This is a genomic window from Streptomyces sp. NPDC005303, assembly GCF_040607335.1.
In the GTDB taxonomy this organism is placed as follows: Bacteria; Actinomycetota; Actinomycetes; order Streptomycetales; family Streptomycetaceae; genus Streptomyces.
Genome location: NZ_JBEXGM010000038.1, coordinates 1 through 57,671 on the forward strand (window position 1 = coordinate 1; position 57,671 = coordinate 57,671).

The 57,671-nt window shown below is 71.2% G+C and carries 47 protein-coding genes and 1 pseudogene (1 of these 48 running past the window's edge); 21 read left to right on the forward strand and 27 right to left on the reverse strand.

Translation table 11 applies throughout. The features are described from left to right. Positions 1–121: 121 nt before the first annotated feature. The 4 genes from ABZT93_RS34750 to ABZT93_RS34765 all read right to left on the reverse strand — a co-directional run bounded on the left by ABZT93_RS34750 (position 122) and on the right by ABZT93_RS34765 (position 7,503). Complete coding sequence (locus ABZT93_RS34750) at positions 122–2,140, reverse strand: ATP-dependent DNA helicase (protein ID WP_356112192.1); 2,019 nt, start codon at positions 2,138–2,140, stop codon at positions 122–124. Between the two features lie 313 nt (positions 2,141–2,453). After that, a complete protein-coding gene (locus ABZT93_RS34755; protein WP_356112194.1) occupies positions 2,454–3,299 on the reverse strand; it encodes a GNAT family N-acetyltransferase in 846 nt (281 codons plus the stop codon). 39 nt (positions 3,300–3,338) lie between these two features. Next, positions 3,339–5,180 carry an IucA/IucC family protein gene (locus tag ABZT93_RS34760; RefSeq protein ID WP_356112275.1) on the reverse strand — a complete coding sequence of 614 codons (1,842 nt, stop codon included), beginning with the start codon at positions 5,178–5,180 and terminating at the stop codon, positions 3,339–3,341. A 673-nt stretch (positions 5,181–5,853) separates the two neighbouring features. Beyond that, complete coding sequence (locus ABZT93_RS34765) at positions 5,854–7,503, reverse strand: diaminobutyrate--2-oxoglutarate transaminase family protein (protein ID WP_356112195.1); 1,650 nt, start codon at positions 7,501–7,503, stop codon at positions 5,854–5,856. A gap of 497 nt (positions 7,504–8,000) precedes the next feature. On the opposite strand from ABZT93_RS34765, the gene ABZT93_RS34770 reads away from it, so the two are divergent. Continuing rightward, complete coding sequence (locus tag ABZT93_RS34770) at positions 8,001–9,146, forward strand: hypothetical protein (RefSeq protein WP_356112277.1); 1,146 nt, start codon at positions 8,001–8,003, stop codon at positions 9,144–9,146. 133 nt (positions 9,147–9,279) lie between these two features. Here the strand turns inward: ABZT93_RS34770 and hflX are convergent, their stop codons facing one another. From hflX to miaA, 6 genes are all read right to left on the reverse strand, one after another. Beyond that, positions 9,280–10,773, reverse strand: coding sequence for a GTPase HflX (gene hflX, locus ABZT93_RS34775; RefSeq protein ID WP_356112196.1), 1,494 nt, complete (start codon positions 10,771–10,773; stop codon positions 9,280–9,282). A gap of 134 nt (positions 10,774–10,907) precedes the next feature. Beyond that, positions 10,908–12,434 (reverse strand): M1 family metallopeptidase, encoded by a 1,527-nt coding sequence (locus ABZT93_RS34780; protein WP_356112198.1) that lies wholly within the window; start codon positions 12,432–12,434, stop codon positions 10,908–10,910. 741 nt (positions 12,435–13,175) lie between these two features. After that, entirely contained in the window at positions 13,176–15,422 is a 2,247-nt protein-coding gene (locus tag ABZT93_RS34785) for an HD domain-containing protein (protein WP_356112200.1), read from the reverse strand. A gap of 287 nt (positions 15,423–15,709) precedes the next feature. Beyond that, positions 15,710–16,579: a diaminopimelate epimerase gene (gene dapF, locus ABZT93_RS34790; RefSeq protein ID WP_356112202.1), complete on the reverse strand. Its 870-nt coding sequence runs from the start codon at positions 16,577–16,579 to the stop codon at positions 15,710–15,712. A gap of 85 nt (positions 16,580–16,664) precedes the next feature. Further along, a complete protein-coding gene (locus ABZT93_RS34795) occupies positions 16,665–17,168 on the reverse strand; it encodes a hypothetical protein (RefSeq protein WP_356112204.1) in 504 nt (167 codons plus the stop codon). 108 nt (positions 17,169–17,276) lie between these two features. Beyond that, positions 17,277–18,215 carry a tRNA (adenosine(37)-N6)-dimethylallyltransferase MiaA gene (gene miaA, locus ABZT93_RS34800; RefSeq protein ID WP_356112206.1) on the reverse strand — a complete coding sequence of 313 codons (939 nt, stop codon included), beginning with the start codon at positions 18,213–18,215 and terminating at the stop codon, positions 17,277–17,279. 183 nt (positions 18,216–18,398) lie between these two features. Here miaA and ABZT93_RS34805 point away from each other — a divergent pair, with 183 nt between their 5' ends. Beyond that, positions 18,399–18,749, forward strand: coding sequence for a hypothetical protein (locus tag ABZT93_RS34805; protein WP_356112207.1), 351 nt, complete (start codon positions 18,399–18,401; stop codon positions 18,747–18,749). Between the two features lie 24 nt (positions 18,750–18,773). After that, complete coding sequence (locus ABZT93_RS34810; protein ID WP_356112209.1) at positions 18,774–19,043, forward strand: antitoxin; 270 nt, start codon at positions 18,774–18,776, stop codon at positions 19,041–19,043. A 155-nt stretch (positions 19,044–19,198) separates the two neighbouring features. Here the strand turns inward: ABZT93_RS34810 and ABZT93_RS34815 are convergent, their stop codons facing one another. The 4 genes from ABZT93_RS34815 to ABZT93_RS34830 are packed head-to-tail and all read right to left on the reverse strand — an operon-like array spanning position 19,199 to position 21,974. Beyond that, positions 19,199–19,912, reverse strand: coding sequence for a class III extradiol dioxygenase subunit B-like domain-containing protein (locus ABZT93_RS34815; protein WP_356112211.1), 714 nt, complete (start codon positions 19,910–19,912; stop codon positions 19,199–19,201). A 10-nt stretch (positions 19,913–19,922) separates the two neighbouring features. Beyond that, entirely contained in the window at positions 19,923–20,219 is a 297-nt protein-coding gene (locus tag ABZT93_RS34820) for a hypothetical protein (RefSeq protein WP_356112213.1), read from the reverse strand. A gap of 34 nt (positions 20,220–20,253) precedes the next feature. Further along, on the reverse strand, positions 20,254–21,780 hold the full coding sequence (miaB, locus tag ABZT93_RS34825; RefSeq protein WP_356112214.1) for a tRNA (N6-isopentenyl adenosine(37)-C2)-methylthiotransferase MiaB: 1,527 nt from the start codon (positions 21,778–21,780) through the stop codon (positions 20,254–20,256). A gap of 56 nt (positions 21,781–21,836) precedes the next feature. After that, positions 21,837–21,974, reverse strand: a complete 138-nt coding sequence (locus ABZT93_RS34830) for a hypothetical protein (protein ID WP_356112216.1) — start codon at positions 21,972–21,974, stop codon at positions 21,837–21,839. A 600-nt stretch (positions 21,975–22,574) separates the two neighbouring features. On the opposite strand from ABZT93_RS34830, the gene argG reads away from it, so the two are divergent. Beyond that, positions 22,575–24,029, forward strand: coding sequence for an argininosuccinate synthase (gene argG, locus ABZT93_RS34835; protein ID WP_351994270.1), 1,455 nt, complete (start codon positions 22,575–22,577; stop codon positions 24,027–24,029). A 55-nt stretch (positions 24,030–24,084) separates the two neighbouring features. Here argG and rutA read toward each other — a convergent pair whose 3' ends face one another. Next, positions 24,085–25,158, reverse strand: a complete 1,074-nt coding sequence (rutA, locus tag ABZT93_RS34840) for a pyrimidine utilization protein A (protein WP_356112279.1) — start codon at positions 25,156–25,158, stop codon at positions 24,085–24,087. Between the two features lie 169 nt (positions 25,159–25,327). Here rutA and ABZT93_RS34845 point away from each other — a divergent pair, with 169 nt between their 5' ends. Continuing rightward, positions 25,328–28,216: a SpoIIE family protein phosphatase gene (locus ABZT93_RS34845; RefSeq protein ID WP_356112219.1), complete on the forward strand. Its 2,889-nt coding sequence runs from the start codon at positions 25,328–25,330 to the stop codon at positions 28,214–28,216. A 156-nt stretch (positions 28,217–28,372) separates the two neighbouring features. Continuing rightward, complete coding sequence (locus tag ABZT93_RS34850; protein WP_356112221.1) at positions 28,373–28,816, forward strand: hypothetical protein; 444 nt, start codon at positions 28,373–28,375, stop codon at positions 28,814–28,816. Here ABZT93_RS34850 and ABZT93_RS34855 read toward each other — a convergent pair. After that, a complete protein-coding gene (locus ABZT93_RS34855; RefSeq protein WP_356112223.1) occupies positions 28,803–29,456 on the reverse strand; it encodes a response regulator transcription factor in 654 nt (217 codons plus the stop codon). The genes ABZT93_RS34850 and ABZT93_RS34855 overlap by 14 nt on opposite strands. After that, the gene (locus tag ABZT93_RS34860; protein ID WP_356112225.1) at positions 29,453–30,403 is read right to left on the reverse strand and encodes a HAMP domain-containing sensor histidine kinase; all 951 of its coding nucleotides are present in this window, start codon (positions 30,401–30,403) and stop codon (positions 29,453–29,455) included. Before ABZT93_RS34860 ends, ABZT93_RS34855 begins: the two co-directional genes overlap by 4 nt. Positions 30,404–30,572: 169 nt before the next feature. On the opposite strand from ABZT93_RS34860, the gene ABZT93_RS34865 reads away from it, so the two are divergent. The 3 genes from ABZT93_RS34865 (at position 30,573) to ABZT93_RS34875 (ending at position 33,834) form a co-directional block, all read left to right on the forward strand. Further along, positions 30,573–31,058, forward strand: coding sequence for a TrkA C-terminal domain-containing protein (locus tag ABZT93_RS34865; RefSeq protein ID WP_356112226.1), 486 nt, complete (start codon positions 30,573–30,575; stop codon positions 31,056–31,058). A gap of 4 nt (positions 31,059–31,062) precedes the next feature. Further along, a complete protein-coding gene (locus ABZT93_RS34870; protein ID WP_356112228.1) occupies positions 31,063–32,277 on the forward strand; it encodes a cation:proton antiporter in 1,215 nt (404 codons plus the stop codon). 561 nt (positions 32,278–32,838) lie between these two features. Next, entirely contained in the window at positions 32,839–33,834 is a 996-nt protein-coding gene (locus ABZT93_RS34875) for a TAXI family TRAP transporter solute-binding subunit (RefSeq protein ID WP_356112230.1), read from the forward strand. Here ABZT93_RS34875 and ABZT93_RS34880 read toward each other — a convergent pair. Together ABZT93_RS34880 and ABZT93_RS34885 are read right to left on the reverse strand one after the other, a co-directional pair. After that, complete coding sequence (locus ABZT93_RS34880; RefSeq protein ID WP_356112232.1) at positions 33,824–35,206, reverse strand: HAMP domain-containing sensor histidine kinase; 1,383 nt, start codon at positions 35,204–35,206, stop codon at positions 33,824–33,826. The genes ABZT93_RS34875 and ABZT93_RS34880 overlap by 11 nt on opposite strands. 368 nt (positions 35,207–35,574) lie before the next feature. Next, positions 35,575–36,261, reverse strand: a complete 687-nt coding sequence (locus ABZT93_RS34885) for a response regulator transcription factor (protein ID WP_356112233.1) — start codon at positions 36,259–36,261, stop codon at positions 35,575–35,577. Positions 36,262–36,561: 300 nt separating this feature from the next. Between ABZT93_RS34885 and ABZT93_RS34890 the strand changes: the two genes are divergently transcribed. The 7 genes from ABZT93_RS34890 to ABZT93_RS34920 all read left to right on the forward strand — a co-directional run bounded on the left by ABZT93_RS34890 (position 36,562) and on the right by ABZT93_RS34920 (position 42,655). Then, on the forward strand, positions 36,562–37,338 hold the full coding sequence (locus tag ABZT93_RS34890) for an amino acid ABC transporter ATP-binding protein (protein ID WP_356112236.1): 777 nt from the start codon (positions 36,562–36,564) through the stop codon (positions 37,336–37,338). Positions 37,339–37,399: 61 nt separating this feature from the next. Next, a complete protein-coding gene (locus ABZT93_RS34895) occupies positions 37,400–38,242 on the forward strand; it encodes a glutamate ABC transporter substrate-binding protein (RefSeq protein WP_356112239.1) in 843 nt (280 codons plus the stop codon). 233 nt (positions 38,243–38,475) lie between these two features. Continuing rightward, a complete protein-coding gene (locus tag ABZT93_RS34900) occupies positions 38,476–39,153 on the forward strand; it encodes an amino acid ABC transporter permease (RefSeq protein WP_356112241.1) in 678 nt (225 codons plus the stop codon). Further along, positions 39,150–40,091, forward strand: a complete 942-nt coding sequence (locus ABZT93_RS34905; RefSeq protein ID WP_356112244.1) for an amino acid ABC transporter permease — start codon at positions 39,150–39,152, stop codon at positions 40,089–40,091. The genes ABZT93_RS34900 and ABZT93_RS34905 overlap by 4 nt, the downstream gene beginning before the upstream one ends. 182 nt (positions 40,092–40,273) lie before the next feature. Beyond that, on the forward strand, positions 40,274–41,878 hold the full coding sequence (locus tag ABZT93_RS34910) for an FAD-dependent monooxygenase (protein ID WP_356112246.1): 1,605 nt from the start codon (positions 40,274–40,276) through the stop codon (positions 41,876–41,878). Positions 41,879–41,994: 116 nt separating this feature from the next. After that, positions 41,995–42,042, forward strand: a complete 48-nt coding sequence (locus ABZT93_RS34915; protein ID WP_309506048.1) for a hypothetical protein — start codon at positions 41,995–41,997, stop codon at positions 42,040–42,042. A gap of 76 nt (positions 42,043–42,118) precedes the next feature. Continuing rightward, positions 42,119–42,655 (forward strand): cysteine dioxygenase, encoded by a 537-nt coding sequence (locus ABZT93_RS34920; RefSeq protein WP_356112247.1) that lies wholly within the window; start codon positions 42,119–42,121, stop codon positions 42,653–42,655. 116 nt (positions 42,656–42,771) lie between these two features. Here ABZT93_RS34920 and recX read toward each other — a convergent pair whose 3' ends face one another. The 4 genes from recX to ABZT93_RS34940 all read right to left on the reverse strand — a co-directional run bounded on the left by recX (position 42,772) and on the right by ABZT93_RS34940 (position 46,842). Beyond that, the gene (gene recX, locus ABZT93_RS34925; RefSeq protein ID WP_356112249.1) at positions 42,772–43,728 is read right to left on the reverse strand and encodes a recombination regulator RecX; all 957 of its coding nucleotides are present in this window, start codon (positions 43,726–43,728) and stop codon (positions 42,772–42,774) included. Between the two features lie 4 nt (positions 43,729–43,732). Then, a complete protein-coding gene (gene recA / locus ABZT93_RS34930; protein WP_356112250.1) occupies positions 43,733–44,857 on the reverse strand; it encodes a recombinase RecA in 1,125 nt (374 codons plus the stop codon). 406 nt (positions 44,858–45,263) lie between these two features. Then, the gene (locus ABZT93_RS34935) at positions 45,264–46,523 is read right to left on the reverse strand and encodes an AI-2E family transporter (RefSeq protein WP_356112251.1); all 1,260 of its coding nucleotides are present in this window, start codon (positions 46,521–46,523) and stop codon (positions 45,264–45,266) included. A 124-nt stretch (positions 46,524–46,647) separates the two neighbouring features. Then, entirely contained in the window at positions 46,648–46,842 is a 195-nt protein-coding gene (locus ABZT93_RS34940) for a DUF3046 domain-containing protein (protein WP_355734159.1), read from the reverse strand. Positions 46,843–46,922: 80 nt separating this feature from the next. Between ABZT93_RS34940 and ABZT93_RS34945 the strand changes: the two genes are divergently transcribed. From ABZT93_RS34945 to ABZT93_RS34965, 5 genes and pseudogenes are all read left to right on the forward strand, one after another. Beyond that, positions 46,923–47,849 carry a hypothetical protein gene (locus tag ABZT93_RS34945; protein WP_356112252.1) on the forward strand — a complete coding sequence of 309 codons (927 nt, stop codon included), beginning with the start codon at positions 46,923–46,925 and terminating at the stop codon, positions 47,847–47,849. A 361-nt stretch (positions 47,850–48,210) separates the two neighbouring features. Continuing rightward, entirely contained in the window at positions 48,211–53,145 is a 4,935-nt protein-coding gene (locus ABZT93_RS34950; protein WP_356112253.1) for an ATP-dependent helicase, read from the forward strand. 19 nt (positions 53,146–53,164) lie between these two features. Beyond that, positions 53,165–53,316 (forward strand): annotated as a pseudogene (locus ABZT93_RS34955) (gamma-glutamyltranspeptidase); the annotation flags it as partial. Between the two features lie 464 nt (positions 53,317–53,780). Beyond that, a complete protein-coding gene (locus ABZT93_RS34960) occupies positions 53,781–54,635 on the forward strand; it encodes a DNA-formamidopyrimidine glycosylase family protein (protein ID WP_356112255.1) in 855 nt (284 codons plus the stop codon). Positions 54,636–54,667: 32 nt separating this feature from the next. Beyond that, positions 54,668–55,432 (forward strand): SDR family NAD(P)-dependent oxidoreductase, encoded by a 765-nt coding sequence (locus tag ABZT93_RS34965; protein WP_356112256.1) that lies wholly within the window; start codon positions 54,668–54,670, stop codon positions 55,430–55,432. Here the strand turns inward: ABZT93_RS34965 and ABZT93_RS34970 are convergent. From ABZT93_RS34970 to pgsA, 4 genes are all read right to left on the reverse strand, one after another. Beyond that, positions 55,380–55,694, reverse strand: a complete 315-nt coding sequence (locus ABZT93_RS34970) for a hypothetical protein (RefSeq protein ID WP_356112258.1) — start codon at positions 55,692–55,694, stop codon at positions 55,380–55,382. The two genes, ABZT93_RS34965 and ABZT93_RS34970, sit on opposite strands and share 53 nt — an antisense overlap. A 208-nt stretch (positions 55,695–55,902) precedes the next feature. Continuing rightward, positions 55,903–56,283 (reverse strand): helix-turn-helix transcriptional regulator, encoded by a 381-nt coding sequence (locus ABZT93_RS34975; RefSeq protein WP_007385114.1) that lies wholly within the window; start codon positions 56,281–56,283, stop codon positions 55,903–55,905. 109 nt (positions 56,284–56,392) lie between these two features. Beyond that, a complete protein-coding gene (locus ABZT93_RS34980) occupies positions 56,393–56,938 on the reverse strand; it encodes a CinA family protein (protein ID WP_356112260.1) in 546 nt (181 codons plus the stop codon). Continuing rightward, a protein-coding gene (pgsA, locus tag ABZT93_RS34985) for a CDP-diacylglycerol--glycerol-3-phosphate 3-phosphatidyltransferase (RefSeq protein ID WP_356112262.1) crosses the window boundary here: on the reverse strand, positions 56,935–57,671 show its 3' portion. 94 nt of this gene lie beyond the right edge of the window; 737 of the gene's 831 nt are visible here — the last part of the coding sequence; its start codon lies off the right edge, out of view; it ends in the stop codon at positions 56,935–56,937. Before pgsA ends, ABZT93_RS34980 begins: the two co-directional genes overlap by 4 nt.

Below are 57,671 nucleotides of genomic sequence, written 5' to 3' on the forward strand. Positions count from 1 at the left end.
CGCATCCGCAAGGAGCTGTGACCGTGCCGCACTTCGAGTTCGCCAAGTCCAGCCACAGCAGCGGCAACGGCGAGTGCGTGTACCGGGGCAGTCCCACCGGAAACGGGTCAGACCACGGCGATCACCCGAGTTCCTCCCGAGCCTTCTCCGCCTCGGCCGCGAGTTCCGCCGCTTCTGTGGCCTTCGCCGCGGCGTCGATGGCCGTCAGTGACTTACGGACCTGGTTACGGTCCGTGGTGTACCAGAAGTCGGGCAGTGACGCCTTGAGATAACTGCCGTAGCGAGCCGTAGCCAGCCGCTGATCCAGTACGGCGACGACGCCTCGGTCCCCCGAGGCCCGAACGAGGCGACCGGCGCCCTGGGCCATGAGCAGGGCGGCGTGCGTGGCGGCGACCGCCATGAAGCCGTTGCCGCCCGCGTCCTCCACCGCCTTCTGGCGGGCGCTCATCAGGGGGTCGTCGGGGCGTGGGAACGGGATCTTGTCCATGACGACCAGCTGGCAGCTGGGTCCGGGCACGTCGACACCCTGCCAGAGCGACAGCGTGCCGAAGAGACAGGTCTTCGGGTCGGCCGCGAAGTTCTTGATCAACTCGCCGAGGGTCTCCTCACCCTGCAGAAGGATCGGGAACTCCGGGATACGGGAGCGCAGTTCCTCGGCGGCCAGCTGGGCCGCCCTCATGGAGGAGAACAGCCCCAGGGTGCGGCCACCGGCCGCCTGGATGAGCTCCGTCAGTTCGTCGAGCATGTCCGCTCGGTCGCCGTCCCGCGCGGGGCGCGCGAGGTGCTTGGCGACGTAGAGGATGCCCTGCCTCGGGTAGTCGAAGGGCGAACCGACGTCGAGGCCCTTCCACTTCGGCAGGTCTTCGCCCTCGGTCCCTTCCGGGGCGAGCCCCAAGGACGCCCCTACGCCGTTGAAGTCGCCGCCGAGCTTCAGGGTCGCCGAGGTCAGGACCACGGAGCGGTCCGCGAACAGCTTCTCCCTCAGCAGACCGGAGACGGACATGGGGGCCACGCGCAGGGAGGCGCCGAAGCGGTCATGGCGCTCGTACCAGACCACGTCCCACTCCGAACCGTTCGTGATCCGCTCCGCCACGTCGTGCACCGACTCCACGGAGGCCAGCGCCTGCTTGCGGACCGCGTCCTCGTCCTGGACCGACTTGTCGCGCGTCGCTCCGATCGCGGAGATGACCGTACGGGCGGCGTCGCGCAGTGCCATCAGCGCGTAGCCGAGGTCCTCCGGGATCTCCTCCAACCGGCCGGGCAAAGCGAGCTCCATCAACCGCTCGAAGCCCTCGGCAGCGGTCTGGAGCTGGTCGGCCGCCTTTTCGTTGACGAGCTTCGCGGCGCGGCGCACCGCACGGTTGACCTGGCCGGGGGTGAGTTCGCCGGTGGCGACGCCGGTGACCCGGGACACCAGCTCGTGCGCCTCGTCGACGATCAGCACTTCGTGCTGGGGGAGGACGGGGGCGCCTTCGATGGCGTCGATCGCGAGCAGCGCGTGGTTGGTGACGACGACCTCGGCGAGCTTGGCGCGCTCACGGGCCATCTCGGCGAAGCACTCGGCGCCGTAGGCACACTTCGTCGCGCCCAGGCACTCCCGTGAGGACACGGAGATCTGCGCCCAGGCGCGGTCGGAGACTCCCGGTGTGAGGTCGTCGCGGTCGCCGTTCTCGGTGTCCTGCGACCAGTCCCGGAGCCGCAGCAGATCCTGGCCCAGCTTGCTGGTGGGTGCGGCGGCCTCGAACCGGTCGAAGAGTCCCTCTTCCTCGTCCTGCGGGACGCCTTCGTGGAGGCGGTGCAGACACAGATAGTTCGACCGGCCCTTGAGCATCGCGAACTCAGGGCGGCGGCGCAGCAGCGGGTGCAGCGCCTCGACCGTGCGGGGCAGGTCGCGTTCGACGAGCTGTCTCTGCAGTGCCAGGGTGGCCGTCGCGACGACGACCCGCTCCCCGTGCGCGAGCGCGGGCACGAGATAGCCGAGCGACTTTCCGGTACCGGTGCCGGCCTGCACCAGCAGGTGGGAACCTTCGTCGATCGCGTCCGCGACGGATTCGGCCATGGTCACCTGGCCGGGGCGCTCCGTACCGCCGACGGCAGTGACGGCAGCATGCAGGAGTTCGGGGAGTGAGGGCTTCGTCATAGCGCGACCACCCTACGGCCCGGCACTGACAAAGGGGTGATCAAGGCGGGGACGAGGGACGGGATCAAGACCGGGGGCTCCTCGGAGAAGCAGCGGCTGGAAGTCGGATCGCCTCGCCTTCGGTCCGACTTCGGCCGGACATGGTCCGGTCGGGACCGACCTCGATCCGTCAATGGCCGGAAATGATCGAGGCCCAGTGGGGCGATGGAGCGGGACTCGTGCGGTTCGAGGCCGTCGAAAAAAAGTCCTGCGGCAGATGGGAACCGGCTCGGCGCGAGCGGTGTACCAGAAGTGATTGCGCGATCACGTGTTGCTACAACAGACCGCGCAGGGACCGGTCTCGGATCATGAGGGCCGCCCGTTTGGCGGGCAGGTCCACCTCGGCCGAGAAGCGGAAACCTGCGCTCAGAAAGGCGGTGACGGACCGAATGTTCCGAAGGTCGGGTTCCGCGATGACGCGGGCACAGGCGGGTCTCCTGTCGAGTGCGAGATCGGCGACGGCTCTGAGCAGAGTGCTGCCAAGACCGCGACCCCGATCGGCGACAGCGCCGATGAGCAGATGGATACCGGTGTCGTGCGGTCTGGCCGGGTAGTGGCGGGCCAGCGGATCCAGGTCCGCCCGGTAGACCTCCCAGTAGCTCATCGGGGTGCCCTCCAGCACCCCTAGGCAGGGAACACTGCGTCCGTCGTCGGCCAGCTGGGACCGCAGGTGGTCCTCCGTCACGTTCTGGGGCCCGGCCAGCTCCCAGAACGCGGCCACTGCGGGGTCGTTCATCCAACGGCAGACGAGGGCAAGGTCCCGCTCGACACGTACGGGCACGAGTTGGAACACGCCGACCGGGGTCGCGATCGGCCCCCAGCCGGCGACACCGTCGAGCAGGTCGTAGCCGGCCGGGGTGGGCGAGGCGGGGGGTGCGGTGCTGTCGCCCCGGCTCTGCGGCCCCGGCCCGTCCTCGGCATCGGTGTCGCCCGCGCCGGGCCGCCCCGTCTCGAAGCGTGCGACGAATTCATCCGGCAGGCGCAGGTCCAGTGTGTCCTCGTGGTCAGTGCTCCGGTCAGTGCACCGGGCGGTGCCGTCCTCGCCCGGGGCGGGACAGGGGCCGGTGCCGACGTCGGGCGAGGGGGCGGAAACGGCGTCGGCAGTCGCGTCGGCAGACACGCAGGCGCTCCTCTCAGGAGGCGGGGTCGGTCATGTTCCTCAGGAGTGAAGGGGGTTGGCGATGGTGACGTAGACGGACTGGGTGTCGACCGGGCCGACGAGTTCGTCCAAGCCGTGCGCGCGGGTCAGCAGATTGGCCTTGCAGCGCAGGACGGGTGAGTCGAGCAGACGCCCCGGAAGCGTGGAGCGCAGTCGGGTGGGTCCGTGGGCCACGTCGGCGAGGAAGCGGCGGAAGGCGGCGAGCAGCAGCCGTTCGTCGGCCAGGCGCTGGGAGCCGAACGCACCGATGAGGCCGAGGACGTTGTTGATCGCGAGGTAGTAGGCGAAACGCTCGTCGGTGACTTCGTCGGAGACGAAGGTGTCGCTGTGTACGCCGATGCCGGGCAGCCGGGCGTCGAGTTCCGCCCGCCGGGACTCACGGAAGTAGTAGCCCTGGTTGTCGCGGTAGCGGCCGCCGGCGGGCCAGCCGTCACCGTCCAGCAGGACCAGGGTGTTCTGCTGGTGTGCCTCCAGCGCGATCCCTGCCTCGCCGTCGAGCCACAGCACCGGGCGAACGACGTGTTCCAGGTAGCGCAGGAACCACTCGGTGGAGACGGCTCCTCGGGGGCGGCCGGTGCGGGCGGCGAGCCGGGTGACGATCTCCCCCAGCCGGGATCGCCAGGCCGGGCGGTGCGTCTCCGGGCGGTTCACGTCCGGGGGGTAGCCCCTGCCCGGGCCGCCCATGTCCGGACATGCCTCGGCGGTGCCTGCTCGAACGTCGGGGCGTGGTGAGACGAGTCCGGCGATGCAGGAGACGTCGTCCGAGGTGCTGAACGGGTTGTGCCGGATCACCACGTCGATTCCGGGGACGGGACTGCCGTCGGGCCCGTCGATGGCCAGCCAGGCCGGGTCGCGGACGATGTCGAACGCCGGGTGGGCCGCCTGCCACACCTTGGACAGACCGCTGCGCAGGAGCCGATGTACCTCGACACCGCGATGGAGTTCCTTGCGGAGGTTCTCGCGGCGGGAGTTGGTGATGCGCAGGCCCAGCGAGAGCTTGAGCATGGCGGGGGCGCCGGAGCGATGAACGGTACGTACGGAGGAGGTGGGGTGCCAAGGGGAGCCGTGGGTGCCCAGGTCCTGGAGCAGCCCGGTGTCGAAGAGAGGAGCGGTCTCGGGGCGGTTCCGGACCTCGCGGAGTTGCCAGGGATGCAGCGGCAGGGCCGTGCGGCCGTCGGGCAGCGGCAGGTCGGCGCCGGCCAGGCGCTGGGTGAGCTGGGCGGCGGCGACGGGACGACCGCGTTCGGTCCAGGCCGAATCGGTGGCGAGGAGGGAGGGATCGACAGCGAGCCAGTGCAGGGGGAAGGAGCCGCGCAATTCGGGTGAGTACAGGGCCCCTTCAGCTTCGGAGAGACCTTCGCGGCTCTTCGGGGCGGGGTGCAGAGGGTGGCCGAGCACGAGCGACTGTTCGGCGGTGAGGAAGAGGTCGGGACCGTCGCCGGGGTCCTTGCGGCGCTCGCGGACGAAGGTGGCGGTGCGGCGGATGGAGTCGGCGACGCGGGCCACCAGTTCGGCAGCACCTGCGGGGGCGGGGGTTTCTGTGGCCAGCGACTCACGGGTGAGCAGTGCCGCGACGGTGACCGCGTCGACCGGCGGAGCTTGTTGGGGGGCGTCGGCGAGGTGGGGGAGGCCGAAGCGGTGCCATCCCGTCGGGGACCAGTAGTGGATGGGGACGAGGAGGGATGCGCCACTGGCTGTGAGGGGGATGCGAAGGGTGCCGCCCGTGGGGGCGGGCAGGTCGGTCTCGCGTACCCAGCAACGGAGCAGATTCTCCACCGCCGCGGCTTCGGCGGCACTGTGTGGGTCGGGATGGTCCAGAGGGTCGGCGGTGGCGCCGCGCAGACCCTCCTGTTCGGGCGGGCCTCCCTGCGACGGGGTGTGGGCGGGGCGGGCGCGGCGCTGCGGGGAGGGAGCTGTGTCGGAGTGGGTGCGGGGGTGTGCGGGGGCGGGGCTGTGGGGGGTGGGGGTGGTGTTCAAGTTCCGTGTTCCTCGGGGGTGGTGGGTCGATGTTGCCCGGGCCGGGACAGGGATCACGGCGGCTGGACGAGGGCTTGGTGAGAAAAGAGCGTGGAGGTGAGTGGTGTTCGGGAAGGGATCTGTGACCAATCGACTTGATGGCGGGGGTGGTTCGGAGGTGCCGGCGAGCGGAACGCGGCTCGGCCGGTGGCGCGGGGTGTGGTGGCAGCTGCTGGCCGGATCCGCACTCCGGCTTCTGACCTGGACCCGATTCCGACCCGGCACTCGGCCCCGGCGCCGAGTGCCGCTGTCACAGCGGTTTCGGCAGGGGCGTTCACTCCGTCCGGAGGTGTGGCCGCGTCCCCGGGCTCTTGTGCCGCTCCAGCCGCGTCTCCGGCCCCTGCCGATCGGTCGGCCTCAGCCAACACCCCAGTTACCCCCAACACCCCAGTTGCCGCTTGATCGGCCCCGACCGACACACGGGCCGCTACCGCCCAGGCCGCGCCGCCCATACCGCCGGCTTCTGCCGCTCCATCGACTCCCACTGTCGGCTCGGCAGCTACCTCGCCGTCCCGTCGCCCTCGTCCCGGCCCCGGCGTCGGTGCTGCTGGTGCCTCCCGCCACCGGGGCTGTGACTGCGGGCCACCGCGGCCACCGCGTCGGCAAGTCGGTCAAGGACGGCGGTCGCCTGTTCCTCGGTGATCGTCAGGGGCGGGAGCAGGCGGACGACGCTCGCGTGACGGCCACCGAGCTCGACGATCAGGCCGCGTCGGAGGCACTCCCGCTGGACGGCGGCGGCGAGTTCCGGAGAGGCAGGGCGGGGAGACGGGACGGCACCAGGCGTCAGCGCAGCGCTCGCACCAGCCGCGCTGCCTGGTCCGACCGTGTCCGACAATCCGGCGGACCCTTCTCCGCCACCGCTCCCGACCGACAACCCCGGTCCGCCAGCCTCACCGGCCTCCCTGAATCCACCGGCTGCACCGGATGCACCAGGTCCATTGGATCCAGCGACACCCAGCCCCTCCCCCGCCACCTCACCCGCCCCCTCGACCATCTCAACCCCGATCATCAACCCCCGCCCCCGCACGTCGCCGATCACGGGGAACTCCTGTGCCAGCGACTGGAGTTGAGACAGCATCCGGGCCCCCAGCGTTGCCGCGCGCGCCGTGAGGTCGTTCTCCCGGACGTAGGCCATCGTGGCCGTGCCCGCGGCCATGGCGAGTTGGTTGCCGCGGAAGGTGCCTGCGTGGGCGCCGGGTTCCCAGACGTCGAGGTCGTCGCGGTAGACGACGACAGCGAGAGGCAGGCTGCCGCCGATGGCCTTGGAGAGGACCATCACGTCGGGGGTGATGCCGCTGTGCTCCACGGCCCAGAAGGCGCCGGTTCGGCCAACCCCCGTCTGGACCTCGTCGGCGATGAGCGGGATCGAGCGGTCGGCCGTGATCTGGCGCATGCGCCGCATCCACTCGTCCGGGGCCGGAAGGACCCCGCCCTCGCCCTGGACGGGTTCGAGGATCATCCCGGCGGGCAGCGGCACCCCGGATTTGGGGTCGTCGAGGACGGATTGTGTCCAGCGGGCGGCGAGTTCGGCGCCATGCGGGCCACCGACCCCGAAGGGGCAGCGGTAGTCCTGCGGATAGGGCAACCGGGCGACCCGTACGTCCGGGGCCTCGCCGGACGCCTCGAGGGCGCCGGAGGTCATGCCGTGGTAGGCGCCGGCGAAGGCGAGCATGCCGTTGCGGCCGGTCGCGGCCCGTACGAGCTTGAAGGCAGCCTCCACCGCGTCGGTGCCGGCCGGGCCGCAGAACTGCACGCGTGCACGGTCGGCGAGCCCAGGAGGGAGGGTTCGGAACAGTTCGGTGGTGAAGGCGTCCTTGACGGGGGTCGCGAGGTCGAGAACGTGAAGGGGCGCACCCGAGTCGAGGACCTTGCGAATGGCTTCCAGGACGACGGGGTGGTTGTGGCCGAGGGCCAGCGTGCCGGCGCCCGAGAGGCAGTCGAGGTAGCGGCGGCCGTCGGCGCCCTCGATGGTCAGGCCGCGGGCGCGTACTGGGACGATCGGGAGGGCCCGGGCGTAGGTGCGCGCTGCCGACTCGCGGGCCGACTGGCGCCGCAGGATGCCCTCGTGCGCGGAGCGGGCCTGCGACGGTTCCGCGACGGCGGTCTGCCCCGCCGTGGCCTCCCCGGGTGCGGTCTCGGTCACGGCCATGGTTCTCCCGTCGTCGCGCTGTGCAGGGGCAAACGGTCGCTGGCGGACTCGCCCGTCCCGACATACGGCGCCCCGGGACCCTTTGCTCGACATCTCGGCACATCGCTGCCCCGACTGTCGGGAAAACTCGCAGGATTGGGGCGCGGGGACCGAACCGTCCGCCGACAGCGGGCCCACACCGCTACCAACCCCGGAGTGTTCGGCGGGTTACGGGTTGCCTGAAGATCTTTGGCGTGACGGAACTGTTGCGGTTCCGTCGGAAATCACCCATAGCGGGCGCATAGTGTGTGGTGCCGTTCCAAGGCGCGGTGCCGGAAGGTGAACTCGCGGGACGTCTGCGGGAAGTGCCCGGATCCGGCGCCGGGTTCGTCCACACCAGGGGGAGGCGGAGCATGCGATCCGGACCACTGCCGTTGACGGCCCACGGCGAAGGCCGAAGGGGTGCGCGCCGCAGAACCTCCCCCGCGCGCCGAACAACCTCCCCCCTGCTGGCCGCAATGGCCCTCGCCTCGGTGCTGGCGTTGACCGTAACCGGCTGCGAATCGGGCGGCCCGGACGCGAATGCGCAGGCCTCCGCCTCCAACACCCCCGGGGGAGACGGCAAGATCACGATCCCGGACGACATCAGGGACAGGCTGAAGGAGCACGGGATCGATGTCGACCAGTGGAAGAACGGCGCCTGGAAGGACTGGGACAGGGACGACTGGCTGCGCGAGGCCCAGGACTACATCAACCCCATCATCGAGGGCCTGTGGAACCCGGACCGGATGCGGGAGGCCGAGGATCCCGACCGCGGCGTCCAGGAGAGCGACCTCTCGGGTGACCAGGGTGTGACCGACCCGGAGCCGCCGCCGGTGGACGCGAAGGCCGTATCTCCTACGTACCACGACAACGTTCCCGAGGCGGGCAAGGTGTTCTTCGACTCCCCCGAAGGCACGATGGTCTGCTCGGCGACGGTCGTGGCGGACCCGGCCCACCCGGGCAGGTCCAACTTGGTGTGGACCGCGGGGCATTGTGTGCACGCGGGCAGGAGTGGCGGCTGGTACCGCAACATCGCGTTCGTGCCGTCCTACAACGACCGGGCCCTCTCGGCCGGGGAGTTGGCGGGTGCGACCGAGGACGAGCTCGCTCCGTACGGCGTCTGGTGGGCCGACTGGGCGGGGACGTCGGATCAGTGGATCGCGCGGGGCGGTCCGACCGGTGGGGACGGTGCCCCCTACGACTTCGCCGTCATTCATGTGACGCCGGAGGAAGGCGGCACCGGCAAGTCCTTGGAGGAGACAATCGGTTCGGCTCTGCCGGTGGACTTCGCCGCGCCGGCGGTGCCGCGGGTGGAGAGCATCACGGCCGCGGGGTATCCGGCGGCGGCGCCGTTCGACGGGGAGACGCTGTACCAGTGCCAGGACAGGCCGGGACGGCTGTCGATCAACGCCTCGGATCCGACGATGTACCGGATCGGCTGCACGATGACCGGTGGGTCGTCCGGCGGCGGCTGGGTCGCGACCGCCTCGGACGGCGAGCCGGCGCTGGTGTCCAACACCTCGATCGGCCCGGTGGCCGCGGGTTGGCTGGCCGGGCCCCGGCTGGGTGAGGTGGCCGAGGGGGTGTACGACTCGGTCAGTCGGAAGTTCGCGGGGCAGTGACAGCCCAGGCGCTCTCAAGCATGCCGATCGGGCACGACCGCCGGTGACCTGCACGACCGCCGGTGACCTGGACGTGACCGAGGCCCGCCCCCTGTGAAAGGGACGGGCCTCAAGGCCGCTGGGCTACATGCGCTCAGGCCACCGGCACCGGCACGTACGGCGCCAGGTCCGCGGCCAGCTCCTCGTGCACCCGGACCTTGAGCAGGGTGCCCTCCGCCGTGTGCTCCTCGGAGATCACCTCGCCCTCGTCATGGGCGCGGGCGACCAGCTTGCCGTGGGTGTACGGCACGAGCGCCTCGATCTCGACGGACGGCCTGGGCAGTTCGTTGTCGATCAGGGCGAGCAGCTCGGTGATGCCCTGGCCGGTACGGGCCGAGACCGCGATGGAGCGCTTCTCGATCCGCATCAGCCGCTGAAGCGTCAGCGGGTCCGCCGCGTCGGCCTTGTTGATCACAACGATCTCGGGTACATCGGTGGCGCCGACGTCCCTGATCACCTCGCGTACGGCGGCCAGTTGCTCCTCCGGGTTCGGGTGCGAGCCGTCCACCACGTGCAGGATCAGGTCGGACTCGCCGACCTCCTCCATGGTGGAGCGGAACGCCTCGACCAGGTGGTGCGGCAGGTGCCGTACAAAACCGACGGTGTCGGCCAGCGTGTACAGGCGGCCGCTCGGGGTCTGCGCGCGGCGGACGGTGGGGTCCAGGGTCGCGAACAGGGCGTTCTCGACCAGGACGCCCGCGCCCGTGAGGCGGTTGAGCAGGGACGACTTGCCGGCGTTGGTGTAGCCCGCGATGGCGACCGAGGGCACCTTGTGGCGCTTGCGTTCCTGGCGCTTGATCTCGCGGCCGGTCTTCATGTCCGCGATCTCCCGGCGCATCTTCGCCATCTTCTCGCGGATCCGGCGCCGGTCCGTCTCGATCTTGGTCTCACCGGGGCCACGGGTGGCGAGGCCGCCGCCCTTGCCGCCGCCCATCTGACGGGACAGCGACTGACCCCAGCCTCGCAGCCTCGGCAGCATGTACTGCATCTGCGCGAGCGCGACCTGCGCCTTGCCCTCACGGGACTTGGCGTGCTGGGCGAAGATGTCGAGGATCAGGGCCGTACGGTCGATGACCTTGACCTTGACGACGTCTTCGAGGGCGATGAGCTGGCCGGGGCTGAGTTCACCGTCGCAGATGACGGTGTCCGCGCCGGACTCGACGACGATGTCACGCAGCTCCAGGGCCTTGCCGGAACCGATGAAGGTGGCCGCGTCGGGCTTGTCGCGGCGCTGGATCACGCCGTCGAGCACGAGTGCGCCCGCGGTCTCCGCGAGGGCGGCGAGCTCCGCGAGGGAGTTGTCCGCGTCCTGCACGGTCCCCGTGGTCCAGACGCCGACGAGGACGACCCGCTCCAGACGGAGCTGGCGGTACTCGACCTCGGTGACGTCCTCGAGTTCGGTGGAGAGGCCGGCGACGCGGCGCAGGGCCGCGCGCTCGGAGCGGTCGAACTGCTCGCCGTCCCGCTCTCCGTCGATCTCGTGGCTCCAGGCGACGTCCTCTTCCATCAGGGCATCGGCCCGAAGACCTTCGGCGTAGGTGTGCGCGAGGCGCTGCGTGTCCTGGGAAGGGGATGAAGAGGAGGTCATTGGGTCCTTACGTCGATGGGGATTCCGATTCGGCGGTCATGTCTCTCAACGCACGAGAACCCCGGGAGATTCCCCTGTCCCGTGCCGCGCCGACCTGAAGATGGTCGCACGGCACGGGGCGTCTCGTCACTGCCTTATTTCACCGGTGCGGCTGCCACGGCCTTCCAGTCCCGGTGGCCGGGCATGGGCGGGGTCTTCTCCCCGTACAGCCAGTCCTGGAGGAAGCCGTGGAGGTCGCGTCCGGAGATCTCGGAGGCGAGGCGTACGAAGTCGGCGGTCGACGCCGTGCCGTCCCGGTGTTCCCGCACCCATGCGCGTTCCAGGGCCTCGAAGGGGCCGCGGCCGATCTCCTGGCGCAGGGCGTACAGAACCAGGGCGGCGCCGTCATAGACGTTCGCCCGGAAGATGCTGATCTTCTCGCCGGGCTTGGGCGGCTTGGGCGCGGCCGGCGGCCCGCCTGCCGCCCGCCAACGGTCGGAAGCGCCGTACGCGGCCTTCATGCGGGCCTCAAGGGTGTGGCCCGCCTTCTCCTCCGCGTACAAGGCCTCGTACCAGGTGGCGTGTCCTTCGTTGAGCCACAGATCGGACCAGGTGCGGGGGCTGACGCTGTCGCCGAACCACTGGTGGGCGAGCTCATGGACCATGATCGACTCGATGTACCACTTGGGGTAGGCGGGCTCGGTGAAGAGATTCTTCTCGAAGAGGGAGAGGGTTTGAGTCTCCAACTCGAAGCCGGTGTCGGCGGTCGCCATGAGGATGCCGTACGTCTCGAAGGGGTACGGACCGACCTTCTTCTCCATCCAGGCGAGCTGGCCGGGGGTCTTCTTTAGCCACGGTTCGAGCTGGGCGCGGTCCCTCGCCGGTACGACGTCCCGGACGGGCAGTCCGTGCGGTCCGCTGCGGTGCACCACGGCGGAGCGGCCGATGGACACCTGCGCGAGCTCGGTGGCCATGGGGTGCTGGGTGCGGTACGTCCAGGTGGTCGCCTTGCCGACGCGGTCCACCTCCGTCGGCAGTCCGTTCGCGACGGCCGTGTAACCGTCGGGCGCGGTGACCCGGATGGTGAACATCGCCTTGTCGGAGGGGTGGTCGTTGCACGGGAACACCAGGTGGGCGACGTCGGCCTGGTTGGCCATGGCGAGGCCGTCCGTGGTGCGTACCCAGCCGCCGTCCCGGTCCGCGGCGGAGACGGGGTCGCTCGTGTGACGGACGGTGATCCGCATCCAGCTGCCGGCGGGCAGTGGGGTGTCGGGTGTGACGACAAGGTCCTCGCCGACGCTGGTGAAGGCCGCGGGCAGTCCGTCGACCTCCACCGACCGGACCTCGCCGTGCGCGAAGTCGAGGTTGAGGCGGTCGAGTTCGGTCGTCGTCCAGGCGTCGATCGTGGTGACGGCCGTGAGCGGCTTGCTGTTGCTGCCGGGGTAGGTGAAGGAGAGGTCGTACGACGCCACGTCGTAGCCCGGGTTGCCGAGGTCGGGGAAGAGGCGGTCGCCGACACCGAGCGGCGTGGGCGGGGCGCTCGCGGCGAGCAGACAGACGGAGACGGCGGAGGCGAGCAGCGCGGCCGCCCTGTTGCGACGGGCGTTTGCGGTACGGCGACGGGGGGCGTCGGCGGGGGGTACGGGGGCAGGGGCGGGGTGAGTGCGGGGGGTGAGCGGCATGCACCACCGCTACCAGCGCGCGCGTGCACCACGACGGCGACTCGCGACGGGCCCACTCGAACGGGGTCCTGCGGTCCTGTTGAGGAGACGCGCGCGTGGGTGTGCGGGTGTGCGGCCATGGCACAAGGTGCGTTCCCGCTCGCGCCGGCACGCCACGCGAGCGTAAGGGCGTGTGGAGCGATCCTCACGTGTGTGAAAGGCATAGGGGCCGGTTCCTCACGGGCGCGGTGGCGTCCTGTGGGCTCCTCGCCCGGGTCGGCACAACGCGACGCGTGAGGTGCCGGCACCATCCGACGATGACTCCTTGAGGAAGCGGCCCAGTGGGCGCGGCCGCCCCTGACGTGCCGATCCGGGGGGTCGGACGAGCCTCTGAGGCGTCGATTCCGGTCGGCGCGCCCGCCAGACGCGTCACTCCCGGTTCGGACGAGCCAACTGAGGCACCGATCCCGGTTCAGCGCGCCCCCAGACGCATCACCCCCAGGTCGGTCAGACACCTGCGGCACCGATCCCGATCAACGCGCCCCCCTGACGCGCCGTCCTGGGGTCTGACGAGCCTCTGAAGTGTCGACTCCGGTCGGCGCGGCACGCTGAGGCACCCATCTCGGCTGGCGCGACTCCCTACGGCACCCATCCCGGTCGGCGCGCGCCCCCTTCGGCTCCCCGATCACCGCGCCCCTACGGCACCCCCTCGGCGCCCCCTGCGGCACCCATCCCGACCAGCGCAGGCCCCCGAGTCCTCCCTCAATCCCCCGTCGGCGTCTGCGCCCGGCTCACGTCGTACACGCCCGGCACGTTCCGCATCGCCCTCATCAGTGCGGGCAGCTGGGCCGCGTCCGGCAGCTGGACCGTGTACGTGTGGCGCACCCGCTGCTGGCTGGGGGGTTCGACGGTCGCGGAGACGATCTCGGCGCCCTCGCCGGCCATGGCCTCGGTGAGGTCGGCGAGGAGGTGCGGACGGCCGAAGGACTCCGCGAACAGCGTGACCCGGCACTCGGCGGTGTCGCCCCAGCGCACGCCGACCTCCCTGCGCCCCTTCATACGGGCCACAGCGGCGCACTCGACGCGGTGCACGGTGACCACTCCCCCGCGCACCGCGAAGCCGGTGATCTCGTCGGGCGGTACGGGCGTGCAGCAGCCGGCCAGCCGTACGGTCGCGCCGGGCAGGTCGACGAGGGCGACGGCGGCGCCGGGGCGGTCCGCGGCCTGGTCGTCGGGGGTCTGCGGCTCGGCGCTGCTCCGGCCCGCGCTGTCGGGTGTGTCGGCCGCCGACGGCTCCGCGACGGAGGCACGGAAGGGGTTCGCGTCCCCCCGCCCGGCCCGCGCGTGCCCGGTCACCCCCGCCGTCCCGTCGCGCTCCTCGGCGCCCTCCGGCGCCTCGTGCGAGGGATGCGTGGCGATCCACCGCTGGATGGCGATCCGCGCCGCGGGGGTGTGCGCGTGCTCCAGCCACTCCTTGGAGGGTTCGGCGGCCGGGTCCTGTCCCATGAGGAGCTGAACGGTGTCGCCGTCCTTGAGGACGGTGCTCAGGGTCGCCAGGCGGCCGTTGACCCGAGCGCCCAGGCACGCGTGCGCGTCCTCGCCGTACTGCGCGTAAGCGGCGTCCACACAGGTCGCGCCCTCGGGCAGGCCCAGGGTGCCGCCGTCCGGCCGGAAGACGGTGATCTCCCGATCCTGGGCGAGGTCCTCGCGCAGGGTGGACCAGAAGGTGTCCGCGTCGGGCGCGGCCGCCTGCCAGTCGAGGAGGCGGGAGAGCCAGCCGGGCCGGGTGGGGTCCACCCGCTCCTCGTCGGCGCCGACGCCGTGGGACGCGCTCTGCTCCTCCGAGGAGTCCGAAGGGGACGCGTACGGATTGCCGAGCGCCACCACGCCGGCCTCGGCGACCTTGTGCATCTGGTGGGTGCGGATGAGGACCTCGACCACCTGGCCGTCGCCGCGGGCCACGGCGGTGTGCAGCGACTGGTACAGGTTGAACTTCGGTACCGCGATGAAGTCCTTGAACTCCGAGACGACAGGTGTCATACAGGTGTGCAGTTCGCCCAGGACGGCGTAGCAGTCCGCGTCCTCGCCGACCAGGACCAGCAGGCGGCCGAAGTCCGCGCCGCGCAGCCGGCCGCGCTTGCGGGCCGTCCGGTGCACGGAGACGAAGTGCCGTGGCCGGATGACGACTTCGGCCTGGATGCCGGCCTCGCGCAGCACCCCCCGCACCTCGTCGGCGATCTCGGCGAGCGGGTCGTCCGCGCGGGAGGCGTTGTCGACGATCAGCTCGCGCGTGTGCTCGTACTCCTCGGGGTGGAGGATCGCGAAGACCAGGTCTTCCAGTTCGGTCTTGAGGGCCTGGACGCCGAGGCGTTCGGCGAGCGGGATGAGAACGTCGCGGGTGACCTTGGCGATGCGGGCCTGTTTCTCGGGGCGCATCACGCCGAGGGTGCGCATGTTGTGCAGCCGGTCGGCGAGTTTGATCGACATCACGCGGACGTCGTTGCCGGTGGCGACGAGCATCTTGCGGAAGGTCTCGGGCTCGGCGGCGGCGCCGTAGTCGACCTTCTCCAGCTTGGTGACGCCGTCGACGAGGAAGCGGACCTCCGCGCCGAACTCCTCGCCGACCTGATCGAGCGTCACCTCGGTGTCCTCGACGGTGTCGTGGAGCAGAGAGGCCGTCAGGGTCGTGGTCTCGGCGCCGAGTTCGGCGAGGATCAGGGTCACCGCGAGCGGGTGTGTGATGTACGGCTCACCGCTCTTGCGCATCTGGCCGCGGTGCGAGGACTCGGCCAGGACCCAGGCGCGGCGCAGCGGCTCGAGGTCGGCGTCGGGGTGGTGGGCGCGGTGGGCCTCGGCAACGTGGCCGATGGCGTCGGGCAGCCGGTCGCGGGCGGCGGGGCCGAGCAGCGCGGCACGGCCCAGACGGCGCAGGTCGATCCGCGCCCGCCAGCGGGCGGCCGGGCCTGCTACCGGACCTGGGGTCGCGGGGTTCGTCGCCTCCGCACTCATGGGCACCTCCGGCTGCGTGGACCGGCGGACGGGGTGCCCCATGGCGGACACGGCTCAGGGGATGGCATCTGTCCCCCGTCCGGGCCGGTGCTTGATGCTACCGAGCCCATCACGCCCGGCTGACCGCCTCTCGGCGAGCGTGAAACGGATCACCCATTCGAGCGAAGGTTTGCAGGTTTACCATTTCGCGCCATCTGACCTGCGACTGACTGTGGTTCTGAATCGCACAAGGGCTCGGAGGCTGCGGTTCCACGTCCCCGGGACGCCGATCATTGCGATTCATATGGTCAACGAACCGCGTTTTCAAGCCAGTCACCATCGATCTCGCCTTCGGCGACGATCACCGCGGGGCCGGTCATCTCGATCTCGCCGTCGGTCCGTTCGGTGATCACCAGGGTGCCGCCGGGCACGTCGACGGTGTACGTCGCCGGGCTGCCGGTGGCCGCCGGGTCGGCGCCGTCCCTGCGGGCCGTGGCCACGGCGACGGCGCACGCGCCCGTGCCGCAGGACCGGGTCTCGCCCGCCCCGCGCTCATGCACGCGCATGGCGACGTGGCGGGGGCCGCGGTCGACCACGAACTCGACGTTGACCCCGCTCGGGTAGGCGTCGGCCGGACTGAACGGCGGCGGGGAGTACAGGTCGCCGGCGTGCGCGAGGTCGTCCACGAAGGCCACGGCGTGCGGGTTGCCCATGTTCACGTTCCGTGCGGGCCAACGGCGGTCGCCGACGCTCACCGTGACGTCCCCCTCGGGGAGCAACGCCCTGCCCATGCCGACGGTGACGTCACCGTCCTTCGCGATGTGCACGGTCTTCACGCCCCCGCGGGTGGCCACAGCGAGGTCGCCCTCGGTGACGTGACCGGCGTGCTGGAGGTAGCGGGCGAAGACGCGTACGCCGTTGCCGCACATCTCCGCGACGGAGCCGTCGCCGTTGCGGTAGTCCATGAACCACTCGGCCTGCCCGGCCATGTGCGTGGCCTCGGGGTGCGCGGCGGACCGTACGACGTGGAGGAGGCCGTCACCGCCGATGCCGGCCCGGCGGTCGCACAGGGCGGTGACCGCGGCGGGGGGCAGGTCGAGGGCGTTCTCGGGGTCCGGGACGATCACGAAGTCGTTCTCGGTGCCGTGGCCCTTGAGGAAGGCGATCCTGGTGCTCATTCTTCGATCGTAAGGGAGGCGCGGTTCCCGGCCGCGGGCCCGGCGGAGGTTGCCGAGCAGTTCCCCGCGCCCCTGAAGCGGCGCTTCAGCGCAGCCTGGCTACGCGCCAGACCGCCAGAACCACCACCACGGCCACCAGCAGCACGTATCCGATCACGACCCGCCAATCCGCGCGCCGACCGGAACCCCGCTGCGGCAGCCCGGGCCACGTGTAACCAACGCGGCGCGCTGCCATCGAGCCCCAGCCGGCCGCGCACGAGCAGATCAGCAGACCCAGCATCGCGATCACCGCTCCGCTGTCGCCGAAGTCGAAGGCTAGCGGGAAGGCGAACATCAGGGAGCCCACCGCGGCCAGCGAGACGATGGGGGCGAGCTGCCAGATCCGCAGGCGGCGCTGCGGGCGCAGCTCGACCTCGACCTCTTCCCCGCCCGGGAACATCTCCTCGGGCTCGGGACCGTCGGCGGTCACACCGCCCTGGGTGTCGTCGGGCCCGTCGGAGATCAGACGCTCCGCGTCCTGCTCCGGTTCACCGCTCTCGGCGGTGAGGGGCTCGATGCCTTGTGCGGTGTCGCGAGGGCCGGCCTCCATCACCACGCGCCCTCCCAACTCGGACTCCACTTGGTCGATCGAAGCTCGATGATGGCACGGCGGCGGAGGCCCGGATGACGGCCGGAGCGTCCCGATGCCATGACGTGATCAGGCTGTGACCGGTCGTTCGACCAACGCCAGCGCGAGCTGCGGAAGTTCTGTGAGATGCGCCGCAGCCCCACTCAACCAGTGCACCCGCGGATCGCGCCTGAACCATGAATCCTGACGGCGCGCGAAGCGTTTCGTGGCACGGACGGTCTCGGCCCGCGCGTCCTCCATCGCGCACTCCCCCGAGAGCGCCGCCAGCACCTGCTGGTACCCGAGCGCGCGCGAGGCTGTGCGCCCCTCGCGCAACCCTCGCGCCTCCAGCTCCCGCACCTCCTCCACGAGGCCGGCGTCCCACATCCGGTCGACGCGGCGCGCGATGCGCTCGTCGAGCTCGGGCCGGGCGACGTCGACACCGATCTGGAGGGTGTCGTAGATGGAGTCGTGGCCGGGGAGGTTGGCGGTGAAGGGCTTGCCGGTGATCTCGATCACTTCGAGAGCCCGGACGATACGGCGGCCGTTGCTGGGCAGGATGGCCTGCGCGGCCCCGGGGTCGGCGGCGGAGAGGCGGGCGTGCAGCGCGCCGGAGCCACGCAGGACGAGTTCCTCCTCCAGGCGGGCCCTGACCTCCGGGTCGGTGCCGGGGAACTCCAGGTTGTCGACGGCCCCGCGCACGTAGAGCCCGGAACCCCCGACGAGGATCGGCCAGCGGCCCTCGGCGAGCAGTGCGTCGATCCTGGCGCGGGCCAGCCGCTGGTACTCGGCGACGGACGCGGTGACGGTCACGTCCCAGATGTCCAGGAGGTGGTGCGGGACGCCGTCGCGTTCCGAGGGCGTCAATTTGGCGGTGCCGATGTCCATCCCTCGGTAGAGCTGCATGGAGTCGGCGTTGACGACCTCGCCTCCCAGTCGTTGGGCGAGGAAGACGCCCAGATCGGACTTTCCGGCCGCAGTGGGTCCGACGACGGCGATGACGCGGGGGGCGGGGGGTGCGCTGCTCACCGCCCCAGTCTCGCAAACCTCCGGGCACCACCTCGAACGAGTTACGTGACGGCCCGGCTGCGGCGTCGTTGCCAGTTGCGTGGCTTCCGCCGCCCTGTTCACGGAGGCGGCGATCCGGACGGCGCAAACGGGCGCACCGGGCGACGCGGGATTTCCCCCGCACGAGTAGCGTATGGAGTGGATATGGGCGTTTTTGCACGACTTCTCCGCAGGTCGAAGGCTACGGAGGAGGCGTCAACCGCCGAGACGCAGGCCGACATCCCGACGGCCGAGTCCGCGGCGGAGGAGGCGGCAGAAGCGAAGGGATCGACCGACGTCAAGGCCAAGGCCGACGCCAAGTCCGACGCCAAGGCCGGGACCGAGACCGAGGGCAGGAGCCAGGTCGAGATCACCGAGACCGCCGCGACCGAGGACACGGACGGGTCGGCGGCGGAACCCGGCGACGACGCTGCCGCCGACGGCGTCGAGATCCCCAAGCAGCAGTCCGCCGAGGATGCGGCCGACCATGAGGCCGGCGAGGGCGCCCGCACGTAACTGTCCCGCGTGGGAAGGTGAACGATGGGTCTCCTGGACAATGTGAAGGCCAAGCTCGGCCCGGCCAAGGACAAGGTCTCCGGCCTCGCGCAGCAGCACGGGGGCAAGATCCAGCACGGTCTCGACAAGGCCGCCAAGGTCGTGGACGAGAAGACCAAGGGCAAGTACAGCGACAGGATCCGGACGGGCACGGGCAAGGCCAAGGACGCCATGGACCGACTCGCGCACCACGAGGGCACGGAGGGACCGGGGGGCGGCAGCGTGCCACCGGCCTCACCGCCGCCCGCTTCCTGAACGGCGGCACGGCACACCGACGGACGGCCACGGGGCATGACGCCCCCGGGCCGTCCGCCGTTTGCCCAGGACCAGCCCAGGACCAGCCCAGGCCTCCACCACGGCCCCCTGCGGTCTCGGCAGCGGCTCTCGCGACCACAGGCCCTCCGTGGACCTCAGGACCAGGTCGCGACCAGGTACCCCACGCCATAAGGCGCGTCCTCGTACAGCAGCGAGCCGCTGAGGTTCGCGCCCTCGGCCGCGCCCGCGAGGACCTGCCAGCAGGCCCGGCCGGAGGCCTTCAGTTCGTACGCCAGCTCGGCGTCCAGCGCTCGCAGGGCCGCCACGTCGGCCGCGCCCAGCGCCCGCGCGACCTCCGCGTCGAAGGGGGCCGCGCGCTCGTCGAGGTAGCCGGGTGCCTTCAGTGTGCGGCAGGCGCTGGCGTCGCCCATCACCAGCAGCGCCACCCGCTCGGCCCGGGCGGCGATGTCCCTACCGGTCTGGATACACCGCTCGGGCTCCAGAGGTTCCCCCACGCCGAGTCCCTCGATCGGGGCGCCGGACCAGTCGGTGCGCTCCAGCAGCCAGGCGGCGACGGCGAGCGAGGCCGGGAGCGGACGCTGCGGGGCAGGCTCCCGCTCCGGCCCGAGCCGTACGTCCACATCGACGCCGAAGCCGCGGAACGACCCCCGGGCGCCCTGCGAGTGCGGGCCACGTCCGCTCTCGTCGGCGGGCCCCACGACGACGAGGCGGTCGGGCCGGGCCGCCGCGAGGACACCCAGCGTGTCCGTGCAGGCGGCGCGGGCCCCGTCGAGCTCGGGCGCGGCCCCGGCGGCGACCTGGGGCACGAGAACGGGCGGACAGGGACAGACAGCGGCTGCTACAAGCATGATCGGCAGCCTACTTCCAGGCCCACGGCCAGGACTCGGGATGCGTGCTCCACACCAGTTCGCCGAGCCGGTACACCATGCGATGCGTGGACATCACACCCTCGATGTGGGCGTAGTAGGCGTCCCCGTCGCCGATCCGGTAGACGTGCCGACGCTTCTGGCGCAGAGTGAGGCCCGGCCGGTGGGTGCAGGCGAGCTCGTACAGACGGGCGCGGGCCTCTTCCCGGGTGCCCTCGAAGTGCGCCACCTCGTCGACGTCCTGCTGGTCTCCGTGACTTCGGTCGACCAGGACCACCCAACGCCCCATGCCCCGCCCCTCCTGCGCGACCGGCTGCGTGGGCTCAGTGCGCCACGCAGCCGCCCGTGGCCGCCGGCAGCGGCTCGGGAACCCCGATCTTCGGGAGGCCCAGCATGACACCCGCGGGCGTGGCGGCCTCGGCCGCGTTCCGCTTCTCCCACGCGTCCCCCGCGCGCGTGCGGCGCACGTCGAGAACGGTGCCCTCGGCGAGGAGGTGGTGCGGGGCGGCGTAGGTGATCTCGACCGTGACCACGTCGCCGGGGCGTACCTCCTGGTCGGGCTTGGTGAAGTGGACCAGGCGGTTGTCGGGGGCGCGGCCGGAGAGGCGGTGGGTGGCGCCGTCCTTGCGGCCCTCACCCTCGGCGACCATCAGCTCCAGGGTGCGGCCGACCTGCTTCTTGTTCTCCTCCCAGGAGATCTCCTCCTGAAGGGCGACGAGACGCTCGTAGCGCGACTGCACGACCTCCTTGGGGATCTGCCCGTCCATGGTCGCCGCCGGGGTTCCGGGGCGCTTGGAGTACTGGAAGGTGAAGGCGTTCGTGAAGCGGGCCTCGCGGACCACGCGCATGGTCTGCTCGAAGTCCTCCTCGGTCTCGCCGGGGAAGCCCACGATGATGTCGGTCGAGATCGCGGCGTCCGGCATGGCGGCGCGCACCTTCTCGATGATCCCCAGGTAGCGCTCCTGCCGGTAGGAACGGCGCATCGCCTTGAGGACCGTGTCCGAGCCGGACTGCAGGGGCATGTGCAGCTGCGGCATGACGTTCGGCGTCTCCGCCATCGCCGCGATCACGTCGTCCGTGAAGTCGCGGGGGTGGGGAGACGTGAATCGCACGCGCTCCAGGCCCTCGATCGAGCCGCACGCGCGCAGCAGCTTGCTGAACGCCTCCCGGTCGCCGATGTCGGAGCCGTACGCGTTGACGTTCTGGCCGAGCAGGGTGATCTCGGAGACGCCCTCGCCGACCAGCGCCTCGATCTCGGCGAGGATGTCGCCGCTGCGGCGGTCCTTCTCCTTGCCGCGCAGCGCCGGGACGATGCAGAAGGTGCAGGTGTTGTTGCAGCCGACGGAGATCGACACCCAGGCCGCGTAGGCGCTCTCACGCCGGGTCGGCAGCGTGGACGGGAACGCCTCCAGCGACTCGGCGATCTCGACCTGCGCCTCCTCCTGCACGCGCGCGCGTTCCAGCAGGACCGGCAGCTTGCCGATGTTGTGGGTGCCGAAGACGACGTCCACCCAGGGCGCCTTCCGCACGATGGTGTCCCGGTCCTTCTGCGCGAGACAGCCGCCGACCGCGATCTGCATTCCGGGCCGCGACGCCTTGCGCGGCGCGAGCCGGCCGAGGTTGCCGTAGAGCCGGTTGTCGGCGTTCTCCCGTACCGCGCAGGTGTTGAAGACGACGACGTCCGCGTCCCCGTCGGAGCCCTCGGGGGCGGGTACGTAGCCCGCCTCCTCCAGCAGTCCGGACAATCGCTCGGAGTCGTGGACGTTCATCTGGCACCCATAAGTGCGCACTTCATACGTTTTCGAAGAGGGAACGTCCACTGCCGGGCTCCGGTCGCTGCTGCTGGTCATGGCTCAAGGGTAGGCGCTCCGCGGAGACCGCCGCCCCGGTGCTCAGCCCTGGCCGCTCACGGGCGCAGCAGCCGCTCCAGGGCGCTCGCGCTGACCGAGAAAGGACTCAGGCGGGCCGTTCCGGCCGGGGGTCGGTGGGCCACGACCACGAGGCGGACTGCCCGGGCCCGTTCCTCGGCCAGGCGGGAGGCCACGACGGTGGAGCTTCGGAGCTGGACCAGGGTGTCGAGGTAGGTGGCGGGGGGTCGCGTCGGCGGGCATCCGGTAGCGCTGGACCACGAGGTGCGCGTCGGTCCGCCGCAGCGCCGCCGAGGTGCCACCGGGGCCGGTGTCCGTGGACGGCGGCAGACAGGCCCGGGCGGCGGCGTCGACGTGCGATACGGGCACCGGTGGGCGCCGGTGGGTCGCCGGGCACCGCCCGGAGCGGGGCACAGCAGCAGCGCGAGGACGCCGGCCACACCCGGCACCAGCACGGTGACGCCGACGAACCGCACACCGCGGGCCCGACGCGTGAGGAAGGTCTACGCGAGAGAACCGGGTGACGGCGGCCCGCGCGAAGGAGGACCGGGTGGCGTCGGCCCCTGTCCGGGAGGCCCGTCCGAAGGAGGCCCTCATACCGCTGCTCCACCCTCCCCCGGGAGCCACTCGCCCCCCTCAAGGTGCGTGCAGGTCACTGCGGCGCCCACCGCGGGGTGCCGGGCGAGAGGGGGCACGCATCGCGGATGACGTGAATCACTTGGGAGGCGGGGCCCGGGGGCTTTGCATGACCATACGTGGTGATGCATAATCTTCCTATGTCCAAGGTCCTCACGTCCCTCCCCGCCGGCGAACGCGTCGGCATCGCCTTCTCCGGCGGTCTCGACACCTCCGTCGCGGTCGCGTGGATGCGCGACAAGGGCGCCATTCCCTGCACCTACACCGCGCACATCGGCCAGTACGACGAGCCCGACATCGACTCGGTGCCCGGCCGCGCGAAGACCTACGGTGCCGAGATCGCGCGCCTGGTCGACTGCCGGGCCGCGCTGGTCGAGGAGGGGCTGGCCGCGCTCACCTGCGGGGCGTTCCACATCCGCTCGGGCGGGCGGGCGTACTTCAACACCACCCCGCTGGGCCGTGCCGTCACCGGCACGCTGCTGGTGCGGGCGATGCTGGAGGACAACGTCCAGATCTGGGGCGACGGTTCGACGTTCAAGGGCAACGACATCGAGCGGTTCTACCGCTACGGCCTGCTCGCGAACCCGAACCTGCGCATCTACAAGCCCTGGTTGGACGCGGACTTCGTCACCGAGCTCGGCGGCCGCAAGGAGATGTCGGAGTGGCTGGTCGCGCACCAGCTGCCGTACCGGGACTCCACGGAGAAGGCGTACTCCACCGACGCCAACATCTGGGGCGCCACGCACGAGGCCAAGACCCTGGAGCACCTCAACACCGGCATCGAGACCGTCGAGCCGATCATGGGTGTGAAGTTCTGGGACCCGTCGGTCGAGATCGCGCCCGAGGACGTGACGATCGGCTTCGACCAGGGCCGCCCGGTCACCATCAACGGCAAGGAGTTCGGCTCCGCCGTCGACCTGGTCATGGAGGCCAACGCCATCGGCGGCCGGCACGGCCTGGGCATGTCCGACCAGATCGAGAACCGGATCATCGAGGCGAAGAGCCGCGGCATCTACGAGGCCCCGGGCATGGCCCTGCTGCACGCGGCCTACGAGCGTCTCGTCAACGCGATCCACAACGAGGACACCGTCGCCCAGTACCACAACGAGGGCCGGCGCCTGGGCCGTCTCATGTACGAGGGCCGCTGGCTGGACCCGCAGGCCCTGATGATCCGCGAGTCGCTCCAGCGGTGGGTCGGCGCGGCGATCACGGGCGAGGTCACCCTCCGCCTGCGGCGCGGCGAGGACTACTCGATCCTCGACACCACGGGCCCGGCGTTCTCGTACCACCCGGACAAGCTGTCGATGGAGCGCACCGAGGACTCGGCCTTCGGCCCGGTGGACCGGATCGGCCAGCTCACCATGCGCAACCTCGACATCGCCGACTCCCGCGCCAAGCTGGAGCAGTACGCGGGTCTCGGCCTGATCGGCACCGGCAGCCCCACGATCGGTGCGTCCCAGGCCGCCGCGACCGGGCTGATCGGCACCATGCCGGAACTCCCCGAGGGCGGCGCCGAGGCGATCGCCTCCCGCGGCGAGGTCTCCGAGGACGAGGCCCTGCTGGACCGGGCGGCGATGGAGTTCGGCACGGACTGATCCACCCCGAGAGGTTCGTGGGAAGAGGCCGGTGCGAGACAGCGCCGGCCTCTTCTCATGCCCGCCCCTCCCGCGACCGCATCAACGGCTGGATCCGCGTCCCGAAGGCCTCGATCCCGTCGAGGAAGTCGTCGAAGACCAGCATGATCCCCTTGGTGCCCTCGACCCCGGCGATCTCGTCGAGCATGCGCGCGACACTCTCGTACGAGCCCACGAGCGTCCCCATGTTGAAGTTCACGGCGCCCTCGGGCAGCACGATGGTGCGGGCCGTGGAGGAGTCGTCGGCGGTGGCGTCCGTGGCCGACTCCCCCGCCATGTAGGCCAGCGCCGCCAGGTCGGCGTTGTCGTGGTAGTCCTGCCACTTCGCGCGGGCGGCCTCGTCGGTCTCGTCGGCGATGACCATGAACAGGGACAGGGCACCGACGTCACGGCCGGTCTCCCGTGCCGCCTCCACCAGCGTGGCCGCGCTGTCCGCGAAGGCGAGCGGGGTGTTCACGCCGCTGCCCAGGATGAAGTTGTAGTCGGCGTGCCCGGCGGCGAACCGCATGCCCGTGCCGCTCTGCCCGGCGGCCACGATGTCGATGTGCCCGTCGGCCGGCCGCGGCGAGAGCACGCAGTCGTCCATCTCGTAGAACGCGCCCTTGAAGTTGCTGACGCCCTCGCTCCACAGCTCCTTCATCACCGTCACGTACTCGACGGCCCGTTCGTACCGGTTGCCGAAGTGCTCGTCGCCGGGCCATACGCCCATCTGCGTGTACTCGCCGGGCGCCCAGCCGGTGACGATGTTGACGCCGAAGCGGCCGGGGGCGATCGAGTCGACCGTGACCGCCATGCGGGCGACGATCGCCGGCGGCAGCGCGAGGATGGGCGTGGAGGCGTACAGCTTGATCCGCTCGGTCACCGCGGCCAGCCCCGCCATCAGCGTGAACGACTCCAGGCAGTGGTCCCAGAACTGGGTCTCGCCGCCGAAACCCTTGAGTTTGATCATCGAGAGGGCGAAGTCGAACCCGTGCTGCTCGGCCTTCTGCACGACCGCCTTGTTGAGCTCGAAGGTCGGCATGTACTGCGGGGAACTCTTCGAGATGAGCCAGCCGTTGTTGCCGATGGGGATGAAGACACCGATGTCCATGCCGCTCCTCATGATCGAAGACTGCCCGGTCCGACGGCACGGTACACGGCCGGAGTTTCGGCAACTTCCCATGGAGCAAGGGCAGTTGAGGTAAGGGAATGCCGAGAAACAGCTCGGCGGAAACGGTGAAGCAGGTTTCGATCGGAAACGGGAACGATAAGTTCCCTCCATGAACGCGCGGCTCGCTCTTCTCGGCACGGTCCCCCCTGGTGCGACGGAGAGCGAGGTCTTCCGGCTGGCGCTCGGGCATGCGGTCGGTGAGCTGAGCGCGCTCGGCGGGACCGTGCACCTGCGCGGCCCGATGTCCGCCCTGCGACTGGTGTCGTCCGTCGGTCTGCCGACCGCCCTCACCCGCTCCTGGGAGATCGTCGACCAGGAGGGCCCCCTGGCCCCGGCCCGCGCGCTCCAGCAGGGCAGGGGCGTCTGGGTGCCGCTGCCCCAGGACCCGCCGCGAGAGGACTCCTGGCCCGGCAGCGGCCTCGCCGCCCTCCCGGTGTTCAGCGGCCGGCGCAGCATCGGCGCGCTGACCGTCCTGGCCGGTGCGGAGGGCGAGCCCACCCCCGAGCACTGGGACTTCCTGCGGGACGTCGTCGCCTGGACCGAGGACCGGATGGCCCAGGCACCGCCCCCGTCGGGGCCCACCCAGGCGGAGCTGGGCGGCGAGCGGCTGCGGCAGGCGCTGAAGGAGGTCCAGGTCGGCTCGTGGGACTGGGACATCCGCAGCGGCGACCTGATCTGGGACGAGGCCGCGCTGGAGCTGTACGGCACACTGCCCGCCGACTTCACCGGCCGGATCGACAACTGGATGCGGATCGTCCACCCCGACGACCTGGCCCCCACCCTCGCGGCGGCGCAGCAGGCGCTCCTCGACCACTCCGTCTACGAGGCCGAGTACCGGGTGCGGCGCCTGGACGGCACCTGGGGCTGGACGCAGGCCCGCGGCCGGGCGACCTACGACGAGCAGGGCGAGCCCCTGCGGATGATCGGGGTGGGCTGGGAGAGCAACGAGTCCCGCACCGCGCGGGACGCCCTCGGCAGGGCCCTGCGGCACATGAGCGACGGCTTCCTCGCGGTGGACGACGAGTGGCGGATCACCTTCGCCAACCTGGAGGCGGAACGCTTCCTCGGCTTCTCCGAGGAGGAGCTGTTCGGGCGCCTGCTGTGGGACCTTCCGGCCACCCGGCAGGTGCCGGGCCTCAAGGAGAGCTGCCTGGCGGCCGGGGCCGAGGAGAGGTCCACCGGGTTCGACGTGTACATCGCGGACTGCCGACGGCGCCTGCACGTACGGCTGGTGCCGGGTCCCGACGGCCGCACCCTGTACTTCCAGGACGTCACGGAGAAGCGCCGGCTGGCACAGGAGCGGCAGGCGGCGGAGCGGGCCGCGGCCGAGCGGGCGGTGCGCATCGCCGAGCTGACCACGGAACTCGCCAAGGCGACGACCTCCCGGGACGTGGTGGACGCGGTCGCCCGCCGGGTGCTGCCGCCGTTCGCAGCCTCCGGGTTGATGGTCCAGGTCAGCGAGGGCGACCGGCTCCACCACGTCGGTGCGGTCGGCTATCCCCGGGACTTCGTGGCCCTTCTCGACAGCCGCCGTCGGGCATCGACCGGCGACCCCGCCTGGGACACGATCGCGTCCGGTCTCCCGCTGTTCATGTCGTCACCGCAGGAGTACGCCACCCGCTACCCCGAACTGGCCGACTTCCCCGCTCGCGGCGAGAAGAAGTCCTGGGCGTTCCTGCCGCTGACGGCGTCCGGGCACACCTTCGGCGTCTGCGCGGTCTCCTTCGACCGGCCCCGGGTCCTCGACGACGAGGAACGCGCCCTGCTCACCACGATCACCGCCCTGGTCGCCCAGTCCCTGGAACGGGCCCGCCTCTACGACGCCGAGCACACCCGGTCCCGGGAACTCCAGCGGAGCCTGCTTCCCCAGGCACTGCCCGACCTGCCCGCGTGCACGGCGGCCGCGCGCTATCTGCCGGCCGGGCAGGGCGCTGACGTGGGCGGCGACTGGTACGACATCATCCCGCTGTCCGGCGGACGGGTCGCGCTGGTCGTCGGTGACGTGATGGGTCACGGCCTGCCGGAGGCGGCCACCATGGGCCGGCTGCGCACCGCGGTGCACACGCTGGCCGACCTGGAGCTGCCGCCCGACGAGATCCTCGGCCACCTCAACGACATCGTCGGCGGCATGAGCGAGGCGTCGTACGCCACGTGTCTGTACGCGCTCTACGACCCGACGACCCGGGTCTGCTCCATCTCCCGGGCCGGCCATCCACCGCCCGCCCTGGTACGGCCCGACGGAAGCGTGCACTTCCCCGAACCGGACGCCGATCCCCCGCTGGGCGCGGCCAAGCCACCGTTCGAGACGGCCGAGTTGGAGGTGCCCGAGGGCAGTCTGCTCGTGCTGTACACCGACGGACTGGTGGAATCGGCGAAGCGGGAGATCGACGAGGGTATGGCCGAGCTGGCGCGGCTGCTCGGCGCCGCCCACGCCGACGGGACCACCGTAGACCTTGAGCGCCTGTGCGACAGGCTGACGGCCGGGCTGCTGCCGGCGGACCAACAGGCGGCCGACGACGCGGCGTTCCTGGTGGCCCGGCTGCACGCGCTGCCGGCCGAACGGATGGCCGCCTGGTCCCTGCACGACGACCCGAAGGCGGCGAGCCAGGCCCGCCGGCACGTCCGCGAACAGCTTGCGGCCTGGGACCTGGACGACCTGTCCCCCACCACGGAGCTCCTGGTCAGCGAGCTGGTAGGCAATGTCGTCCGGCACGCCCGCGGCCCGGTCCGGCTGCGCCTGCTGCACACCACCGAGCTGATCTGCGAGGTCTACGACGGCAGCCAGACCATGCCTCGCATCCGCCACGCCGCGGACACCGATGAGGGCGGCCGGGGCCTCCAGCTCATCTCGGCCCTCTCCACCCGCTGGGGCGCCCGCTACACCCCCACGGGCAAGTGCATCTGGACGGAACAGTCCCTGCGGGGCCCGGCCGAGCCGGCGGACGTGCTGTTCCTGAACGCCGCGGACCTCGACGAGGACTGGGAGACGCTTCTGTGACTGCGCGTGCCCGTTCGGCCCTGCCCGTTCGGCCCTGCCCGTTCGGCCCTGCCCGTTCGGCCCTGCCCGTTCGGCCCAGCTCCACGGGCCGGATGCCGGGCGCGTCCCTAGGGTCGCGGTGACGGCTGTTCAGGCCCCACCCGAAAGGCACGTCCCATGGCAATACGCATCGCGCTCACCACCGCGGCACTGGCCGTCCTGGCCACCGCCGGGCCGCTGACCGGCATCGCACACGCCCAAGGCGACCTGGACTGCGCCGACTTCGCCTTCCAGGAGGACGCGCAGGCGGAGTTCGACCGCGACCGCAGCGACCCCAACCGGCTCGACGAGGACCAGGGTCGGGACGACGGCATCGCCTGCGAGGTGCTGCCCCACAGGGGCACCGGCGCCGTGAGCGCGGCCACGCCGCCCGCTACGCCACGCGCCACGCCGCTTCCCACGCTCGGCGTCCAGGGCGGGTCCGGAGGCAGTGTGGGCCCGGCCGGCTTCGAGCGGGCGATCGGGGCGGCAATGGCGCTCGGCGGGGTCGGCCTCGCCGGCGCGTATGTGGTGCGACGGCGTCGTGGCACGCGCCCGCACGCCCGCCTCAAGGATCGATGAGCCCTGCCCGTATCGCGTACCGGGTCAGCTCCAGGCGGTCCCGCATCCCCAGCTTGGCCAGCAGGTTCGCGCGGTGCCGCTCGACCGTCTTCGCGCTGATGAACAGCAGCTCGCCGATCTCCTTCGTGGTGTGCCCCTCGGCGACGAGCTTGAGGATCTCCTCCTCGCGTTCGGTGACGGCCCGCGCGGGCAGGTCGTCACCGCGGTGCAGTCGGTCGAGGTAGGAGCGGACCAGGGCCCGCTCGGCGCCGGGGTAGACGAAGGACTCGTCGCGCACAGCGGCCCGGCACGCCTCGACGAGATCGCGGTCGGCGACGGACTTGAGGACGTATCCGCTGGCCCCGGCCTTGAGCGCCTCGAAGAAGTACTGCTCGTTGTCGTACATCGTCAGGATCAGGATCCGCAGGTCCGGCAAGCGCCGGGACAGCTCACGGGCCGCCTGGAGCCCGGTCATCCGCGGCATGGCGATGTCCAGCACGGCGAGATCGACCTCACGCGCGCGTGCCAGCTCGACCGCCTCGGCGCCGTCGCCCGCCTCGGCCACGACCGTGAGGTCCGGCTCCCCCTCGAGAATCAGCCGCACCCCCCGCCGTACGAGGGTGTGGTCATCGGCGAGCAGCACCCGGGTCGGCTCCGTCATCGGCGCGTCCCCGCCGCGACCGGTATCCGCAACCGCACATCCGTCCCCCGCCCGGGACCTGCCTCCACCGAGAACACCGCTCCGACCAGCAGCGCCCGCTCCCGCATCCCCTGGATCCCGGCCCCGTCGGGCGCCCCGCGCAGCCCCTTGCCGTTGTCACGCACGAGGAGCTCGACTCCCCCCGCGACCGACTGGAGCCGGACTTCGGCCCGGTCGGCGGCGGAGTGCCGCGCGGTGTTGGTCAGACCCTCCTGGGCCACCCGGTAGACCACCAGTTCCGACTCCTCGGTCAGCCGGGGCAGATCGCCGCCGACGTGATGGCGCACGGTCAGCCCGTGCGTGGTGAACTCGGCCGCGAGAGACCGCAGAGCGCTCGACAGACCGAGCTCCTCCAGCACCCCGGGCCGCAGCCGCCGCGCTATCCGACGGATCTCGTCGAGCCCGGCCCGGGTCGCCTCCTGCGCCTGCCCCACTTCCTCCCGCAGCTCCTGCGGCGCCCGGTCGGCGACCCTCTTCAGCTGCAACAGCACAGCGGTCAGCGTCTGCCCGACCTCGTCGTGCAGTTCGCGCGCGATACGGTGCCGCTCCCGCTCCTGGGCGGAGAGCGCGTGGGCCGCGCCGGTCACCCGCTCGGCCTCCAGCCGGTCGAGCATGGTGTTGTACGTCGTGATCAGCGCGGCCGTCTCGGAAGGACCGGAGACAGGGGCACGCACCCCGGGGCGCAACAGATCGGCGGCGGCCATGGCCCGCCCGAGCCGCTGCAGCGGGATGAGCCCGACGCGCAGCACCACCGCATTGGCGGCCAGCAACAGGGCAAGCCCCCCGAGGACGACCACGGCCTCCCCCTGCCGGACGGGCGTCGACACGGTGACCGGCCCCAGCAGCAGCGCGGCGGCGACGACGAGGCCCGCGGCGTTGAGCGAGAAGATCCGCCAGAACAGTGACACGGCCCGGCCTCCGCCCCTCTCCTCCGCTTGGCACGACGTCCCCGCACCCAGCGTCGCCGGGCCCGGCCGCTCGCGTATATCCGTCACGTCACCCATATCGCCACCGTACGGGGGCCTGGCAGCATGCGAACCCGGCACCAGTGATCACACGAACCACAAGGGGAGAAACGTGTCTGCTCCACGCCTGAGGGCGACGCCGCTGCCGGGAATCGGGGTCCAGTACGACCTCATGACCCGCGAGGACCGCCATCTCTCCGTGGTGGCGCACCGCGACGGTGCCCGCACGGTGAGCGTGTACCGGGCCGACGACCCCGACTCCTGCGCCCAGTCGCTGCGCCTGACCGGCTCCGAGGCGGGCGCCCTGATCGACGCGCTGAAGCCCTCCCACCACAGCGCGAGCCTCCTCTACACCTCCGACCTGGGCCTGGTGGCCGAGCGGATCGAGGTGGCGGCCGGCTCCCGCTGGAACGGCCGGGTCCTCGGCGACACGAGGATGCGCACGGACACCGGCGCGTCCGTCGTGGCGGCCCTGCGCCGGGCCGAGGCGATCCCGTCGCCCGCACCGGACTTCCGCCTGGCCGGCGGCGACATCCTCATCGTCGTGGGCACCCGCGAGGGCGTGGACGCCGCCGCGGCCGTCCTCGGGCGGGAGTGAGCGCGTGCACTCCGCGGTCCTGCTGATCGAGTTCGGCTCGATCATCCTCGGCCTGGGACTCCTCGGCCGTTTCGCCGCCCGCTTCCGCCTCTCCCCCATCCCCCTCTACCTCCTGGCCGGCCTGGCCTTCGGCGAGGGCGGCCTGCTCCCGCTCGGCGCCAGCGAGGAGTTCGTGTCGATAGGCGCCGAGATAGGCGTCATCCTTCTCCTGCTGATGCTCGGCCTGGAGTACACGGCCGGAGACCTGGTCACCAACCTCAAGGCCCACTACCCCTCGGGCCTGGTCGACGGCGCCCTCAACGCCCTCCCGGGAGCGGCGGCCGCCCTGCTGCTGGGCTGGGGCCCGGTGGCCGCGGTGGTCCTGGCCGGCGTCACCTGGATCTCCTCCTCGGGCGTCATAGCGAAGGTCCTGGGCGACCTGGGCCGAGTGGGCAACAGGGAGACCCCGGTGATCCTCAGCGTCCTGGTCCTGGAGGACCTCGCGATGGCGGTGTACCTGCCCATCGTCACCGCCCTCGTGGCCGGAGCGGGCCTGCTGGCCGGAAGCCTGACCCTGGCGATCGCCCTCGGAGCGGCCGGCCTGGTCCTCTTCGTGGCGGTCCGCTACGGCCGCCTGATCTCCCGCTTCGTCTCCAGCGACGACCCGGAAAAGCTCCTCCTGGTGGTCCTGGGCCTGACGATCCTGGTGGCCGGAGTGGCACAGCAACTCCAAGTATCAGCAGCCGTGGGCGCGTTCCTCGTCGGCATAGCCCTCTCCGGCGAGGTGGCGGAGGGCGCCCACACCCTCCTGAGCCCCCTGCGCGACCTCTTCGCCGCGGTCTTCTTCGTCTTCTTCGGCCTCCACACGGACCCGGCGAGCATCCCACCGGTCCTGCTCCCCGCCCTCGCCCTGGCCCTGGTCACGGCAGCCACGAAGATCGCCACCGGCTACTGGGCGGCCCGCCGAGCCGGAATCTCCTCCAAGGGCCGCTGGCGCACGGGTGGCGCACTGGTGGCCCGTGGCGAGTTCTCGATCGTCATCGCGGGCCTGGCGGTCTCGGCCGGCATAGAACCCTCCCTCGGTCCCCTCGCCACGGCCTACGTCCTCATCCTGGTGATCATCGGCCCCCTCACGGCCCGCTACACCGAGCCACTGGCCACGAGACTGACGGCCCACCGCGAGTCCCCGAAGACACCGGAGAGCGCGTCACGGGTGCCGGTCGGCGGGGACGGGGCCTGAAGGCGACTGAAGGGGGTGACAGGGCTGCCGGCCCTCACCGGTCGGTGGGGTGCGGGGCTGCCGTAGGTCGCCTGCGGGTCCGTTGCGGCTGGTCGCGCAGCGCGCCACACCAGCCCCACCGAAGCCGCACAGGCCGCCGCAGGCACCAAGGGGCGCGGGGAACTGCGCGACCAGCCCCCACCGGCCGGTGGTCGCGGGGCTGCCCGCACGGCGCCCGCGCCCGTTGCGGCTGGTCGCGCAGCAGCCGCGCGCCACACCAGCCCCACCGAAGCCGCACAGGCCGCCGCAGGCACCAAGGGGCGCGGGGAACTGCGCGACCATCCCCCACCGGCCGGTGGTGGCGAGGCTGCCCGCACGGCGCCCGCGTCCGTTGCGGCTGGTCGCGCAGCGCGCCACACCAGCCCCACCGAAGCCGCACAGGCCGCCGCAGGCACCAAGGGGCGCGGGGAACTGCGCGACCAGCCCCCACCGGCCCGCAGACAAACCACAACCCCACCCTCCCGACCGTCGGAGGCAATCGGCACTGGCCAGCCCCCCACACCCCCTGGCAGGATCACCGGCATGCCCCAGCCGTTCCCCCGCCTCAGCCGCCGCCGGGCGCTCCAGAGCGCGGCCGCCGCCCTCGTGGCCCTCGGCCTGCTCCTGTGGTGGCTGCTCCCGCTGGGTGAGAGCCCCCCGACCGGCACGATCACCTTCAGCACGGGCACCAAGGCAGGCGTCTACCAGAAGTACGGCGAGCTCCTCCGCAACGAGATCCACAAGGACATGCCGGACCTGAAGGTGAAACTGGAGACCAGCGCGGGCTCCCAGGAGAACGTCAGACTCGTGGCGCTCGGAAGGTCCGACTTCGCCATCGCCGCTGCCGACGCGGTGGAGACCTACCAGCAGAACGGCGACCCCGGCGCCGACCGGCTCCGCGGCGTGGCCCGCCTCTACGACGACTACGTACAGCTCGTCGTCCCCACCGACTCGGACATCCACACCGTGGCCGACCTGAAGGGCAAGCGCGTCTCCATCGGCGTCCCGAACTCCGGCGTACGACTGATAGCCGACCGCGTGCTCGACGCCGCCGGCCTCGACCCGGACAAGGACATCCAGCCGAGGGCCGAGGGCATCGACACCGGCCCCAAGCTCCTCGGCCACGGCCTGGACGCGTTCTTCTGGTCCGGCGGCCTGCCCACCGACGGTCTGAAGCAGCTGGCCGAACGCTCGGCGTTCCGCTTCGTCCCGATCGAACCGTCCCTCGTGGCGAAGCTGCACGCCGAGGGCGAGCCCACCCGCTACTACCGCGCCACCAACATGCCGGCGTCGGCGTACCCGTCCGTCCAGAACGGCAGGACCGTCCCGACCATGGCCGTCTCCAACGTGCTGATCACCCGCAAGGACATGGACCCCGAGCTCACCGAGTGGCTCACCCGGACCGTGATCAAGAGCAGGGACGGCATCGGCCACGACGTCCACTCCGCCCAGCTGGTGGACGTACGCACGGCGATCTACACCGACCCGGTGCCCCTGCACGAGGGCGCCCGCCGCTACTACCGTTCGGTCAAGCCGTAGGACGGCTGCGGGGCACGGAGACCGTCACCACCAGGCCGTGCGGCTCGTGGCGCCCGTACGAGATCGACCCGCCACCCGCCGCCAGCAGGGCCCGCGAGATGGACAGCCCGAGACCGGACCCCTTGATGTTCTGATGCCGTCCGCTGCGCCAGAACCGGTCGCCGACCCGCGCGAGTTCCTCGTCGGTGAGCCCGGGTCCGCGGTCGGCGACGACGACCGTCGAGGTGTTCCCGTCCGCGGCGACCGTGACCTCGACGGTCTCGTCCTCGGGCGTGAACTTGAGCGCGTTGTCGATGACCGCGTCGAGGGCGCTGGAGAGGGTGACGGGGTCGGCCCAGGCGGTGGTGGGCGGACAGCTCCCCACCAGTCGTACGCCCTTGGCCTCGGCAGTGGGTGTCCAGGCGGCGACCCGTTCGGCGGTGAGTTCGCCGATGTCGGTGACTTTCAGATCGGCCTCGGTGTGCTCGGCGAGCGCGAGGTCGAGGAGGTCGTCGAGGACCTGGGCCAGCCGCTTGCCCTCCGCCTGCACGGAGGCGATCTCGGAGTTCCCCTCGGGGAGTTCGAAGGCGAGCAGTTCGATGCGCAGCAGAAGTGCGGCGAGCGGATTACGCAACTGGTGCGAGGCGTCCGCGACAAAGGCCCGCTGCTGCTCCAACACGTCCTCGACGTTGTCCGCCATCTCGTTGAACGAGCGGGCCAGGCGCCTGAGTTCGGGCGGTCCGCCGGCGACCGCCACCCGGGACTTCAGGGCCCCGCTCGCGATGGAGTGGGTGGTGGCGTCGAGGACCCGTACGGGTCTCAGCACCCACCCGGTCAGCCGTAGCGCGGCGCCCACGGCCAGCAGCATGGCGGCGAGTTCGCCCGCGAAGATGACGAGCCAGTCGTGCAGGATCCGTGAACGCATCGGTCCGGTGGGCGAGTCGGTGACGACGACCGCGACGACGTCACCGTCCCGGATCACCGGGGAGGCGACGACCAGCCGGCCCCGCTGCCAGGGCCACACCTGTTTGGGGTCCTGACTGCGGCGGCTGAGCAGGGCCTCGCCGAACGCATCGCGCACCTCGCCCTCCCGGGGGAGGAACCACCCGCGGGGCGCGGTGGCCATGGGTACGTCACCGTCGTAGAAGACGCCGACGCGGATGCCGTAGACCTTGTAGTAGCTGGTGAGCTCACTCTCCAGGGTCTCCAGGCGCTCGTCGGAGGCGTCGGTGACGAACTGGGCGAGGGCCGCGAAGTGCGCGGTGTCGTCGATCCGGTCGACGACGACCTTCTGCTGCTGCGCGGAGGCCACACCGATGGCGAGCGGCACTCCAAGGGCCAGCAGGACGGCAGCCATGAGGACGATGAGCAGCGGAAGAAGACGTGTGCGCACGGGCCCGCCTACGCCCCGGCCCGAAGCCGCGAGCCCGTATGCGCGCGGGCACCACCGAACGGCGTCTCGGCCACTCGGCACGCAGAGAGGCCCTGCTGTCGGGGCACAGCAGGCCGTACCGCACCCCGGAACGACCGACCGTAGTCACCCGAACCACCCCGGCCCCCCGCGGCGAGCCGCCCCCGGCCACCGCCGCACACGCGGGCAGCCTCACCGCCCCACTCACCCGCGCCCACAGCCACCGTCCCTCACCCGACCCGATTCCCTCCCCCTGAGCCTCGCACAGCTTCCCGCCCCCACCTTCACCCGGAACCCCACGGCGGCCCCCGCCCCTGGCTCCCGAGGCGCGGCCCCCTCGCGCGGGCTCCTCACATCCCCGGCGCCACCAACCGGTACCCGACCCCCCGCACCGTCTCGATCAGCGCCGGCATCCGCAGCTTCGCGCGCAGGGACGCCACGTGCACCTCCAGCGTGCGGCCGGTGCCCTCCCAACTGGTGCGCCAGACCTCGCTGATGATCTGCTCGCGCCGGAAGACCACACCGGGCCGCTGGGCGAGCAGCGCGAGGAGGTCGAACTCCTTGCGGGTGAGCTGGACGATCATGCCGTCCACGGTGACCTGACGGGTCGGCAGTTCGATGCGTACGGCGCCGAGGACCAGCGCGGTGTCCCCGCCGCCGGGAGCGTCCTCGTGGACGGTGCGCCGGCTGACGGCGTGGATGCGGGCGAGGAGCTCCCCCGTGTCGTACGGCTTGACCACGTAGTCGTCGGCGCCGAGGTTCAGCCCGTGGATGCGGGAGCGCACGTCGGAGCGCGCGGTGACCATGATCACCGGCGTGCTGGTGCGCTTGCGGATCTTGCCGCACACCTCGTAGCCGTCCTGGTCGGGCAGCCCGAGGTCGAGAAGGACGACCCCGAAGCCGTCGACCTCCGGGACGAGCGCCTGGAGTGCCTCCTCGCCGCTGCGCGCGTGAGTGACGTCGAAACCGTGCCGGGCGAGTACCGCGGACAGCGCGGCGGCCACATGGTTGTCGTCCTCGACGAGGAGAAGTCTCACCCCGGCCCCCTTTGGTCCATCGGACGTACTATCCGAATATGCAATGAACAGGTAGAACTGTGCGGCACACGCGCGCGTGCGCACCGTGCAGTCATGCTGATGGATGAGGACGGCGTCAAGAGGGTTCCGGTTGCGCCGCGGTTCCGTTACCCGGCCGATATGACCACTGGCCGCAAGTGCTACGACACGTGTCCGATTGCTATCGGATCGTGATGCTCAGATTCCCCTCAAGACTAATGACGCTGGTCGCATGGGGTTACTACTGTCCTCCGAAACCGAGGAGGACGGAGCCAGAGAGCGATGACCGAAGTATCGGCGGCCAAGGAAGATGCGGTCGCGACCGGCGAGCTGGTCGTCCTGAAGGGCGTCAACAAGCACTTCGGTGCGTTGCACGTACTCCAGGACATCGACCTGACGATCGCCCGCGGCGAGGTCGTCGTGGTCATCGGACCCTCCGGGTCCGGGAAGTCCACCCTGTGCCGCACCATCAACCGCCTGGAGACGATCGACACGGGTTCGATCGCCATCGACGGCAAGCCGCTGCCCCAGGAGGGCAAGGAACTGGCGCGGCTGCGCGCCGACGTCGGCATGGTCTTCCAGTCCTTCAACCTCTTCGCGCACAAGACCGTGCTCGAGAACGTGATGCTGGGCCAGATCAAGGTCCGCAAGGCCGACAAGAAGCAGGCCGAGGAGAAGGCGCGCGCCCTGCTCGACCGGGTCGGTGTCGCCACGCAGGCGGACAAGTACCCCGCCCAGCTGTCCGGCGGTCAGCAGCAGCGTGTCGCCATCGCCCGCGCCCTGGCGATGGACCCGAAGGTCATGCTCTTCGACGAGCCCACGTCGGCGCTCGATCCCGAGATGATCAACGAGGTGCTGGAGGTCATGCAGCAGCTCGCCCGCGACGGCATGACAATGATCGTCGTCACGCACGAGATGGGTTTCGCACGATCGGCTGCAAACCGCGTGGTCTTCATGGCGGACGGACGGATTGTCGAGGAGGCTGCGCCCGACCAGTTCTTCAGCAATCCGCGCAGCGACCGTGCCAAGGACTTCCTGTCGAAGATCCTGCACCACTGACGTGCCACCCGGATCGACCACCGACGGCTCTCAATTCTTCACCACCCAAAGGATGTTCACCATGAAGCTCCGCAAGGTCACCGCCGCCTCGGCCGCCGTTCTCGCCCTCGCCCTGTCCGCGACCGCCTGCGGCGGCGACAGCAATGACGACAGCTCCGGTTCGGGTTCCGGCGGCGGCAAGATCAAGATCGGTATCAAGTACGACCAGCCCGGTCTCGGGCTGAAGAAGCCCGACGGGTCCTTCTCCGGCTTCGACGTGGACGTGGCGACGTACGTGGCCAAGCAGCTCGGCTACAAGCCCGACCAGATCGAGTTCGTCGAGACCAAGAGCGCCGACCGTGAGAACGCGCTGGCCCGCAACGACGTGAAGTTCATCGCGGCCACCTACTCGATCAACGACGAGCGCAAGAAGAAGGTCGACTTCGCCGGCCCGTACCTGCTGGCCCACCAGGACCTGCTGGTCAAGAAGGACTCCAAGATCAGCGAGGCCACGGACCTCAACGGCGAGAAGCTGTGCTCCGTGACCGGCTCCACCTCGGCGCAGAACGTCCATGACGACTTCGCCCCGAAGGCCCAGCTGCGTGAGTACTCCGGTTACTCGGAGTGCATCGCCGGCCTCCAGAGCGGCGCCGTCGACGCGCTGACCACGGACGACTCGATCCTCGCGGGCTTCGCCGCCCAGGACAAGTACAAGGGTCAGTTCAAGCTCGCCGGCCTCAAGCTGAGCAACGAGAACTACGGCATCGGCGTGAAGAAGGGCGACACCGCCACCGTCAACAAGATCAACGCCGCCCTGGAGAAGATGGTCAGCGACGGCTCCTGGCAGAAGGCGGTCGACAAGAACTTCGGCCCGGCCGGCTACAAGAACGAGCCCGCCCCGAAGATCGGCGTCATCGTCAAGTAACGCAGGGCTCCACCGGCGCAGCGTCGCGACCGCGGTTCGGCCGCGCCCCGCAAGGGGCGCGGGCGACCGCGTGACGAGCCACAGCGAGCCCGCGGCCGGCCATCGGCAGACGCCGACCGTCCAGCGGAGCGTCTGCGCAGGCATCCACCGGTGCGCCGCCGCCCGCCGCGATCAGGGCGGCGGCGCGTCGCGCCCCTCATACCTCCGCCACACACCCGGAAGCGCGGGAGATCGTGTTCGACTTTATTTCAGACTATGACGACCCGAGTCTGTGGGGCGCCTTCTGGATGACGGTGAAGCTGACCTTCTTCTCCGGCATCGGCTCCCTCATCTGGGGCACCCTGCTGGCCGCGATGCGGGTCAGCCCCGTCCCGCTGATGCGCGGGTTCGGCACCGCCTACGTCAACATCGTCCGGAACATCCCCCTGACGGTCATCATCGTCTTCACCTCTCTCGGCCTCGCCGACATCTTCCGCATCACGCTGGGTGCGGGCGACGACGTGAAGGTCATGAGCTTCCGGCTGGCCATCCTCGGTTTCATCGTCTACACCGCCGCCTTCGTCTGCGAGGCGATCCGCTCCGGCATCAACACGGTGCCGCTCGGCCAGGCCGAGGCGGCCCGCGCGATCGGGCTGAACTTCAGCCAGACCCTGCGCCTCATCGTGCTGCCGCAGGCCTTCCGCTCGGTCATCGGCCCGCTGGCCAACGTCCTGATCGCGCTGACGAAGAACACCACGGTGGCGGCCGCGATCGGCGTGGCCGAGGCCGCGTACCTGATGAAGACAATGATCGAGAACGAGGCTCAGACGCTGCTCATCGGCGCGGTCTTCGCCTTCGGTTTCGTGGTGCTGACCCTCCCCACCGGCCTCTTCCTTGGCTGGCTGAGCAAGCGACTGGCGGTGAAGCGATGAGCTCGGTCCTCTACGACACTCCGGGACCCCGCGCCAAACGGCGCAACGTCCTGCTGTCGGTCGTCTTCATCCTCCTGCTCGCCCTCGTGCTGTGGTGGGTGTGGCGGACGATGGACGACAACAACCAGCTGGAGTGGGACCTCTGGGAGCCCTTCACCACCGGCGAGGCCTGGACGACCTACCTCCTGCCCGGCCTCGCCGACACCCTCAAGGCCGCGGCGATCTCCATGGTGATCGCCCTGCCCCTGGGCGCGGTCTTCGGCATCGCCCGGATGTCCGACCACGCCTGGGTGCGGGGCGTGGCCGGCACGGTGGTCGAGTTCTTCCGGGCCATCCCGGTCCTGCTGCTGATGCTGTTCGCGAACGAGCTCTACGTCCGTTCCTCCCTGAACATCAGCAGCGAGGAACGGCCCCTGTACGCCGTAGTCACCGGCCTGGTGCTCTACAACGCCTCGGTGCTCGCCGAAATCGTGCGGGCCGGCATCCTCTCGCTGCCCCGGGGGCAGACGGAGGCGGCCTACGCGGTCGGTCTGCGCAAGGGCCAGACGATGACCAGCATCCTGCTCCCGCAGGCGGTCACCGCGATGCTGCCGGCCATCGTCAGCCAGCTGGTGGTCATCGTGAAGGACACCGCGCTGGGCGGCGTGATGCTCGGCTTCACCGAGCTGCTCAACGCGCGCCAGACGCTGGCGGCCAACTACGCCAACGTCATCCCCAGCTTCATCGTCGTGGCGATCATCTACATCGTCGTGAACTTCATCCTCACCAGCTTCGCGAGCTGGCTGGAGCAGAGGCTGCGGCGCAGCAAGAAGAGCACGGGGGCGGTCCTCGGTGAGGACACGGAGATCAACCCGGCGGCGGTGGGGGGCACCTTCGGGACCGGCGGAGAGGGCGGCGGCCCGAGCGGGTTCACCTTCACCGACAAGCCGCCCCGGTGATCTGATGCTCAGTCAAGCGGCGTGAAGGGCACGGAGGGCAGTGGCATGATCGCCACTGCCCTCCGTCACTTGACGCAAGCACCGGCAATAGGTTGCATACGTTCTGTGATCGTGCACCCTGCTCCAACCTCCTGTTCACACACGTCCCTCGGGACTCCGCCGCGGTCAGGGGGCGCCGCGCCGTGGACCCGGTGATCATCGTCGGAGCGGGGCCCGTCGGGCTCACGCTCGCCCTGGCGCTGGCGCGTCAGGAGGTCCCCTCCGTGGTCCTCGACGAGGGTCCGGGCAAGGACGAGCCCCGCCTGGCCCGCACCGCCGTACTGCACGAGGACACCGCAGCCCTCATGTCACGGCTGACCGGAGTGCCGGTCACCGAGCTGGGTCTGCACTGGGCCGGATGGCGGTCGATGCGCCGCAAGCAGGTGATGCGCGAGGTTGACTTCGAGGAGCCCGGGGACGCCCCCCTGCACGTCGCCCAGCACGATCTGACCGGTGCCCTGCGTGCCGCCCTCGCCGAGGAGCGACTGGTCAAGCTCACTTCGGACAGCCGTCTCGACAGCATCGAGCAGGAGCCCTCGGGCATCACCGCCCACACCCGCGGCCCCAAGGGCACCTGGTGGCGCGGGAGTTACCTGGTCGGCTGCGACGGCACGCGCTCCACCGTGCGCAAGCTCCAGGACATCCGGTTCCCGGGCCGTACGGCGGTGGAACGCCACGCGGTCGCCGCCCTGCGCGCGGAACTCCCCTGGGAGGACCGGGCGTTGCTGCACCGGATGCCGCCGTGGCGGACGTCCGGACCGTCAGCCGGGGAGATCGCCGCCCGTCCGCTCCCCGAGGGCGTGTGGCGCCTGGACTGGCTGCTGCCGCCGGGCAAGGACCTGGTCACGCCCGAGCTCCTGGTGACCCGCGTCCGGGAGACCCTCGCGGGCTGGACGGGCGGTGCGACTCCGCCGTACGAACTCCTCGACACCGGCGTCCACACCGTCCACCATCGGCTGGCCCGCCGCTGGCGTGCCGGGCGGGTCTTTCTCGCCGGGGACGCGGCGCACTGCCTCGGGGCGCTCGGTACGCAGGGGCTCGACGAGGGCCTGAGGGACGCCGACAACCTCGCCTGGAAACTGGCCCTGGCCTGGCACCACGGCCCGCACGAGGCGCTGCTCGACAGCTACCAGGCCGAGCGGCGCGCGGTCGTCGCCGGTCGGCTGCGCGCCGCCGACCAGGCGCTGCCGTTGCTGCGCGGCGGCGGGGGGCTGCGCTCGGTGGTCCCCGGCTCGGCCCGCGGCCACGACGCGTTGCTCACCGACGGTCACCTGGGGCGCGGCCCGCTGGGAGCACCGGGCACGTATGCCGACTCGCCCCTCGCGCCCCGGCACCTCGAAGGAGAGGTGCCGGTCGACACGCTCCCGGGGGAGGCGGTCACGGATGTGCGGGTCACCGCCGAGGACGGCTCGTTCGTACAGCTGCGCGAGCGCCTGGGACGGGGCGCGCTGCTCGTCGTCCTGGTCGCGCCGGGCACCGGGGTGTGGGAGCGCAAGCACTGGGTGACCGCCGGGATCATGCCCCGGCTGGCCGCGGCGGTGACCGCGCTGCCGCACTCCGCCGAACTCCTGGTCGCCGAGGAGTACCCGGGCGCGGCCCCGCACACGGTCCTTCTCGTACGGCCCGACGGTCACCTCGTCACGGCGCTGAGCGGGGTCCGCCCGGCTGACCTGTACTCGGCGGCCGAGACGGCGCTCGGCGGCCCTCCGGCGAAGACCGAGGCGAACGCGGGGGCCGGTTCGCGTTGATGTGCTCACTGTCACTGTGCGTCCACATAGTGACAGTGAGTTGAAACGGTCGGCGCCCCCATGGTGTACTCCGGATCGTGACCGACACCTGTGTGCGCCTGTGGCGGAGGGTCCATATGGACCTCGTCCGCTATGCGGGCTGCGTGTGTCGCCCGTCCTGCTGAATTCGCCTACTTACTTCCCCGCGTGCCGCGCCCGTGCGACGGCACGCTCTCGCGAACTCTTCCCAGGACGGTTCCCGTGTCTGTCTCTCCCGCCCTCCCCTCGGCCTCCTCCACCGTCGCGCCGCCCACCCAGGCCGAACTCCTCGACTTCGTACGGCGCACCGCCGCCGACTCCGAGCTGATCGACTCACTCCCGCTCGACCCCGAGGGCCGCACCTGGGTGCGCCTGGAGGGGCCCGGCGGCAGTGAGGCCTGGCTGATCGGCTGGCCGCCCGGCACCGGCACCGGCTGGCACGACCACGCCGAGTCGGTCGGCGCCTTCGTCACCGCGGCCGGAGAGCTCAAGGAGAACTCCCTCGGCGCCCGCCTGCCCGCCGACGGCTGGAAGACCCTCGAACTCTCCGACGACGTGGACCACGAGCGGCGGCTGCCGGCCGGCAAGGGCCGTTCCTTCGGACAGCACCACGTCCACGAGGTCCTCAACGAGTCCACCGAGGTCCACGCGATCTCCGTGCACGCCTACTACCCGCCCCTCCCCCAGATCCGCCGCTACAGCCGCACGGGCCAGATCCTGCGGCTGGAGCACGTGGAGCGGCCGGAGGACTGGCAGTGAGCGCCTGACCGGCGGTCGTGGAAGACGGATCTCGTCGGCGCCTCACCGGCACGACCGCATATCTCCGGTGGGCAGCGGGTCGAGGTCCCGGCGCCCCGGCTCGTGACCACTCCGCTTCAGAACCCCTCGTCGCCGAGGAACTCCGTCTCCTCGCCCTCCTCCTGCAGTGCCTGCCGGACCACCCGCAGGGCCATCCCCTCGGGGTAACCCTTGCGGGCGAGCATGCCCGCGAGGCGGCGCAGTCTCTTGTCGCGGTCGAGGCCACGGGTCGCGCGCAGCTTGCGGTCGACGAGCTCGCGGGCCGTGGCCTCCTCCTGCTCGGAGTCGAGCTGCGAGACGGCCTCGTCGATCAGCGTGGAGTCGACACCCTTGGTGCGCAGCTCCTGGGCGAGCGCCCGCCTGGCGAGTCCCCGGCCGTGGTGCCGGGACTCCACCCAGGCGTCCGCGAACGCGCTGTCGTTGATCAGCCCGACCTCCTCGAACCGCGACAGCACCTCCTCGGCGGCGTCATCCGGGATCTCCCGCTTGCGCAGGGCGTCGGCGAGTTGCTTGCGCGTGCGCGGGGTCCCGGTGAGCAGGCGCAGACAGATCGCCCGCGCCCGCTCCACCGGGTCCGCCGGAGGCTCCCCCGCCTCGGCCCTCGACAAGGAGGGGCCGCCTCCGTCCTCACCGGGCGGTTCCCCGAAGCCGCGCCGGCGCTGCCGACGCCCACGGGAACCGCCCGCGCCAGGTGCTCCGCCGCCTCGACGCGAGCTCCGGCCGAACGCCCCGGAACCGCGTGCCGCCCCGTCACCGGATTCGTCGCCGCTCGGCCCACCGTCGCCGTACGTCCCACCGTCACTGTGGGAACGACCGCCGCGGTGGGACGGACCGGCACCGTACGCGAGGTCGTCGCCGAATGCTCCGTCACCCCCGTACGACATCGAACGGCCGTGTCCCCCGTCCGTCCGATGCCCCGTGCCGTCCCCGTCCCCGTGCCCGTCGCTGTCCGGCCCGGCAGAACCCCCGTCGCCTCTTGCGCCCCACCCTCGCGGAGTGTCCTCGTACTCGGCCCAGTCGGTTCGCCGTGTCACGGGATCAGCTCTTGGCGGCCGGAGCCTTGGCCTTCGTCGCCTTGGCGGCCGCCGGTGCCGGCACCTTCGCGGTGTCGTCCGCGGCAGCGGTCACCGCGGCGTCCGCACCCGGCTCCGCGGCAGGCTGCTCGGGCCGCACGCCGACGCCCAGCTTCTCCTTGATCTTCTTCTCGATCTCGTTGGCCAGGTCGGGGTTGTCCTTCAGGAAGTTGCGCGCGTTCTCCTTGCCCTGGCCGAGCTGATCGCCCTCGTACGTGTACCAGGCGCCGGCCTTGCGGACGAAGCCGTTCTCCACGCCCATGTCGATCAGGCCGCCCTCGCGGCTGATGCCCTGGCCGTAGAGGATGTCGAACTCGGCCTGCTTGAAGGGCGGCGCGACCTTGTTCTTGACGACCTTGACCCGGGTGCGGTTGCCGACCGCGTCCGTGCCGTCCTTCAGGGTCTCGATGCGGCGGATGTCCATGCGCACCGAGGCGTAGAACTTCAGCGCCCGGCCACCGGTCGTGGTCTCGGGGGAGCCGAACATCACGCCGATCTTCTCGCGGAGCTGGTTGATGAAGATCGCGGTGGTCTTGGACTGGTTGAGCGCGCTGGTGATCTTCCGCAGGGCCTGGCTCATCAGACGGGCCTGCAGACCGACGTGGCTGTCACCCATCTCGCCCTCGATCTCCGCGCGCGGGACGAGCGCGGCGACGGAGTCGATGACGATCAGGTCGAGGGCACCCGAGCGGACCAGCATGTCCACGATCTCCAGGGCCTGCTCGCCGTTGTCCGGCTGGGACAGGATCAGGTTGTCGATGTCGACACCGAGCTTCTTCGCGTACTCGGGGTCGAGAGCGTGCTCCGCGTCGATGAAGGCGACCTGGCCACCGGCCTTCTGCGCGTTCGCCACCGCGTGCAGCGTCAGGGTCGTCTTGCCGGAGGACTCGGGGCCGTACACCTCCACCACTCGGCCGCGCGGGATGCCGCCGACGCCGAGCGCGACGTCGAGCGCGGTCGACCCGGTGGGGATGACCTCGATGGGCTCGTTCGGCCGCTCGCCCATGCGCATGACCGCGCCCTTGCCGAACTGCCGTTCAATCTGTGCGAGCGCGGCGTCCAACGCCTTCTCGCGGTCGGTTCCTGCCATGGGTTCCACCCGATTTGCTTGAGTCGATCGCTTCACGTCAAAGACGCTAACGCCTGCCACTGACAATGGGCCCCGACGCCCGCCCGGCCTGTGGATAACTCGGGCACTTCTCCATGTAAACCATGCCGAAACGCCCGTCGTCGGCTTCGCCGGAGCTTCCATATGAATGGATGTTCGATTTTCGTGTCAAGCGCACCACGCAACACCCGCGACTCTTCCACCGGCACGCTCCGGCGGCTTCCTCCGACCCCTTCCGCCCCCTTCGCGCGGCGTACTTCAGGTGCCTCGATCCTCCCCGGAGCGCCGGTGACGGAGCGAGTCGCCACGGCGACGGATCCCGCACGCGGCGAACGGCTCCTACGTCACGTCCGTCGTCGGCGCCGATGCGTGTGGCAACCCGGTGCCCTCAGGACGAGCCGTCGTCGTGGGCGGAGTCATGTGTTCCCGGCCGCCGCCGCTCCCACAGCGCACGCGCGCGGGTGACCGGCGAAGGCCCCTCACCCCGCTTCCGGTGCCCGTGCACCCGCGGGTCGTCGGTGACGTCGTACCGCTTCACGTAGGCCCCCAAAAACGCCTGCAGCGTGGCGACCGCCGGAATGGCGATCAGGGCACCGACCGCGCCGAGGAGGGCGGTGCCCGCGATGACCGAGCCGAAGGCGACGGCGGGGTGGATGTCGACGGTCTTCGAGGTCAGCTTGGGCTGGAGCACGTAGTTCTCGAACTGCTGGTAGATCACCACGAAGACCAGCACCCACAGCGCGTACCAGGGATCGACCGTGAAGGCGATCAGCATGGGCAGGGCGCCCGCGAGATACGTGCCGATGGTCGGGATGAACTGCGAGACCAGGCCCACCCACACGGCGAGCACGGGCGCGTACGGCACGTCCAGGGCCTGGAGCAGGACGAAGTGCGCGACTCCGGAGACGAGCGCCATCAGACCGCGCGAGTAGATGTAGCCGCCAGTCTTGTCCACGGCGATCTCCCACGCGCGCAGCACCTCGGCCTGGCGGGCGGGCGGCAGGACGGAGCAGATCGCGCGGCGCAGCCGCGGGCCGTCCGCGGCGAAGTAGAACGAGAACAGCCCGATCGTCAGAAGCTGGAAGAGGCCGCCGAGGACCTGGGCGGAGACGTCCAGGACGCCGGTGGCGCTGTTCTGCACGTAGTTGCGCAGCCAGTCGGAACGCAGCAGCCCCTCCTGGACGTCCACCCGCTTCAGATCGGTGTGGAAGTGCCCGTTGATCCAGGCGATGACGGAGTCGAGGTAGTCCGGGAAGTCCTCGACGATCTTGATGATCTGGCCCGCGAGCATCGACCCGAGCAGCGTGACGAAGCCCGCCGTCACGATCAGCACCCCGAAGAAGACCAGGAAGGTGGCGAGCCCCCTGCGCATGCCCCGCGCGGCCATCTTGCTCACCGCGGGTTCGATGGCCAGAGCCAGGAAGAACGCGATAAGGATGTTGGTCAGCAGGCCGATCAGCTGGTGGAAGGCCCAACTGCCGAACTGGAACACGGCGATGAGGGCGAGCGCGAGCACCATGGCGCGCGGCAGCCAGCGCGGCATGCGGGCGTTCGGCCCGGCGCCGGCGGCCGGGGGCCGGGTGGGAAGCGTCGTGCCGAGCGGAGTTGCGTGCTGGGCTGCCTGCCCGGACTCGTCAGTGGGTGCCACGGAGCAAGTCTCGCCCACGTGACCGACAATGGCTGCCGTCCTGCGATCTTCGTGACCGGTCAGTGCCTCTTTCGTGAGATGTTCACGTCCGGTCGGAAATTCTCCCCCGAACGTCCACGCCGTCTCAGTGCCGCTCGCCCGGAACGTTCATCACGGTGCAGACCACGCGCCACACGTCCTTGGCGTCCCAGCCGGCGTCCAGCGCCTCGTGCACCGTGCGCCCGCCGAGCTCCGTCATCACGTGATCGCGCGCGAAGGTGTCGGCGTACCCCGGACCGAAGTGTTCCGCCATCCGCTGCCAGAAGACCGTCAACCGCATGACTCCAGTATCCCGCCCCTGCGGGTGGGCCTGGGCCGGGACTGCCTGCCGAGACCGCTTTCCGCCCTACGGTCTGACGCATGCCAGAAACAGGAGCTTCCCCACTCCCCCAGACGCCACCGGCGCACTCCCCGCTCTTCCGCGCCGAGCACTTCATCTGGCTCACCGCGCGTGTGCTGGAACAGCGTCTGTTCGCGTATCACTTCCTGAACGGCGGCCCCGACCCGGTGGAGACGGCCCTGGACGCCTACCGCAACGCGGACGGCGGCTACGGCCACGCCCTGGACCCCGATCTGCGCGGCCCGGTCAGCCAGCCCCTGCACACCGCTCGCGCCCTGCGGGTGCTGGACGCGGTCGGGCGCTGCGGCGGACAGCGTGTGGAGCGCGTGTGCCGCTATCTCACCTCGGTGTCCACCCCGGACGGCGCCCTCCCCGCGGTCACTCCTGCCCAGCGCGACTATCCGACGGCCCCCTTCATTCCGGTCGTGGACGCCCCGCCGAGCGAACTGCTCAGCACCGGTCCCGTGGTCGGTCTACTGCACCGCAACGAGGTGTGGCACGCCTGGCTGTTCCGGGCCACGGACTTCTGCTGGCAGGCGGTGGAGTCCCTCCAGATGTCCCGTCCGGACGAGATCCAGGCCGCCCTGACCTTCCTGGACTCCGCCCCCGACCGCGGGCGCGCGCAGGCGACCGCCGACCGCCTCGGCCGCCAGGTGCGCGACCGAGGTCTGGCCACGCTGGACCCCTCGAACCTCGACGGCTGCGCCCCGGGCCGGCACCACTTCCCGCACGACTACGCGAGGACGCCGAACTCCCTGGCACGCGCATGGTTCACGGACGACGAGATGTCCCGCTCCCTGGACTTCCTCGCGGCCGAACAGCAGGAGGACGGCGGCTGGCCGTCCCGCCGACGCCAGTGGGCCCCCACCACGGCCCTCGAAGCACGCCCCACGATGACCATCGAGGCCCTGCAGACCCTGCGCGCGTACGGCCGCGAAGTTGGCTGAACCGCCACGACGAACCGTTGGCCGCGTACGACGGCAAGGGGCCGGGGTGGGGGGGGTGTCCGCCCGCAGCGGCCGGCGTCCGTCACCGAGCCCCCTTTTCAATGGACCGAACCGCCGGACCGAGGACGGACACCCCCCCACCCCGGCCCCGCCCCACCCACCGAACCCCATGCGCTACACAAGCCCCCACCGGGCAGCAACGGGCCGCCGCAGGCACGCAGGGGCGCGGGGAACTGCGCAAAACGCCCGCCCCCACCCCCCGACAACCCGAACCCGGCACCCACCGCAGGCACCCGGCCCAACCGCCGGAGACAACCCGCAGGTCAGGGCGGTTGTCAGTCCCCCGAGGCAAGATGGACGCATGGTCAGCCCAGCACACCGAGCCCTGAACGGCTTCTCCCCCTCCACCCGCGGCTGGTTCACGGGTGCGTTCGACGCGCCCACCACCGCCCAGGCCGGCGCATGGCAGGCCATCGCCGAGGGCTCGGACGTGCTCGTCGTCGCCCCCACCGGCTCCGGCAAGACCCTGGCCGCCTTTCTCGCCGCTCTGGACCAGCTGGCCTCCACGCCTCCACCCGCGGACCCCAAGAAGCGCTGCCGGGTGCTGTACGTCTCCCCCCTCAAAGCCCTCGCCGTCGACGTGGAGCGCAACCTCCGCAGTCCCCTCACCGGCATCCGTCAGGAATCCGTCCGCCTGGGCCTCCCCGAGCCCGAGGTCAAGGTGGGCATCCGCTCCGGCGACACCCCTCCGGCCGAGCGCCGGGCCCTGTCCACCCGCCCCCCGGACATCCTGATCACCACACCGGAATCCCTGTTCCTGATGCTGACGTCGGCGACCCGGGACGCGCTGACCGGCATCGAGACGGTGATCCTCGACGAGGTCCACGCCGTGGCCGGCACCAAGCGCGGTGCCCACCTCGCCCTGTCCCTGGAGCGGCTGGACGAACTCCTCCCGAAGCCGGCCCGCCGCATCGGCCTCTCCGCCACGGTCCGCCCGGTGGACGAGATCGCCCGCTACCTCTCCCCCCAGCGCAAGGTGGAGATCGTCCAGCCGAAGTCCGGCAAGGAGTTCGACCTCTCCGTCGTGGTCCCGGTGGAAGACCTCGGTGAACTCGGCGGCTCCCCGGTCGCCGAGGGCAACGAAGGCGCGGAACGCCCCTCCATCTGGCCCCACGTGGAGGAGCGCATCACCGACCTCGTCCAGTCCCACCGCTCCACGATCGTCTTCGCGAACTCCCGCCGTCTCGCGGAACGGCTCTGCAACCGTCTCAACGAGATCGCCTACGAACGGGCGACCGGCGAGCCTCTGGACGAACACCACGCCCCGGCCGAACTCATGGGCGGCTCGGGCGCGGCACAGGGCGCACCCCCGGTCATCGCCCGGGCCCACCACGGCTCGGTCTCCAAGGAACAACGCGCCCTGGTCGAAGAGGACCTCAAGGCGGGCCGCCTCCCCGCCGTAGTGGCGACCTCCAGCCTCGAACTCGGCATCGACATGGGCGCGGTGGACCTGGTGATCCAGGTCGAGTCACCCCCCTCCGTCGCCTCCGGCCTGCAACGCGTCGGCCGCGCGGGCCACCAGGTCGGCGCGGTCTCCACCGGTGTGGTCTTCCCGAAGTACCGCGGCGACCTGGTCCAGGCGGCGGTCGTCACGGAACGCATGCGGACCGGTTCCATCGAGTCCCTGAAGGTCCCCGCGAACCCCCTGGACGTCCTCGCCCAGCAGGTCGTCGCGATGACCTCGATGGACACCTGGCAGCTCGACGACCTCCTCGCCACGGTCCGGAGGGCGGCCCCCTTCGCCTCCCTCCCCGAGTCCGCCTTCACCGCGGTCCTCGACATGCTCGCGGGCCGCTACCCCTCCGACGCCTTCGCAGAACTGCGCCCGCGCGTGGTCTGGGACCGCATCGCCGGCACGATCACCGGCCGCCCCGGCGCCCAGCGCCTGGCCGTCACCTCCGGCGGCACCATCCCCGACCGCGGCCTCTTCGGTGTCTTCCTCGCCGGTTCCGACCCCAAGAAGGGCGGCGGACGGGTCGGCGAGCTCGACGAGGAGATGGTCTACGAGTCACGCGTCGGGGACGTCTTCACACTCGGCACCAGCTCCTGGCGCATCGAGGACATCACCCGCGACCGTGTCCTGGTCTCCCCCGCCCCCGGCGTCCCCGGCAGGCTCCCCTTCTGGAAGGGCGACCAGCTGGGCCGCCCCCTCGAACTCGGTCGCGCGGTGGGCGCGTTCCTGCGGGAGGTCGGCTCCCTGTCCAAGGAGGACGCCCGCCTGCGCCTGCTCACCGCGGGCCTGGACGCCTGGGCGGCGGACAACGTCCTGTCCTACCTGGACGAACAGCGCGAGGCCTGCGGCCACGTCCCTGACGACCGCACCATCGTCGTGGAGCGCTTCCGCGACGAACTCGGCGACTGGCGGGTCGTCGTCCACTCCCCTTTCGGCGCCCAGGTCCACGCACCCTGGGCCCTGGCCCTCGGTGCCAAACTCTCCGAGCGCTACGGCATGGACGCCCAGGTCATGCACGCCGACGACGGGATTGTCCTGCGGCTGCCCGACGCCGACCTGATGAGCCTGGACCTCCTCGACCGGGAACCGACCAGGGCCGGCACGGAGTACGACGCCGAACAGGCTCCGGTGGGCGCCGCCGACGTCGTCTTCGACAAGGGCGAGGTCGACCAGGTCGTCACCGACCAGGTCGGCGGCTCGGCCCTGTTCGCCTCCCGCTTCCGCGAATGCGCCGCCCGCGCGCTCCTGCTGCCGCGCCGCAACCCCGGCAAGCGCACACCCTTGTGGCAGCAGCGCCAGCGCGCCTCCCAACTGCTCCAGGTGGCGAGCGAGTTCGGTTCCTTCCCGATCGTCCTGGAGGCCGTCCGCGAGTGCCTCCAGGACGTCTTCGACGTTCCCGGTCTCGTCGAGCTGATGGGTGACCTGGAGTCCCGCAGGGTCCGCCTGGTCGAGGTCACCACCCCCGAGCCCTCCCCCTTCGCCCGCTCCCTCCTCTTCGGCTATGTCGCCCAGTTCCTGTACGAGGGCGACTCGCCCCTCGCCGAGCGCCGGGCGGCGGCCCTCTCGCTGGACTCGCGTCTGCTGGCCGAGCTGCTGGGCCAGGCGGAGCTGCGCGAGCTGCTCGACGCGGAGGTCCTGACCGAGCTGGAGCGCGAGCTCCAGTGGCTCACCGAGGACCGCCGGGTCAAGGACGCCGAGGGAGTCGCGGACATCCTCCGCGTCCTCGGGCCGCTCACGGACGCCGAACTGGCCGAGCGCGGCGCCGAACCGCAGTGGGCGCAGGACCTCGCCGGCGCCCGCCGCACGATCAAGGTGCGGGTCGGCGGCGCCGACCACTGGGCGGCGATCGAGGACGCGGGCCGCCTGCGCGACGCCCTCGGCACAGCGCTGCCGGTCGGCGTCCCGGAAGCCTTCACCGAACCGGTCAAGGACCCCCTCGGCGACCTCCTCGCGCGCTACGCCCGCACCCACGGCCCCTTCACCTCGGCGACGGCCGCCGCCCGCTTCGGCCTGGGCACGGCGGTCACCGAGGGCGCGTTGCAGCGGCTGGCCGCGAGCGGACGTGTCGTACAGGGAGAGTTCCATCCGGCGGGCATCGGCCAGGAGTGGTGCGACGCGACCGTGCTCCGCCGCCTGCGCCGCCGCTCCCTGGCAGCCCTGCGCCATGAACTCGAACCGGTGCCGCCACCTGCCCTCGCCCAGTTCCTGCCGCAGTGGCAGCACATCGGCAAGGGCCACTCGCTGCGGGGTGTCGACGGACTGGTGCGTGCCGTGGAGCAGTTGCAGGGCGCCTCCGTGCCCGCCTCCGCCCTGGAGAAGCTCGTCCTGCCGTCACGCGTCACGAACTACACCCCGGCGATGCTCGACGAGCTCACCGCTGCGGGAGAGATCGTGTGGGCCGGAGCGGGCGCCCTCCCGGGCAAGGACGGCTGGGTCTCCCTGTACCTGGCGGACGCGGCCCCTCTCCTCCTGCCCCCACCGCACCCCCTGGAGCTGACGGCCCTGCACCAGTCCGTCCTGGACGCCCTCACCGGCGGCTACGGCCTGTTCTTCCGCCAGATCGCCGACCAGGTCCGCGCCACCACCCACCCGGACGCCACCGACCCCCAACTGGCAGACGCCGTATGGGATCTGGCCTGGTCCGGGCGGCTCACCAACGACACGCTCACCCCCATGCGCTCGCTGCTGGGCTCCGGTCGCACCGCGGGTGCCACCGCCCACCGCGCCAAACGCACGATCCCCCGCGGCCGCTACGGCTCCCTCACCGCGGCCGCGCGCACCGCCTCCCGCACCGGTCCGCCGACCGTCGCCGGCCGCTGGTCCCTGCTTCCGCCGCGTGAGGCCGACCCGACCGTGCGCGCCCACGCCCTGGCCCGCACGCTCCTGGACCGCCACGGAGTGGTGACCCGCGGAGCGGTGGCGGCGGAGGGCGTGGAGGGCGGCTTCTCGGCGACGTACCGCATCCTCTCCGCCTTCGAGGACAGCGGCCAGGCCCGCCGCGGCTATGTCGTGGAGGGCCTCGGAGCCGCCCAGTTCGCCATGGACGGCGCGGTCGACCGCCTCCGCGCGGTGTCCAACGCCCGCGACCGCGGCGAGCCGCTGCCGGACACGGTCGGCCCCGACATCTGGAGTTCGGACTCGGCACAAGGCGACCCCTTGACCGAGGACTGGGACTGGGCCCGCGCCTTCGACAACCCGGACAGTCCCGGCCCCGAAGCCGGCGCAGACGGTCCCCCGTTCCCGCCGTCCCCCGTGCCCCCCATGTCCCCCGCCTCCCGTGACGAGTACATCTCACCGCGCGACTACCCGCCCCAGCCCGTCCCCCAGCACTGGCAAGGCACCCCCTCGTACGGTTCCGGCTTCGGGAGCCGCAGGCAGAACGCCTCCGACGCCTCCCGAGCCGTGGTCCTCGCCGCCGCCGACCCCGCCAACGCCTACGGCGCCGCCCTGACCTGGCCCGACCCCCCGACCGAGGCAGGCCACAAACCGGGCCGCAAGGCGGGCTCCCTCGTGGTCCTCGTGGACGGCGAGCTCACGCTCTACATGGAGCGGGGCGGAAAGACCCTCCTGGCCTGGCCCGCCGCCCCCGACACCACCCCGACCGACGACCCCCGCCTGCGCACGGCCTCCGAGGCCCTGGCAGCAGCCGCCAAGGCAGGCTCCCTGGGCACGGTCACGGTGGAACGCGTCAACGGCACCTCAGCCCTGACCTCCCCGCTCGGCACCCTCCTGGAAGCAGCAGGCTTCATCGCCACCCCACGGGGCCTACGCCTACGCGCATGAGCCCGCCGCACCTCACAGCACGCCCGGAGGGAGCCAGCAGGACCAGTGGCAGCTCCACTTCTTCCCGGCCGTCGCCCTGCGTTCACCGGCCGGCACAACGACAGCTTCCCGGGCTTCTTGATAGGCGACCCCTGGCCGGAGGGACGGCTGTGCGCGGTATCACGGCCTCCGCCGTGGTGACGCGGCCCGCGCGGCCCCACGGGAAGCTGTCACGGCAGGGCATGCTGCGCTCCCCGGGCGTGCCACGGGCCCGGCCGACCCGTGACGGTGCCGGGGTGCTGCCTCCAGTTCCGTCGGCCCCACGCAGTCCCGCGACCACCCGAACGCGAGGCTCCCCGACCGCACACCCGCCCCGGCCGCCTCGCGACCATCAGCGCACCCGCACCCGCACCCCCACCCGCCCCCGGCCGGACACGCACGTCACCCACCACCCGGACTGCCGCCACCCCCGGACTCCCCCAGGGCCGCCACTCCCCCCACGTCCCCTCAGCAGCCGACGGGAGCGCGTCCCCGCAGGGGCCACCCGCACCCGACCCCGAAACCCGCACGGGTGGTGCGCGTGGGACCAGACCGGCCGAAGCCGAGGCCGAGAACGAACCCCCACCCACCCCCACCTCCCATGCCACCCTTGACCCATGCCCGAAGGAGACACCGTCTGGCAAGCCGCGAAGCGCCTGCACACCGCCCTCGCGGACAAGGTGCTGACCCGCAGCGACCTGAGGGTGCCGAAATACGCCACGGCCGACCTCACGGGCCGCAGGGTCCTCGACGTCACCCCTCGCGGCAAACACCTCCTCACCCGCATCGAAGGTGGCCTGACCCTCCATTCCCACCTCCGTATGGACGGCTCCTGGAAGGTCTACGCGGAGAACCAGCGCTGGACCGGCGGCCCCACCCACCAGATCCGCGCGATCCTGGCCAACACCGACCACACAGCCGTCGGCTACCGCCTCCCCGTCCTCGAACTCCTCCGCACAGCGGACGAGCACAAGGCCGTCGGCCATCTCGGCCCTGACCTCCTCGGCCCGGACTGGGACCCCGAGCGCGCCCTCGCCAACCTCCTCCAGGACCCCGCCCGCCCCCTCGGCGAGGCCCTCCTCGACCAGCGCAATCTCGCCGGCATCGGCAACGTCTACAAGAGCGAGCTCTGCTTCCTGCTCGGCGCCACCCCCTGGCTCCCCGTCGGGGCCCTCCCCGCGGACCGCGCCGCACAGCTCCCGGCGCTCGCCAAGAAGCTCCTGGAGGCCAACTGCGACCGCCCGGTCCGCAGCACGACCGGCCGCCGCGGCCAGGACCTCTTCGTCTACGGCCGCGCACCCCGCCCCTGTCCCCGCTGCGGCACCTCCCTCCGCGTCGCCGACCAGGGCGACGGCTCCCGCGAGCGCCCCACGTACTGGTGCCCGACCTGCCAGATCGGCCCGGCCCCGAGCCCACAGCGCAGGGCACCCGGCGGAACACACCCCAGAACCTCACGCCGTACGACCAATTGACGCCCCGTCAGAAACGCTCGTACCGTCGCTCCATGGCCGTCAGCGCGTACGACCTCACCGGACGCACCGCGTTCGTCACCGGCGCCGCGAGTGGCATCGGCCGCGCGACCGCCGTCCTGCTCGCCGAGGCGGGTGCCACCGTCCACTGCGCCGACCTCGACCCGGCCGGGCTGCACGAGACCGCGACCCTGATCAAGGACGCCGGCGGCACCGCCCGCACCCACCCGCTCGACGTCACCGACCGCGACCAGCTCCGCCAGGCCATCTCCTCCTGCGAGCGCCTGGACGTACTGGCCGCGATCGCCGGGATCATGCACAGCAGCCCGGTCCTGGAGACGCGGGACGAGGACCTCGACCGCGTCCTGAACGTCAACTTCAAGGGCGTACTCCACGCCTGTCAGGAGGCGGCCCGCCTGATGCTCGACCGGAAGACGCCGGGCAGCATCGTCACAATGGCTTCAGGCGCCGTGGACACGGGCGGCGCCGGCCTGCTCTGCTACGGCGCCTCCAAAGCAGCCGTCGTCCAGCTCACGAAGACCTTGGCCACCGAGGTCGGCCAGTACGGCATCCGGGTCAACGCCGTCGCACCCGGCTGGATCCGCACCCCCATGACCGACCGCCACGACGAGAACGTCCAGGCCCACACCGAGGCGCTGATGTCCCGTATGTCACCGCTCAAGCGCGTGGGCGAACCGGAGGACATCGCCCACGCCGTCCTCTACCTGGCCTCCGACGCCTCGTCCTTCACGACAGGCCAGATCCTCCGTCCGAACGGTGGGGTGGCGATGCCGTGGTAACCGCCCCCACCTCGCGGGCCTGTCCGGCCGCCGCGGGCCTCCCCACCCGCCACGCCTGACGCCACCGCCCAGCACCCACGGCCCCCGCGGCCCGCGCCTTCGGCACACAGTGCACCGGCAGCAGACTCAGCCCCCATCCACCGGCCGCGACCGCCCCTTCGAGCGCTCCGGCGTCCGGCGCCAGCACCAGCCGCGCCACGGCCCACCACCACAGTGCCCCGAGCCCGAGAGCCATCCCCCGGCGTACTGTCGGCCCCGCCATGCAGCCACCTCCAGCCCGGACGCTAGACCGCCGCCACACCCACGGGGAGGGCGCACCAAGGGCACACGGACGCACTGACGCGGCCGTCGCTCCAAGATGCACGAAAACCCCGACCGGCGCCTCTCCAGACCAGCTGGAGAAACCCGTCCGGGGCCTCGCAGACTTCCTCTCGGCGAACCATCAGCTCATGGCACACCGAGCGCGAGCGTCACGCCGCTACGACGTCCACCGCTTCGCTCGGTGCCTTGATGGTCACTCGTTCCGGTGGCACACCCTTCACCGACACGGAACCCAGCATCGGGCGCACTGGCGCCGGTACGGGCTCGCTGGGGGTGGCCGCAGCAGACTGGGCCAGCTCGGCGAGGGCGAGCTCGTCGCTCACTTCCCGCATGAGCTCGGACATCCGTACGTCCAACGCGTCGCAGATCGCGGAGAGCAGTTCGGAGGAAGCCTCCTTCTGCCCCCGCTCCACCTCGGAGAGATAGCCGAGTGAGACTCGGGCGGAGGAGGAGACTTCGCGCAGAGTACGGCCCTGGCGCTGGCGCTGCCGACGCAGCACGTCACCCAGCAGGCGACGGAGCAGGATCATCGGTGGCTCCCTCCTCGGACCGCGTAGCCGCATCCTTCACGCCCCACCGTACCGCCTTGCGCCGCGGCCGTGCGGGGAGCGATGTCGTGTTCACTCAGGGCTGCAAACATCAAAACCCCCCGTTCCGTTCCGTATCCTGTGTCCGCTCATTCCCGGTCTGTTCGCTCGCAAGCTCCTCAAGAAGGAGTGCGAGTACGCTCCGTACACTCTCCATACGAATTTCCGCGCGGTCGCCGTTCAACCGCAGCGCGGTCACTTTCCCGCCACCCGCTGCTTCGGAAGCGCTGACGGAGGGCCCTTCCACAGCCACGAAGACCGTCCCGACGGGCTTGCCGTCCTGTGGTTCGGGACCCGCGACTCCGGTGGTCGCGATGCCCCAGTCGGCGCCGAGTGCCTTACGCACTCCCGCCGCCATCTGGGCCGCGACCTGCGGATCCACCGCACCTCGCTGGTCCAGCAGGGTGGCGTCGACACCCAGCAGCTCACGCTTGAGCTCGGTGGCGTAGGCCGTCACCGAGCCCCGGAACGCCTGGGACGCGCCGGGTGTCGCTGTGATTTCCGCCGCTACCAGTCCACCCGTGAGCGACTCGGCGACCGCGAGCGTCTGACCCTTCACGGTGAGTAGTCGTACCACTTGGGCGGCTGGGGAATTCACGCTTCCGTCTCCTCCAACGCCGCCTTGCGCTCGGCGATTCCCTGCCTGCGCAGCACAATGGCCTGTCTCACATAGTCGAGCCCGGTCACGACGGTCAGTACGACCGCCACAGCCATCACCCAGAACCGCGCGGTGGCCAGCCACCCCGTCAGCGCCAGGATGTACATGCCTACGGCGATGCCCTGGCTGAGGGTCTTGAGCTTGCCGCCACGGCTCGCCGGGATCACGCCGTACCGGATGACGAGGAAACGCAGGAGGGTGATCCCGAGTTCCCTGCCGAGGATGACGATCGTCACCCACCAGGGCAGGTCGCCGAGCCCGGAGAGACAGATCAGCGCCGCACCCATGATCGCCTTGTCGGCGATGGGGTCGGCGATCTTCCCGAAGTCCGTGACGAGGTCGTAGGCGCGTGCCAGGTGCCCGTCGAACAGGTCGGTGATCATGGCGATCGCGAAGGCCGCCCAGGCGAACGAGCGCCACGCCGGGTCGTGTCCGCCGTCGGCCAGCATCAGGGCGACGAAGCCGGGCACGAGGACCAGCCGGAGCATGGTCAGCAGATTGGCGATGTTCCAGACGCTGGCCTGGTTGACGGCCGCGGCCGCGATCTTTCCCCCGCGCGCGGGCTTCGCACCGGAGTCGCCGTCGGTCTCCGAAGCCGCTCCGGCAACGATCCCGACCTCGGGGAGGGCACTGGCGCGCACCTCGGCAGCCGTACCGGAGACCGCGTCCGAGG

Bases quoted from the DNA above. Each gene is read 5' to 3' on its own strand.
- ABZT93_RS34850 (WP_356112221.1), top strand. From the start codon at position 28,373: ATGGCAATACGCATCGCGCTCACCACCGCGGCACTGGCCGTCCTGGCC.
- miaB (WP_356112214.1), bottom strand. From the start codon at position 21,780: ATGACCAGCAGCAGCGACCGGAGCCCGGCAGTGGACGTTCCCTCTTCG.
- ABZT93_RS34895 (WP_356112239.1), top strand. From the start codon at position 37,400: ATGAAGCTCCGCAAGGTCACCGCCGCCTCGGCCGCCGTTCTCGCCCTC.
- ABZT93_RS34820 (WP_356112213.1), bottom strand. From the start codon at position 20,219: ATGGGGCGTTGGGTGGTCCTGGTCGACCGAAGTCACGGAGACCAGCAG.
- ABZT93_RS34750 (WP_356112192.1), bottom strand. From the start codon at position 2,140: ATGACGAAGCCCTCACTCCCCGAACTCCTGCATGCTGCCGTCACTGCC.
- ABZT93_RS34890 (WP_356112236.1), top strand. From the start codon at position 36,562: ATGACCGAAGTATCGGCGGCCAAGGAAGATGCGGTCGCGACCGGCGAG.
- argG (WP_351994270.1), top strand. From the start codon at position 22,575: ATGTCCAAGGTCCTCACGTCCCTCCCCGCCGGCGAACGCGTCGGCATC.
- ABZT93_RS34815 (WP_356112211.1), bottom strand. From the start codon at position 19,912: ATGCTTGTAGCAGCCGCTGTCTGTCCCTGTCCGCCCGTTCTCGTGCCC.
- ABZT93_RS34785 (WP_356112200.1), bottom strand. From the start codon at position 15,422: ATGAGTGCGGAGGCGACGAACCCCGCGACCCCAGGTCCGGTAGCAGGC.
- ABZT93_RS34805 (WP_356112207.1), top strand. From the start codon at position 18,399: ATGGGCGTTTTTGCACGACTTCTCCGCAGGTCGAAGGCTACGGAGGAG.
- dapF (WP_356112202.1), bottom strand. From the start codon at position 16,579: ATGAGCACCAGGATCGCCTTCCTCAAGGGCCACGGCACCGAGAACGAC.
- ABZT93_RS34855 (WP_356112223.1), bottom strand. From the start codon at position 29,456: ATGACGGAGCCGACCCGGGTGCTGCTCGCCGATGACCACACCCTCGTA.
- ABZT93_RS34765 (WP_356112195.1), bottom strand. From the start codon at position 7,503: ATGGCCGTGACCGAGACCGCACCCGGGGAGGCCACGGCGGGGCAGACC.
- ABZT93_RS34810 (WP_356112209.1), top strand. From the start codon at position 18,774: ATGGGTCTCCTGGACAATGTGAAGGCCAAGCTCGGCCCGGCCAAGGAC.
- ABZT93_RS34945 (WP_356112252.1), top strand. From the start codon at position 46,923: ATGCCAGAAACAGGAGCTTCCCCACTCCCCCAGACGCCACCGGCGCAC.
- ABZT93_RS34875 (WP_356112230.1), top strand. From the start codon at position 32,839: ATGCCCCAGCCGTTCCCCCGCCTCAGCCGCCGCCGGGCGCTCCAGAGC.
- ABZT93_RS34845 (WP_356112219.1), top strand. From the start codon at position 25,328: ATGAACGCGCGGCTCGCTCTTCTCGGCACGGTCCCCCCTGGTGCGACG.
- ABZT93_RS34905 (WP_356112244.1), top strand. From the start codon at position 39,150: ATGAGCTCGGTCCTCTACGACACTCCGGGACCCCGCGCCAAACGGCGC.
- rutA (WP_356112279.1), bottom strand. From the start codon at position 25,158: ATGGACATCGGTGTCTTCATCCCCATCGGCAACAACGGCTGGCTCATC.
- ABZT93_RS34780 (WP_356112198.1), bottom strand. From the start codon at position 12,434: ATGCCGCTCACCCCCCGCACTCACCCCGCCCCTGCCCCCGTACCCCCC.
- ABZT93_RS34795 (WP_356112204.1), bottom strand. From the start codon at position 17,168: ATGGAGGCCGGCCCTCGCGACACCGCACAAGGCATCGAGCCCCTCACC.
- recA (WP_356112250.1), bottom strand. From the start codon at position 44,857: ATGGCAGGAACCGACCGCGAGAAGGCGTTGGACGCCGCGCTCGCACAG.
- ABZT93_RS34770 (WP_356112277.1), top strand. From the start codon at position 8,001: ATGGCCCTCGCCTCGGTGCTGGCGTTGACCGTAACCGGCTGCGAATCG.
- ABZT93_RS34960 (WP_356112255.1), top strand. From the start codon at position 53,781: ATGCCCGAAGGAGACACCGTCTGGCAAGCCGCGAAGCGCCTGCACACC.
- hflX (WP_356112196.1), bottom strand. From the start codon at position 10,773: ATGACCTCCTCTTCATCCCCTTCCCAGGACACGCAGCGCCTCGCGCAC.
- ABZT93_RS34975 (WP_007385114.1), bottom strand. From the start codon at position 56,283: ATGATCCTGCTCCGTCGCCTGCTGGGTGACGTGCTGCGTCGGCAGCGC.
- ABZT93_RS34950 (WP_356112253.1), top strand. From the start codon at position 48,211: ATGGTCAGCCCAGCACACCGAGCCCTGAACGGCTTCTCCCCCTCCACC.
- ABZT93_RS34970 (WP_356112258.1), bottom strand. From the start codon at position 55,694: ATGGCGGGGCCGACAGTACGCCGGGGGATGGCTCTCGGGCTCGGGGCA.
- ABZT93_RS34965 (WP_356112256.1), top strand. From the start codon at position 54,668: ATGGCCGTCAGCGCGTACGACCTCACCGGACGCACCGCGTTCGTCACC.
- ABZT93_RS34940 (WP_355734159.1), bottom strand. From the start codon at position 46,842: ATGCGGTTGACGGTCTTCTGGCAGCGGATGGCGGAACACTTCGGTCCG.